This window comes from Salinivibrio sp. ML323, from assembly GCF_001995745.1.
Taxonomy (GTDB): Bacteria; Pseudomonadota; Gammaproteobacteria; order Enterobacterales; family Vibrionaceae; genus Salinivibrio; species Salinivibrio kushneri.
On sequence record NZ_MUES01000022.1, the window covers coordinates 1 to 43,968 of the forward strand.

42 protein-coding genes are annotated in these 43,968 nt (G+C 50.5%); 19 read left to right on the plus strand and 23 right to left on the minus strand.

Annotated elements, in window-relative coordinates; translation table 11 throughout:
- Positions 1–47 precede the first annotated feature (47 nt).
- Together BZG13_RS11575 and BZG13_RS11580 are read left to right on the plus strand one after the other, a co-directional pair.
- Positions 48–248: a hypothetical protein gene (locus BZG13_RS11575; RefSeq protein WP_021023438.1), complete on the plus strand. Its 201-nt coding sequence runs from the start codon at positions 48–50 to the stop codon at positions 246–248.
- Positions 249–378: 130 nt separating this feature from the next.
- On the plus strand, positions 379–1,542 hold the full coding sequence (locus BZG13_RS11580) for a DEAD/DEAH box helicase (RefSeq protein ID WP_077486767.1): 1,164 nt from the start codon (positions 379–381) through the stop codon (positions 1,540–1,542).
- A 68-nt stretch (positions 1,543–1,610) separates the two neighbouring features.
- On the opposite strand, the gene BZG13_RS11585 is transcribed toward BZG13_RS11580, so the two are convergent.
- Together BZG13_RS11585 and BZG13_RS11590 are read right to left on the minus strand one after the other, a co-directional pair.
- Positions 1,611–2,237: a DsbA family protein gene (locus tag BZG13_RS11585; protein WP_077486729.1), complete on the minus strand. Its 627-nt coding sequence runs from the start codon at positions 2,235–2,237 to the stop codon at positions 1,611–1,613.
- Entirely contained in the window at positions 2,231–3,100 is an 870-nt protein-coding gene (locus BZG13_RS11590; RefSeq protein ID WP_077486730.1) for an MBL fold metallo-hydrolase, read from the minus strand. The genes BZG13_RS11585 and BZG13_RS11590 overlap by 7 nt, the downstream gene beginning before the upstream one ends.
- 167 nt (positions 3,101–3,267) lie before the next feature.
- On the opposite strand from BZG13_RS11590, the gene BZG13_RS11595 reads away from it, so the two are divergent.
- Entirely contained in the window at positions 3,268–4,170 is a 903-nt protein-coding gene (locus BZG13_RS11595) for a LysR family transcriptional regulator (RefSeq protein WP_077486731.1), read from the plus strand.
- Positions 4,171–4,225: 55 nt separating this feature from the next.
- Here BZG13_RS11595 and BZG13_RS11600 read toward each other — a convergent pair whose 3' ends face one another.
- A complete protein-coding gene (locus BZG13_RS11600) occupies positions 4,226–4,705 on the minus strand; it encodes a YaiI/YqxD family protein (protein ID WP_077486732.1) in 480 nt (159 codons plus the stop codon).
- Between the two features lie 112 nt (positions 4,706–4,817).
- The gene (locus BZG13_RS11605; RefSeq protein ID WP_077486733.1) at positions 4,818–5,504 is read right to left on the minus strand and encodes a type 1 glutamine amidotransferase domain-containing protein; all 687 of its coding nucleotides are present in this window, start codon (positions 5,502–5,504) and stop codon (positions 4,818–4,820) included.
- Between the two features lie 257 nt (positions 5,505–5,761).
- Between BZG13_RS11605 and BZG13_RS11610 the strand changes: the two genes are divergently transcribed.
- The 6 genes from BZG13_RS11610 to BZG13_RS11635 all read left to right on the plus strand — a co-directional run bounded on the left by BZG13_RS11610 (position 5,762) and on the right by BZG13_RS11635 (position 12,843).
- On the plus strand, positions 5,762–6,304 hold the full coding sequence (locus BZG13_RS11610; RefSeq protein ID WP_077486734.1) for a copper resistance protein NlpE: 543 nt from the start codon (positions 5,762–5,764) through the stop codon (positions 6,302–6,304).
- A gap of 447 nt (positions 6,305–6,751) precedes the next feature.
- Positions 6,752–7,939: an ectoine hydrolase DoeA gene (doeA, locus tag BZG13_RS11615; RefSeq protein WP_077486735.1), complete on the plus strand. Its 1,188-nt coding sequence runs from the start codon at positions 6,752–6,754 to the stop codon at positions 7,937–7,939.
- 156 nt (positions 7,940–8,095) lie between these two features.
- The gene (gene doeB / locus BZG13_RS11620) at positions 8,096–9,091 is read left to right on the plus strand and encodes a N(2)-acetyl-L-2,4-diaminobutanoate deacetylase DoeB (protein ID WP_077486736.1); all 996 of its coding nucleotides are present in this window, start codon (positions 8,096–8,098) and stop codon (positions 9,089–9,091) included.
- 10 nt (positions 9,092–9,101) lie between these two features.
- On the plus strand, positions 9,102–9,590 hold the full coding sequence (locus tag BZG13_RS11625; protein WP_069363120.1) for an Lrp/AsnC family transcriptional regulator: 489 nt from the start codon (positions 9,102–9,104) through the stop codon (positions 9,588–9,590).
- Positions 9,591–9,847: 257 nt separating this feature from the next.
- Complete coding sequence (locus BZG13_RS11630; RefSeq protein WP_077486737.1) at positions 9,848–11,407, plus strand: NAD-dependent succinate-semialdehyde dehydrogenase; 1,560 nt, start codon at positions 9,848–9,850, stop codon at positions 11,405–11,407.
- A 32-nt stretch (positions 11,408–11,439) separates the two neighbouring features.
- The gene (locus tag BZG13_RS11635) at positions 11,440–12,843 is read left to right on the plus strand and encodes an aspartate aminotransferase family protein (RefSeq protein WP_077486738.1); all 1,404 of its coding nucleotides are present in this window, start codon (positions 11,440–11,442) and stop codon (positions 12,841–12,843) included.
- A 77-nt stretch (positions 12,844–12,920) separates the two neighbouring features.
- Here the strand turns inward: BZG13_RS11635 and BZG13_RS11640 are convergent, their stop codons facing one another.
- From BZG13_RS11640 to BZG13_RS11650, 3 genes are all read right to left on the minus strand, one after another.
- Positions 12,921–14,465, minus strand: a complete 1,545-nt coding sequence (locus BZG13_RS11640; protein WP_077486739.1) for a BCCT family transporter — start codon at positions 14,463–14,465, stop codon at positions 12,921–12,923.
- A gap of 184 nt (positions 14,466–14,649) precedes the next feature.
- The gene (locus BZG13_RS11645) at positions 14,650–15,081 is read right to left on the minus strand and encodes a hypothetical protein (protein ID WP_077486740.1); all 432 of its coding nucleotides are present in this window, start codon (positions 15,079–15,081) and stop codon (positions 14,650–14,652) included.
- A gap of 160 nt (positions 15,082–15,241) precedes the next feature.
- Positions 15,242–15,541 (minus strand): DUF6916 family protein, encoded by a 300-nt coding sequence (locus tag BZG13_RS11650; protein ID WP_077486741.1) that lies wholly within the window; start codon positions 15,539–15,541, stop codon positions 15,242–15,244.
- Between the two features lie 944 nt (positions 15,542–16,485).
- On the opposite strand from BZG13_RS11650, the gene BZG13_RS11655 reads away from it, so the two are divergent.
- The 3 genes from BZG13_RS11655 (at position 16,486) to BZG13_RS11665 (ending at position 19,551) form a co-directional block, all read left to right on the plus strand.
- Positions 16,486–17,091 (plus strand): TetR/AcrR family transcriptional regulator, encoded by a 606-nt coding sequence (locus BZG13_RS11655; protein ID WP_077486742.1) that lies wholly within the window; start codon positions 16,486–16,488, stop codon positions 17,089–17,091.
- A gap of 203 nt (positions 17,092–17,294) precedes the next feature.
- Positions 17,295–18,452, plus strand: a complete 1,158-nt coding sequence (locus BZG13_RS11660; protein WP_077486743.1) for an iron-containing alcohol dehydrogenase — start codon at positions 17,295–17,297, stop codon at positions 18,450–18,452.
- Positions 18,453–18,528: 76 nt separating this feature from the next.
- Positions 18,529–19,551: an NADP-dependent oxidoreductase gene (locus BZG13_RS11665; protein ID WP_077486744.1), complete on the plus strand. Its 1,023-nt coding sequence runs from the start codon at positions 18,529–18,531 to the stop codon at positions 19,549–19,551.
- Positions 19,552–19,639: 88 nt separating this feature from the next.
- Here BZG13_RS11665 and BZG13_RS11670 read toward each other — a convergent pair whose 3' ends face one another.
- A complete protein-coding gene (locus BZG13_RS11670; protein ID WP_077486745.1) occupies positions 19,640–20,575 on the minus strand; it encodes an aminoimidazole riboside kinase in 936 nt (311 codons plus the stop codon).
- A 27-nt stretch (positions 20,576–20,602) separates the two neighbouring features.
- Positions 20,603–22,036: a sucrose-specific PTS transporter subunit IIBC gene (locus tag BZG13_RS11675; RefSeq protein WP_077486746.1), complete on the minus strand. Its 1,434-nt coding sequence runs from the start codon at positions 22,034–22,036 to the stop codon at positions 20,603–20,605.
- Between the two features lie 282 nt (positions 22,037–22,318).
- On the opposite strand from BZG13_RS11675, the gene BZG13_RS11680 reads away from it, so the two are divergent.
- The 3 genes from BZG13_RS11680 (at position 22,319) to BZG13_RS11690 (ending at position 26,030) form a co-directional block, all read left to right on the plus strand.
- Positions 22,319–23,311, plus strand: coding sequence for a LacI family DNA-binding transcriptional regulator (locus BZG13_RS11680; protein WP_077486747.1), 993 nt, complete (start codon positions 22,319–22,321; stop codon positions 23,309–23,311).
- Positions 23,312–23,412: 101 nt separating this feature from the next.
- Entirely contained in the window at positions 23,413–25,110 is a 1,698-nt protein-coding gene (locus BZG13_RS11685; RefSeq protein ID WP_077486748.1) for a glycoside hydrolase family 32 protein, read from the plus strand.
- A 224-nt stretch (positions 25,111–25,334) separates the two neighbouring features.
- Complete coding sequence (locus BZG13_RS11690) at positions 25,335–26,030, plus strand: VC0807 family protein (protein ID WP_077486749.1); 696 nt, start codon at positions 25,335–25,337, stop codon at positions 26,028–26,030.
- Between the two features lie 64 nt (positions 26,031–26,094).
- Here the strand turns inward: BZG13_RS11690 and BZG13_RS11695 are convergent, their stop codons facing one another.
- From BZG13_RS11695 to BZG13_RS11730, 8 genes are all read right to left on the minus strand, one after another.
- Positions 26,095–26,310: a TIGR02450 family Trp-rich protein gene (locus BZG13_RS11695; protein WP_077486750.1), complete on the minus strand. Its 216-nt coding sequence runs from the start codon at positions 26,308–26,310 to the stop codon at positions 26,095–26,097.
- Positions 26,311–26,415: 105 nt separating this feature from the next.
- A complete protein-coding gene (gene rcsF / locus BZG13_RS11700) occupies positions 26,416–26,784 on the minus strand; it encodes an Rcs stress response system protein RcsF (protein ID WP_158074895.1) in 369 nt (122 codons plus the stop codon).
- A 302-nt stretch (positions 26,785–27,086) separates the two neighbouring features.
- Positions 27,087–28,292 carry a DUF533 domain-containing protein gene (locus BZG13_RS11705; RefSeq protein ID WP_077486752.1) on the minus strand — a complete coding sequence of 402 codons (1,206 nt, stop codon included), beginning with the start codon at positions 28,290–28,292 and terminating at the stop codon, positions 27,087–27,089.
- Positions 28,293–28,475: 183 nt separating this feature from the next.
- Positions 28,476–29,027 (minus strand): YfbU family protein, encoded by a 552-nt coding sequence (locus BZG13_RS11710; RefSeq protein ID WP_077486753.1) that lies wholly within the window; start codon positions 29,025–29,027, stop codon positions 28,476–28,478.
- 11 nt (positions 29,028–29,038) lie between these two features.
- Positions 29,039–29,599 carry a hypothetical protein gene (locus BZG13_RS11715; RefSeq protein WP_077486754.1) on the minus strand — a complete coding sequence of 187 codons (561 nt, stop codon included), beginning with the start codon at positions 29,597–29,599 and terminating at the stop codon, positions 29,039–29,041.
- Between the two features lie 30 nt (positions 29,600–29,629).
- Positions 29,630–30,487, minus strand: coding sequence for a hypothetical protein (locus tag BZG13_RS11720; RefSeq protein ID WP_077486755.1), 858 nt, complete (start codon positions 30,485–30,487; stop codon positions 29,630–29,632).
- A gap of 401 nt (positions 30,488–30,888) precedes the next feature.
- On the minus strand, positions 30,889–31,725 hold the full coding sequence (fghA, locus tag BZG13_RS11725) for an S-formylglutathione hydrolase (RefSeq protein ID WP_077486756.1): 837 nt from the start codon (positions 31,723–31,725) through the stop codon (positions 30,889–30,891).
- Between the two features lie 38 nt (positions 31,726–31,763).
- The gene (locus BZG13_RS11730; protein ID WP_077486757.1) at positions 31,764–32,912 is read right to left on the minus strand and encodes an S-(hydroxymethyl)glutathione dehydrogenase/class III alcohol dehydrogenase; all 1,149 of its coding nucleotides are present in this window, start codon (positions 32,910–32,912) and stop codon (positions 31,764–31,766) included.
- A 142-nt stretch (positions 32,913–33,054) separates the two neighbouring features.
- On the opposite strand from BZG13_RS11730, the gene BZG13_RS11735 reads away from it, so the two are divergent.
- Entirely contained in the window at positions 33,055–33,951 is an 897-nt protein-coding gene (locus BZG13_RS11735) for a LysR family transcriptional regulator (protein ID WP_077486758.1), read from the plus strand.
- A gap of 81 nt (positions 33,952–34,032) precedes the next feature.
- Here the strand turns inward: BZG13_RS11735 and BZG13_RS11740 are convergent, their stop codons facing one another.
- The 4 genes from BZG13_RS11740 to BZG13_RS11755 form a co-directional block, all read right to left on the minus strand.
- Complete coding sequence (locus tag BZG13_RS11740) at positions 34,033–35,637, minus strand: methyl-accepting chemotaxis protein (protein ID WP_077486759.1); 1,605 nt, start codon at positions 35,635–35,637, stop codon at positions 34,033–34,035.
- A 257-nt stretch (positions 35,638–35,894) separates the two neighbouring features.
- The gene (locus tag BZG13_RS11745) at positions 35,895–36,932 is read right to left on the minus strand and encodes a DUF2955 domain-containing protein (RefSeq protein WP_069362292.1); all 1,038 of its coding nucleotides are present in this window, start codon (positions 36,930–36,932) and stop codon (positions 35,895–35,897) included.
- Between the two features lie 13 nt (positions 36,933–36,945).
- On the minus strand, positions 36,946–38,004 hold the full coding sequence (locus tag BZG13_RS11750; RefSeq protein ID WP_077486760.1) for an HlyD family secretion protein: 1,059 nt from the start codon (positions 38,002–38,004) through the stop codon (positions 36,946–36,948).
- Positions 38,005–38,029: 25 nt separating this feature from the next.
- Positions 38,030–38,503 (minus strand): MarR family winged helix-turn-helix transcriptional regulator, encoded by a 474-nt coding sequence (locus BZG13_RS11755; RefSeq protein ID WP_077486761.1) that lies wholly within the window; start codon positions 38,501–38,503, stop codon positions 38,030–38,032.
- A 203-nt stretch (positions 38,504–38,706) separates the two neighbouring features.
- Between BZG13_RS11755 and BZG13_RS11760 the strand changes: the two genes are divergently transcribed.
- The gene (locus BZG13_RS11760) at positions 38,707–39,996 is read left to right on the plus strand and encodes an alpha/beta fold hydrolase (RefSeq protein ID WP_077486762.1); all 1,290 of its coding nucleotides are present in this window, start codon (positions 38,707–38,709) and stop codon (positions 39,994–39,996) included.
- Positions 39,997–40,413: 417 nt separating this feature from the next.
- Positions 40,414–41,808: a H(+)/Cl(-) exchange transporter ClcA gene (gene clcA, locus BZG13_RS11765; RefSeq protein ID WP_077486763.1), complete on the plus strand. Its 1,395-nt coding sequence runs from the start codon at positions 40,414–40,416 to the stop codon at positions 41,806–41,808.
- On the opposite strand, the gene BZG13_RS11770 is transcribed toward clcA, so the two are convergent.
- Entirely contained in the window at positions 41,802–42,488 is a 687-nt protein-coding gene (locus BZG13_RS11770; RefSeq protein WP_131825401.1) for a substrate-binding periplasmic protein, read from the minus strand. The genes clcA and BZG13_RS11770 overlap by 7 nt on opposite strands.
- A gap of 97 nt (positions 42,489–42,585) precedes the next feature.
- Positions 42,586–43,110, minus strand: coding sequence for a TetR/AcrR family transcriptional regulator (locus BZG13_RS11775; RefSeq protein ID WP_077486765.1), 525 nt, complete (start codon positions 43,108–43,110; stop codon positions 42,586–42,588).
- A 102-nt stretch (positions 43,111–43,212) separates the two neighbouring features.
- On the opposite strand from BZG13_RS11775, the gene BZG13_RS11780 reads away from it, so the two are divergent.
- Entirely contained in the window at positions 43,213–43,734 is a 522-nt protein-coding gene (locus tag BZG13_RS11780) for an HPP family protein (protein WP_077486766.1), read from the plus strand.
- Positions 43,735–43,968 lie beyond the last annotated feature (234 nt).

Below are 43,968 nucleotides of genomic sequence, written 5' to 3' on the forward strand. Positions count from 1 at the left end.
CTTTGTACATACTGATATGTAATTTAGTTACACATAAGGAGCGTGTTATGTTATCAGCCATTAAGGAACTGTTTACCCCTCACAAAGACTATGCAGGTCGACACATTGATGCTGTTATCGACCGGTTAGCGGCGCAAACAGGGACAGAAGCCCATGCTTGGTCTTATCTCCGAGAGCAAGCTGTGTATGAGAATACATTAAACGGCATGCGTATTTACCCGCATGAGCTGAGAAAGTACGCGGCCTAGAACAGATTGCACTCAGGACAACAGCAGATTTTACGTCGTGTGGATGTGGGGTTCGTGCTAGACTCCACGCCATTCAGTGTCTCCACCCTTTTTATGGGTGGGCGCGCGTTCATTGTTTGTTGAGTTTGCCATGCCATTTAAAAAACTGGGGTTAAGCGCCCCGCTTTGCCAAGCCATTGCCCAACGCGGCTATACCATCCCCACGCCAATTCAAGCCAAAGCCATTCCGATCATCCAACAAGGCCATGATCTGATTGCCGCTGCGCAAACAGGTACCGGGAAAACCTCAAGTTTTATCTGGCCCATTATCGATAAGTTGTGTGCCGGTGAAGCGGGACGCAAAAAGCGCGCTCGCGCATTGGTGATTGCTCCAACAAGAGAGTTGGCCTTGCAAGTCGCCGAAAGCGCCCGCCAAGATACGCAGTTTACCGCACTTAAAACCTTAGCGATGGTTGGCGGCATGGACGAGCAGGCACAAAAGCAAGCCTTGATCGAGGGCGTCGACATTTTGGTCGCCACGCCAGGGCGCCTACGCGATTTACTCAGCCAACGAGCCGTCTATCTAGATGAAGTAGAAGTGCTGGTGCTGGATGAAGCCGATCGCATGCTCGATATGGGCTTTATTGATGCAATTCAAAACATTCTCGACCGCTTACCGGCAAGCACGCAATGCCTGCTGTTTTCTGCCACCTTGTCTAATAAAGTGCGCGATCTAGCCAAAGCGACCATTGGCGATGAAGGCAAAGAAATCAGCATTGCCGCACGAGATGCCTCGAAAGACAACATTACTCAGTGGTGTATTCCAGTCGATAAAGATAAAAAATCCGCACTGCTTAGCCATTTGATTAAAGAAAATGGCTGGACGCAGGCATTAATTTTTATCGAAACCAAACACGGCGCTGCCAAACTCGCCACCCAGTTAGAAAAACGGGGCATTGCCGCTGAAGCGTTTCACAGTGGACGCAGCCAAGCCGTGCGGACCCAATTGCTGGAAGACTTTAAAAACGGTGACATCCAATTTTTAATTGCAACCGGTGTTGCCGCACGCGGCATTGATATTGAGTCGCTCGAGCGCGTAGTCAATTACGATCTACCCTTCCCAGCCGACGAGTACGTACACCGGATTGGCCGTACTGGCCGTGCCAGTGCTCAAGGCGAAGCGATTTCTTTGGTATCAAAAGACAACACCAAAAATTTGCGTATGATTGAAGCACGTCTCGGGCACCCACTTGAACGTCGCATCATCGAAGGCTTTGAGCCCAAAAAGCCGGTGCCGCTAACTGCGCCCAAGTGACGAATGCGTAGACAATGATTGCAACAAAATAAAAACGGCGAGCCTGGTGCTCGCCGTTTTTGTTTGCTTTATGCCTGAGTCAGTGTTTGCCACAGCGCCTGCCATGCGTCTGGGCGGCGATAGTATTGGCTCACTGTGATGGCTTGCCATTGACCGTTTTGCTCCACCAGCATGGATGGAAAACCGCGTAAGCCATGCGCTGCCATCAATTGACGGGTTTGATTCACCGCAGGCATCACGTCATTTTCGGCGCGATTCATCGCCTGTTGCCAAGCCTCTGCCGCTATCCCCATCTCACTGGCAAGCTCTGCGAGCGTGTCAGCGTCATAGACGGAGCGACCTTGCTGATAATGGCCACGCTGGATGCGTTTCAGCATCTCTGCACCCTGACCATCAAGCTGCTGGGCAGCGAGGATGGCTTGCGCGGTAATAAAGGAGTCCAAAATTACCGGCTGGTCGCTTGCCACACGGTCAAGATAGGCTTGACCAAATGTCTGTCCGGTTTGATCGGCAATGGTTTGATCTGCCTTCAAAATGTGTTGACGAAAGCTGTCTTCAATCGGCGCACGCTCACGCATACCACCTGGATGARGCTGCAAGTTAATCTCAGGGTTGTTACTCAGGCTTTCTATCAAGGTGGCGGCGCCGAAGCACCAGCCACACATTGGGTCAAAAACATAGTGGACGTTTACCATTCCATCTCTCCCATGTGCACTTTCGCACCAATTTCCAAAGCCATCGGCAAACCCGCTTTCGGATATTTCGCTTGCATGGTTTTAATCAGCTCAGCACTGTCTTTGCTGTTGGCTTTCGCCTCGGCAAAGTCTTGGAAATACTGCTGGGCAAAGGTAATGGTGTCAGCGTTTAGTGCCGTGCCTGCTTTCATATGGCCTGGGATCACCACTTCAGGTTTCAGTGCTGCCATTTCTTCTAGTTGTGCGGCCCAACCTTCACGTGCGTGATCAGATTGTGCGTCTGCCATCCAAAGGTGAACATTGCCATACACAGCGACGTTACCCAGGATCGCCTTGTTGGCTGGGATCCAAAGATACGGACGGTGCGCCAACTCGCCTTTCGCGCCGCGAATTTCAATTTTACGGCCATCCAGTGTCAGTGATGAACGGGTATAAGCAGCTGGCACCACAGGGTTTTGCGGGGCATTGTCACCCATTTTGGGGGCCCAAAATGCCATTTTTCCATCCAGTTTTTCTGCAATCGTGGCGCGCACTGCCGGTGTGGTRATCACTTTTGCGTCAGGAAACATGTCGTGCAGCACTTCCGCACCAAAGTAGTAATCTGGGTCAGCTTGGCTAATAAAGATAGTGGTCAGCTCTTTCCCAGAGTCCAACACTTTAGCGGCAATACGTAGCGCGTCTGCTTTAGTAAAGCCCGTATCAACCACCATGGCTTCGGTTTCGCCATACACCAAGGTTGAGTTTACGTGGAAGCTGTTACCATCTGCGTTATACACGTCTAGGTTCAAGGGTTCAGCATTATTAGCTGCCATTGCGCTACCGGTCAGTAATAAAGAGGCAGCTAGGGTTTTTATCAATTTCATCGTCGTGCTCCATTGTTTGCATTCATTGTTGAGATGCTGCGCAGTTTACGGGCTCGACTTGTTCAGATATATAGCTAATAATTTACATCATTATTTCACAATTCGAGCATGTAAACGGGTCGTATCGTGTTATGAACGGCTAGCTCTTAAGCAAAGATGAGATTGACATGGACACACTGACTGCCGCCCGCGTATTGATTGATGTAGCCCTTACGCAAAGTTTCACCGCCACTGCCGATCGGCTCGAGATGTCGCGCCCGATGGTGACTCGCCATGTCGAAGCGCTGGAAGACTGGTTAGGCGTGCGTTTATTGCAGCGCACCACGCGCAAAGTATCGTTAACCTCCGCTGGCGAGCAAAGCCTGCCACAACTGGAACAATGGGTTGAGCAAGCCAATGCTTTGACACAGCAATGGCAGCAAGAGGCGGGCTTAACTGGCAAAGTGCGGGTGGCGACTAGTATGTCGTTTGGTTTTGCGCAATTAATCCCCGCGGTAAAGCCCTTTATGGCCGCTCATCCCGGCGTCGATGTGGATATTGAGGTGCAGGATAAAGCGGTCGATTTAATTGCGGAACGGATTGATATTGCCATCCGCATTGCGTCCAACCCGGATCCCTCCCTAATTGGTCGCCCGATCGCCGCGTGTGATTCCGTCTTGGTGGCGGCACCGGATTATTTAGCCGCCCATACACCAATCCGCTCACCAGACGATCTCACCGCGCATAGCTGTCTCAGTTACAAACAATTTGATCGGCCAATTTGGCATTTAGACAAAGGTGAGGAACACGCCGCAGTTGAGGTGCAAGGTAAGCTGTCTGCCAACGAGGCGACAACCTTACTCAGTGCCGCCATTCAGGGAATGGGCGTGAGCATGCAGCCGGTATATCTGGCTCATAGTGCCATTGCGCGAGGTCAGCTGGAAGTCGTGCTCCCCGATTGGCAACCCAAGGCAATGGATATCTACGCCTTGTATCCGTCACGTCGCAACCAGCCACCGGCGGTGCGTGCGCTGCTGGATGCGCTGATTGCCCACTTCGCCAATAGCGAGTGGGCACCGGTTGCTATTTAGCCAGCAGAAAAGTTAAGTGAGAAAAGCTATTTAGTAAGAGAAAAAGCGCGCCGGCTTAATCAGACGATTTTGCTCGCGCAGCATGATAACGCTGGGCTTTAACCAGCCATTTATCAAGCTGATTGGCAAAGGCTTGTTTTTGCTGCGGACCAAGCGGAGCAGGCCCACCTGTGTGCACACCGCTACTGCGCATGGTTTCCATAAAATCACGGATATTAAGCCGGGCGCGGATGTTTTCTTTGGTCAGCAATTCGCCGCGGGTGTTAATCACTGTCACGCCCTTTTCAATCACTTCATCCGCCAACGGAATGTCTTGGGTGATCACCAAATCGCCCGCCTCTGCCTCGGCAACAATTTGGTTGTCCGCCACATCAAAGCCCTTTTCTACCTGACGTGCGCTAGCATAAGGCGACGGCGGTAAACGAATAAACTGGTTGGCAATAAAGGTGGCTTGAATCTGTGTTCGGTGCGCCGCGCGCACAATCATCTCGCGCATCGCGACCGGACAAGCGTCCGCATCTACCCATATTTGCATGCTGGCTCTCTTAGCTTTTGCGTCAATGCCTGCATTAAACCGCATCATCTTTATAAAAGCCAAAAAAAAGCGCCGACAATTCGGCGCTTTCATCAGGAAAGTATGAGATGACTTACTTTAACAACGCCAATACCGCATTGACGCACGCTTCAGACGATACTGGGTTTTGCCCAGTGACTAGGTTGCCATCGGTGACCACAAATGAGGTAAAATCATCCGCTTTTTCGTACATACCACCGTTTTCTTTGAGCATATCCTCAACCAAGAACGGCACTACCTCAGTCAAACCAACGGCGGCTTCTTCACCATTGGTAAAGCCAGTGACACGTTTACCTTGCACCAGTGGCTCGTCGCGATCTGAACGCGTATGGCGGAACACGGCAGGGCCGTGGCATACCGCACCAACGGGTTTCCCCTGATAGTAGAAGGTCTCAATCAACTGACGTGACGTCGGGTCTTCCGCTAAGTCCCACAATGGACCGTGCCCACCAGGATAGAAAATCGCGTCGTACTCATACGCATTTACATCGCTTAGTTTGACGGTGTTATTAATCATATCTTGCAGCTCAGCGTCGCCATCAAAGCGGCGAGTCGATTCGGATTGCGCATCCTCCGCCTCGCTGTTTGGGTCAATCGGCGCCGCACCGCCGTTCGGGCTGGCAACAACGACTGTTGCTCCAGCATCTTTAAACGCGTAATAAGGGGTGGTGAACTCTTCAAGCCAAAAGCCTGTCTTGTGTCCCGTATCGCCCATGGCATCGTGAGATGTCAGCACCATCAAAATTTTGTGTTGTTGCATCATCGCTCCTTCTTGTCACGCGTTTGGGTAGTATTTGCTTGGTTTTCATTGAGTAGACTAACAAGACATGAGTGTTAACGTAAAAGGTGGTCGCTTAGATCACTCTCATCAGTTGACGGTTTTTTACGTTTATTGTCTAACGCTGACCTAATGTTAGCGCAATAATGACACCCAAGCGCAGCAAACGCCTATCATGAAGCCATTCATCGCTGGCAATCCAGCAACGTTTTAGCTTGAACACATTAAATGAGGTCCACATGAAAAAAACCTATTTACTTGCACCACTGGCACTGGTTTTCGCACTTGTCGGCTGTGAACAGCAAACCAACGAACCAAAAGAGGCGCAGTCGCAAATCGAATCTAGCCTGGACGACGCCCAAAATGCAGTGAAAGAAGGCACAGAGCAAGCGATGGATAGTGCAGAAAACGCCATCGATAGTGCAGAAGATACCGTTTCTGAAATGGTTGATCACCACAACGCTAAAACCTCACTAGACTGGAACGGTACTTACCAAGGTGTAGTGCCCTGCGCCGACTGTGAAGGTATTGATACCACACTCACACTGAACCCAGACAACACGTATTCACTCACCAAAACTTACTTGGGCAAAGAGGGAGAAGCCCTTAAAGAATCGGGCACCTTTAAGTGGGATGAAACAGGCAGTGTCGTGATCCTTGAAGGCCTGACTGACAGCCCTAACCACTTCTTTGTGGCGGAAAACCAGGTAATCATGCAAGACATGAATGGCGAAACCATCGAAGGCGACCTTGCTGAGATGTATCACCTGAAAAAGCAGTAATCTACCACCGCCATATTACGTGATAAGGGCCTAGCGCTGGCACAACCAACCAGCACTAGGCTCTTTTCTTATATTTTCTATCCCCTTCCCACGCTTTCGCGCTTCACGCCAACACTTGCCTGTCTGCACAAATTGGCAGTTTAGTGACAAATTTGTTGCTAATAAAACTTGACGGGTTTTCACTCTATGGTTTAACTCTTAAATAGAGGCGAAACAAAATCTTATCCAGTGAGCAGGCCGAACGGGCTCACTGAGCAACAGCCGCACCAGACAGTAGAGTCGCCTGGATAAGACCGCGCACCACTCGCGCTTCCTCCGTTTGTTCGATAAGAAGACCGAAAAACGGCACCTTTCTGTACCGGTAATCATACTTGATCCAAGTTTGATTACCGGTCAGTAGTACGTTTATCAGCGCCACAGTCGTGGTATTGAACAGGAGTCACGCGTATGAGCGACGTTGTATTGAAGTTCTCTCACGAAGAATACAGCGCCCGTTTAGCCAAGGTTCGCTATGCCATGGAAGAACAAGAAATCGACACCTTGTTGGTGCACGACCCCTCCAACATGGCGTGGCTTACCGGTTACGATGGCTGGTCTTTCTATGTACCTCAGTGCGTAGTGATTGGCGCAACGGGTGACCCTTTGTGGTTCGGTCGTATCCAAGACGCCAACGGTGCGCTGCGTACTGTCTACATGAGCGCTGAGTGCATCACCTACTATCCTGACCATTATGTGATGAATCCACCGCTACACCCCATGGAGTACCTTTGCAATTACGTCCTGGCAGAACGTTATTGGGATCGTGGCCGCATCGGCGTTGAGAAAGACAACTACTATTTCAGTGCCACCGCCTTTGAGTCGCTCAAAGAAAATCTACCGATGGCAACGCTGGTCGATACGACTGGGCTGGTTAACTGGTGTCGCGCGGTCAAATCCGATCAAGAGCTCACGTACATGCATACGGCCGCCCGCATCGTGGAGAACATGCACCGCGTCGCCTTTGAGATGATCGAGCCCGGCTTGCCCAAGCACCTACTGGTGGCCGAAATCAATAAACACGCGGTGGTCGGCCACGATGGTCACTTTGGGGATTATGCCGCGATCGTGCCGATGTTACCCTCGGGCGGTGATGCGGCAGCGCCTCACTTAACGTGGGATGATCGTCCGTTTAAACGGGGAGAAGGGACCTTTTTCGAAATCGCCGGGGTGCATCGCCGCTATCACTGCCCACTCTCTCGCACTATCTTCTTAGGAGAGCCGGGCTATGAATTCTTGCGTGCTGATGAGGCTTTACAGGCCGGTCTCGAAGCAGGTCTCGCGGTCGCCAAGCCTGGCAACACATGCGGAGACATTGCCAACGCCCTCAACGATGCCTTGTTACGCTATGGGTTTGATCGAGAAGGCGCGCGCTGTGGCTATCCGATAGGATTAAGCTATCCACCCGATTGGGGCGAGCGCACCATGAGCTTGCGCCCAAGCGATCAGACGATGCTGCGTGAGGGAATGACCTTTCACTTTATGCCAGGGTTGTGGATGAAAGACTGGGGTATCGAAACCACAGAAAGCATTGTGATCACCCGCGATGGTGCGCAAACTTTGTGCGATCTTCCGCGCCAATTGTTTGTCAAACATTAGCTTGGTACAACGAGTCAGAAACGAGGTACCCTACTTGTGCCCTTTTCTGTTCAGCCTCGTTACTTTTTTAGCTACACTCATAAGGTGATGATTTAAAGATTAAACTTTACCCGTTTCCGCCGGATTGAGCGTCACAACAGATCACAAGGAGAGGTTATGGAACCCACCGCAATTGAAACCACCGTCGATTTTCATGCCGATGGTGTACAGCATGGCTTTCTTAAACTGCCTCATTCACACGACCAATCCGCTTGGGGCTGTGTCACCATTCCGATCACTGTGATTAAAAACGGCGAGGGAAAAACGGCTCTACTCACAGGCGGCAACCATGGGGATGAATACGAGGGCATTACTGCATTACTCAATACCTGCCACCAACTGATGCCCAGTGATATCAAAGGCCGAGTGATTATATTGCCGATGATGAACGCGCCCGCAGTAACCGCAGGCACGCGTACCTCGCCTTGGGATCAAGGCAACATGAACCGCGCTTTTCCTGGTTCACCAACCGGCAGTGTTACCGAACAAATTGCCGATTACTTCACCCGATATTTGATCCCGCAGTGCGATACGGCTTTAGACATTCACTCAGGCGGTAAAACCTTAGATCTCATTCCCTATGCGGCTTCACACCGCTTGGAGAACCTTCAACAATCCGACGCCTGTGCCGAAGGGGCTCGCCTGTTTGGTGCCCCCTATCAAGTACAAACCACTGAAATGGATGCCACCAGCATGTACGACACGGCGGTAGAGCAACAAGGGAAAGTATTTGTCACCACCGAACTGGGTGGCGGTGGCACCAGCACCCCTGAATCGATCGCGATTACCCAGCGCGGTATTCACAACTTTTTAGTGTTTTCGGGCATTCTACAAGACGATTATCGCCACCCCTCGGTCGCGCCCGTCAAACTCGAGCTACCCGATAAACAATGCTATATACAAAGTGAACACGCGGGTATTATTGAGTTCTGTGTGCACTTGGGCGAGACCATCAAAAAAGGCGATTTGATTGGTAAAGTGCATAACATCGAGCGTACTGGCACCGAGCCCGTTCCCTACTATGCCGAACGCGACGGTATTTTACTGGCCAAACGTCACTTGGGACGGATTTCCATCGGCGATACCTTTGCGGTGATTGCCGAGCCTGTTTAACGGAGGGGCCATGAAGCTGGATAAATTCGATATCAAAATCTTGCAGATCCTGCAGCAAGATGGCCGCATCACCAAATCTAACCTCGCACAGGCGATCAACCTGTCTGTGAGCCCTTGTTGGGAGCGGGTAAAACGGCTCGAGCAAGCGGGGATCATCGAGGGCTATGGCGCGCGTATCAACCCGGATGCGGTGGTGAAGTTAAATACCGTGTTAGTCGAAATCACTCTCGGCCAGCACGATGTCGACAGCTTTCAACGCTTTGAGCGCGCCATGCAAGCCTGCGACGATGTCAAAGAATGTTGGGCGACAGGCGGTGGGATAGACTATATCGTTCGCCTTGGTGTCACTGATATCGACTATTATCAGCGCCTTATCGACAGCTGGCTAACTGACGACCTTGGCATCAAACAGTACTACACCTACATCGTCACCAAGCAAGTGAAGCGCCCCTCTCTCACCTTACCGCTTGAAACGCCAGACATTGCTGCTAATGGTTAAACCAGACTTATCCTTGCTTGCGCATGCTCAATGACGCTCGCGCATGCGTTGTCAACCTCTGAGCAATACCTGTCACATTATCACGGCAAATGCCCGTTTCTCTTGTGAACAGAAAATTTTCTCCTGCTATTGCGCGGTTTCAGAAAAAATTTCGTTAATCCCGCACCTGAACAAAAAACCTCTTTTTCGTGCATTGCATACAGTAACAGTAGGCAAACGCTGATAGGCAGCGTGGCGATTTTCAATCAGGAGGGAGTATGACCGTATTCCAATCACGCGATCTTCACTACTCGGGAAGCGCAGCCAATGCATTGCGTCATGATGTCGCCGGCAAAGCCAGTTCCGACGTGCTTGCCTACCTGGACGATCAGCGTCTTTTTCGCCAGCTCGCCTATTGCAATGGTAAATGGGTGAATGGTGACTCTGATACGCCGGTGCTCAACCCCGCGACGGGCGAAGTGCTTGGTTACACCGCATCACTCAACGCCACGCAAATCAATCAAACCATTGATGACGCCGAAGCCGCTTTCCATTTGTGGCGCGCTGAGTCGGCCGAAACGCGCGCCAAGCTGTTGATGAAATGGCACGACCTCATCATGGAAAACCAACACGATCTCGCGCATCTGATGGTGCTCGAGCAAGGCAAAACACTGCGCGACGCCGAGGGTGAAGTCGAGTATGGCGCGTCGTTTATTCACTGGTTTGCCGATGAAGCCAAACGCGTGTATGGCGACACCATGCCTAGCCACATTCCCAATGCGCACCTAGCGACATTACGTGAACCTATTGGCGTGGCCGCCTTGATCACCCCATGGAATTTCCCTAATGCGATGATCACCCGTAAAGCGGCAGCGGCTCTCGCGATTGGCTGTAGTGTGATCGTCAAACCCGCAGAAGAGACACCTTTCTCAGCCCTCGCCCTAGCCGAATTGGCGGAACGTGCTGGGATCCCTGCCGGTGTATTTAACGTGGTGATGGGCGACGCCCCCATGGTCTCCACCCAGCTTTGTCAAAGTGACAACGTTAAAGCGCTAAGCTTTACCGGCTCAACACGTGTCGGTCGGTTATTGCTCGAGCAAAGTGCGCAAACCGTGAAAAAGTGTGCCATGGAGCTTGGCGGCAATGCGCCCTTCATTGTGCTGCCTGATATGGATATTCAACAAGCGGCGCGCGCGGCCATCGATGCCAAGTTCCAAACATCGGGGCAAGATTGCTTGGCCGCCAACAAAATTTTGGTGCCACGCGACAAACATCAAGCCTTTGTCGATGCCTTCGCCGCGTTGATGGATGAACTTGAAGTGGGCAATGGTTTGCTGCCCAGTACTGATATTGGCCCTCTCATTTCCGCACGGGCAGTGGACAAAGCGCAAGCAATCGTCGATGACGCCATTGCCAAAGGGGCGACCGTGATGGGCGGAAAGCTCAACCCCAACCTCGGTGAAAACTTCTTTGCGCCTACGCTTATCACCAAAGTGACGCCGGATATGTTGGTGTACCAAGAAGAAAATTTTTGCCCGGTAGCGGGCGTGATTGCCTACGACAATCTGGATGAGGCCATTGCGATGGGCAACGATACCGAGTATGGGCTCTCAGCATATGTCTACGGCAATGATATTCGTGATATTTGGCGCTGTCTGCGCGGCCTTGAAGTCGGCATGGTCAGTGTCAACTCAGTGAAAATGACCGGCCACCCGATTCCCTTTGGTGGCGTCAAACAGTCGGGCTTAGGCCGTGAAGGAAGCCGCTATGGCATCGACGAATTTAGTGAAATCAAATACTACTGTTTAGGTGGCTTGCCCACGGTGAGCGGCAGCTAATTCAGGTTTGCTGACGGATAAGGAGACTGATCATGCGTCCAGAAACAAAAGCCTTGTTAGAAAAAGACAGAAACACCGTATTCCACGCCTCAACGCACTTAAAGCAGTATGCGCATGGCGAGATGCCAGGGCGAGTGATTGAGACAGGGAAAGGCATTCGCATTACCGATTCAGAGGGCATTGAGCTGATTGACGGCTTCGCCGGGCTCTACTGCGTCAATATCGGCTATGGCCGCGAAGAAATGGCCGATGCCATCTACGATCAAGCGAAAAAGCTCGCGTATTACCACACCTATGTGGGCCACACCAACGAAGCGCTGGTGACGCTGTCGGAGCGCCTGATCAACATGGCCCCCGGCATGAGCAAAGTCTATTACGGCATGTCAGGCAGTGATGCCAATGAGTCACAGCTCAAGATTGTTTGGTACTACAACAATGCGCGTGGCAAACCTGAGAAGAAGAAAATCATCTCACGAGATCGGGGTTATCACGGCTCCAGCGTGGCATCCGGGTCACTCACGGGATTACCACTGTTCCATGCGCATTTTGATCTGCCCATTGAGCGCATCAAACACACCATGGCTCCCTACTATTATCGTCGTGAAGACACCGGGATGACCGAGCCTGAATTCGCACAACATTGTGCCGATGAACTGGAGAAAATGATCCTTGCTGAAGGCCCGGATACCGTCGCGGCGATGATTGCCGAACCGGTACTCGGCACGGGTGGCATCGTACCGCCCCCCGAGGGCTACTGGGCGGCGATTCGCAAAGTGCTGGATAAATACGATGTTCTGCTGATCGCCGATGAAGTGGTGTGTGGCTTTGGTCGTATCGGGAGTGACTTTGGCTCGATTTACTACGATATGAAGCCTGATCTGATTACCGTTGCCAAAGGGTTAACCTCTGCCTATCAACCGCTCTCCGGGGTGATGATCGGTCACCGAGTGTGGGATGTTTTGGAAGATGGTACCGATGCGTGGGGGGCGATTGGCCATGGTTACACCTACTCTGGCCACCCACTGGGCGCAGCAGCCGCACTATGTAACCTCGATATCATCGAGCGCGAGAATCTGACTCAGAACGCCGCGACCACGGGTGAATATCTGCAAATGAAAATGAAAGCCGCTTTTGCGGATCACCCATTGATTGGTGATAGCCGTGGTGTCGGTTTGCTCCATGCGCTTGAGTTTTCACCCGATCGTGCCAACCGCAGCCATTTTGACCCCAGCCTGAAAGTTGGGCCACAGGTCGCCGCCGCGTGTGTGGAGCAAGGTCTGATCGCGCGTGCCATGCCACATGGCGATATTCTTGGTTTCGCCCCACCCTTGGTAGTCACCCCTAATGAGGTGGATGAGATTGTCGCCAAAGCGCAAGTCGCTGTCGATAAGGTGATGGATAAGCTGGTCACCAGCGGACAATGGCAACCCAAATAGCGTGATGACTCCTATCCAATAAGCAAAAAAAAGCGCCGACAACGCGGCGCTTTTCTCATTAACAGGCTCAGGTCTGACTAGCTGGCAGTTGCCGGCTGTACTGCCAAGTTGGCTTCTTTTTCTTGTTGCATCCGCATCACCGCGATCGGGCCGGTAATGAAGGTAAAGGCAATCAAGAAAGACACAGGCACGGCGGTGATCACGATAAACGACTGAAGCGCATTCAAGCCACCATCGCCGGCAAGCAGAAGTACACCGGCAACCACACCCATCACAATCGCCCAGAATAGACGATGACGGCGAGTTGGCTGGTTGTCACCTGATACGGCCATCGCAATCGAGTAAGCCATCGAATCACCCGTGGTCGCCACGAAGGTGGTGGTCAGCAGCATAAAGGCTGGGATCAGAACCACGCTGTAAGGTAGCTGTGACAAGGACGCAATCAAGATCGCTGGCAAGCCCGCATCCGCCATTGGACCAGAGATGCTGCCAGGCGATTGCAACTCATAAAAGATACCCGTACCACCCAGTACTGAGAACCAGAAGTTAGTCGCAATCGGTGCACAAATAGCCACGGCGAAGATCAGCTCACGAATCGAGCGACCTTTCGAGATACGAGCAATAAAGATCGCCATCATGGGTGCAAAACCAATAAACCAACCCCAGAAGAACCAGGTCCACCATGCATTCCAGCTACCGTTATCGGTATTCAGCGCGAGGGTGTGCATGTTGTTCAGGTAGTAGCTAAAGCCTGAGCCAAACTGCTCAAAGATAAAGCCAGTTGGCCCCAGCACAATCACCACACCCAGCAATACGGCAGCGCCAATCACATTCATGCGGCTCAGCCATTGTAGGCCCTTATCCATCCCGGTAAATGCAGAGATAGAGTAAATCGCCACGACGGCAGCCAGAATCAGCATCTGCATTGGCATGGTGTTTTCGATACCGGCAAAGCTTTCTAGGCTGTAGCCAAGCTGGGTCGCCAGAAAGCCGATTGGGCCAATGGTACCGGCAGCGACCGCAATGATAGAGCAAGCATCAATCACAGAGCCTAACCAGTGATTTTCCAGCTTGTCCCCAAGTAGCGGATACAACAACGCACGAGGGCGCATGCGCACACCCGCTTGGTGGTGGGCATACATCAGCACGATGGTTGCCAAGGTGCCTAACACGGCCCAGGCTAAAAAGCCCCAGTGGAAAAAGCTTTGGCTCAGTGCGGGGGCGACGGTATCCATTACACCCGCTTCCATGTCACCTAACGCCGGCGGCGGGGTCATGAAGTGATAGATAGGTTCCGCGGCTGACCAGAATACACCACCACCCGCAAGTAGGGTGCACATGATCATCGCAACCCAACGGAAACGACTCATCGAGACAGTATCCGTGGCGCCAAGTTTTAATTTACCAAATTTACTGCCGCCAATCGCGAGCGCCAGTACAAAATTGATCACCATTAACCACTGCCACCAGTAACCAAAAAGGTTGGCAGACTCAGAAAATAGAGACTGGATAACAGAAGAGAAGTGTTTCAGGTCAAACAAGGCAAAGGCAAGGAAGACAGCAACAAAGCCGATGGTAAATACGGCAACGAGACGGTCATTATTTTGTGTAGATTTAAGCATTAGTTCGCTCACAAGGTGTGTGAGGGAGGAGACTCTATCAGTGTGGCGAATGAATGACCAGAACRAATTGTTACAGTCAAAGAAGGAAAAAACGTGACAAGTATCACCTATTCAGTCATGGCGGGGGCTGAATAGGAATATGACATTTTTGTTAAGTGGACAAAACTTACCCAACACTGTTTTGTCACGCTGGCGCTTTCGATTTCTCTGTCTTACTCGTCTTACCCGTTTCGAGCACTTTTTTATGCAACACCACGGTGGCGCGATACAATTTAGGATGAACCTGTGACTCGCCTTTTTTTGCGCGATTACACGCCGAAATCACTGCCGCGGTGATGCAAGCGGCCACTTTCATCTGACCAAGTTGATAGGCATAGTTGGCAACTTTAATCGCCATAAAAATCGATTGGTCGCTGTATTTGTAATTACGGGCGGCGAATTTCTCAAAGCGGAGAAAGTCTTTGTGATAACCCTTAAGAATGCGATTCACGTGGCGATCGTAATAATTTTTATACTTGGCGTAGCTCCCTTTAGGGTTGCTCGCCATAATGTCTCTTACCCAAACAAACGATTGCAGCTGTTCTTTTTCAAATAAGCCACTCAGCCAGGCAAACATATGACCTCCCTACTGCTAGCTTAGCGGCCTTATTCTACTCAATTTCCATGACTAATCTACGAAAAGGGAAAAGTAACTTATTGACTGGCGGTTATTTAATCAGTGTTGGTCGCTAACTACCACGAGGCCCAATGGGCAACCGCGAGCGACCACAGAACGATTAGGCTTGCGTGTTGATGTTGATGGTATAGGTGGCATCGCCCGCGGGAAGCATATGTAGGATTTGCTCGCCAAGCGCTGGATGGGTAAGCAGGTAATTGCCTTGCGGAAAGCGGGTGTCTTCCGGCCCTTTCAATACCAGGCTGAAGTTTTCTACCGCCTGCCCGCCCGCCTCATCACCGTGGCCAGGATGAGTGTCGACACGCGCCAGCGTCATTGCATATTCCGTATCCGTTCCATCAATGAGCGTGATCGTTTCATTAATCAATTCATTGACATGCTGGAAAGATAGTACATTCATCGTCCCTCCCGCGCCCCTGTTTGGGTCAATGCGCTTGTGAAAGCTTTACTGATAAGATTAGATGAAAAATTCGACAATGCACAATAGCTTAGTGATTTTTTCAATCGCTTAGAACGACAAAAGGCAACCCGATGGTTGCCTGACTCACGCTTGATTATGCTGACCCAGCCGTTTTAACTTGGCGGGTCTTATTGGACTTCGTTTTGTAGTAATACCACAAACGTCTGCTTTTATTGTTCATCGAACACCTCTCTACCAGATTAATGAACGATATTAATGCCAAGCGCCGAATGCGGCGCTACGTCACAGTCTTATATTATTTCGAATCGGAAAGCAAATTCGATCACCGTCAGGCAGCGAATTGGCAAGTTCTTGATTCAAAAAGACAATGCACGAGCCGTTAAGCACATAACAGGGAGCGTGGATACACCGTCAGCCACAGGGCGAGAAAACACTCGGCTTAGGGTATTACGTGCATATGCAATGCGTCAGGCGCTAGGCCCAAAAAAGAGAAAGCCGCTCTGCTGAGCGGCTTCGAGATGCATTCCTTGTTGGTTGTTGGTCAATGAAACGCTTTTTACGTTGCCCCGTGTGCTCACTACGTTGAGCGTCCTTACCGCATGGTCTTGTGTTAATGGCCTGGCTGGCGGCTAACAAGGTGTCGTCATGGGCGCCTGACATTAACGGGGTCTTAACTCATTAAGGCGCGTCACTGCGCGCTAATCATCTACCAAATTGTGTGTCAGCTCGGCTTACTCTTTCAGTAAAGCACACGGTTGCCACTGTGCCACTGCGTGCCGTTCAAATTGTGAACAACGTAATAAATCTGACATCAACTGGGATTGCGCACAGCATACCGGCCCAATTTATGCCAGCGAACCGCGCCAAAATAAAAATTTCCCGCACCACTAGACGACCGGTCTAATTTTAATTATGCTGCCCACATGAAATCGAGCAGCACCCAAGAAAACAGCAGCCACAATGCGACCCACCAACATTTGTTGGAAACGGGCGTGAGCGTGATGGCGCAATTTGGCTTTAGTGGCGTCGGCCTTAGTGCAATACTAAAACAAGCTGGCGTGCCCAAGGGTTCCTTCTACCATTATTTCGCGTCGAAAGAGCAATTCGGCCAAGCAGTGTTGGATCACTATTTTGCTTGCTACATTGCCGATGTGAATCGCCTGCTGACCGATAAGGCAGTCTCTCCCATTGTGCGGGTCCACAACTACTTTAGCCGTTGGCAAGCGCAATACTGTAGCTTAGATCCGGTGCAAACTTGCTTAGTAGTAAAGCTGAGTGCAGAAGTGGCTGATTTATCCGAGCCAATGCGGCTGGCACTGCGCGATGGCACCGACCAATTAATTGGCCGTTTGGCTGATACCCTGGCACAAGCGCGTGATGTCTTTGACGATAAAACCGCACTGACCACCGCTACGACCTTGTATCAGTTGTGGCTGGGTGCCAGCTTACTAACCAAGCTGCATCGTAACGACAGTCATCTCGCGCAAGCGATGACTATCACCGAAGAAAAGCTCGGGCTGATCGATTAACGGCGCTTTGCTGTATCAAGCATCGCTTCAACAACAAGTTAATACCCGATGCGTGGCACTCGCGACGGCACTCGTTGTTAGCGTACAGCCACCATCTACTAAAAACCCGCTTTGGCGGGTTTTTAACCGGCACTCACTAGACGACCGGTCTAATTTAAATAAACGCTTGATACCATCAAGCACAATAAAAGGAAGGATGAGCAATGAACAACTTTGAGTTCTACAATCCCACACGTATCGTTTTTGGCGAAGGTAAGATTGCCGAGCTGGATCGGCTCATCCCGGCCGATGCAAAAGTGTTGATTCTTTTCGGCGGCCAAAGTGCACGTAAAACCGGCACCTTGGATGAAGTCGAACAAGCGCTAGGGCAACGTCAATTTGGCCTATTTGGTGGCATTGAACCCAACCCGCGCTATGAGACCTTGATGAAGGCGGTCGAGAAAGTCGGCGCTGAAGATTATGACTACCTCCTCGCCGTGGGCGGTGGCTCAGTGATTGATGGCACCAAATTCGTGGCCGCGGCGGCGAAATATGACGGCGACGCATGGGACATTCTCACCAGCATGGGTGGCAAAGTAGAAGCAGCGCTGCCATTTGGCGCCGTGCTCACCTTGCCTGCTACCGGCTCTGAGATGAACAAAGGCTCGGTGGTGACCCGTGAATCGATGCAAGCGAAACTGCCGTTTATGAGCGAGTTGGTCTTCCCGCAGTTCTCAGTGTTGGATCCGGTGAAAACCTACACCCTACCGATTCGCCAAGTGGGTAACGGTGCGGTGGATGCGTTTGTTCACGTGGTTGAGCAATACCTCACCTATCCAGCCCATGCTCCGGTACAAGACCGCTTTGCTGAAGGCCTGCTACAAACCTTGGTTGAGTTGGGCCCACAAGCACTGGAAACACCAGAAGATTACAATGTGCGTGCGAGTCTGATGTGGACAGCCACCTTAGCGCTTAACGGCTTGATTGGCGTGGGTGTACCGCAAGACTGGTCAACTCATATGCTGGGGCACGAGCTCACAGCCCAACATGGCTTAGACCACGCACAAACCCTTGCTGTTGTGCTGCCTGCGATGCTCAATGAGAAGTTTGAGCAAAAACAGGCCAAGCTCGCACAATTTGCTGAGCGTGTTTGGCATATTGACCAAGGCAGCGACGCCGAGAAAGCCAAATTAGCGATCGAGAAAACACGCGACTTTTTCGAACGCATGAACGTAAAAACGCGCATGAGCGATTACGATCTGGATGAAACCGCGATTGAGCCCTTGATTGAAAGCCTGACTCAACACGGCATGACCCAACTCGGTGAACATGGCGATGTTACCCCGGACGTTTGCCGTCGCGTGCTTCAAGCCGCGCTGTAATCGCCGGTTTATTTCATTGCTATTTTGAGGCGCGCTGAATCAGCCGCCTCTTTTCCCAACATCAAGGGAGGAACTAATGTCAGCATTAACCAATCAACGTTTTGTTCTCGCATCGCGCCCGGTTGGCGCGCCCACTGCCGAGAACTTTCGCTTAGAAGAAGCCGCCATTCCCGCTCTGGGCAACCAAGATGTACTGATTGAAAATCATCACCTATCGATTGACCCTTACATGCGCGGCCGAATGAGTGATGCCAAATCATACGCTGAACCCGTAGCCATTGATGGCCTAATGGTCGGCGCCACCGTGGGTAAAGTGCTGGAATCTAACCACGCCGATTACCAGGCCGGCGATTGGGTACTGGCTTATAAAGGCTGGGAAACCCATTCTGTCGTCGATGGCGATACCCAGCTTAAACTTAACCCTGATCTCGCGCCGGTTTCATACGCGCTTGGGATCTTGGGGATGCCCGGCTTCACCGCCTACATGGGCTTATTAGATATCGGCCAGCCCAAAGAAGGCGATACCCTTGTCGTCGCCGCCGCTACCGGCCCCGTTGGTGCGACTGTGGCACAAATCGGTAAGCTGAAAGGCTGCCGCGTGGTGGCGATTGCCGGTGGCGAAGACAAGTGCCAATACGCTCGTGAACATCTCAGTGTTGATGCGTGTATTGACCACAAAGCCGATAACTTTGCCGAGCAGCTTGCCGACGCCTGCCCGCAAGGCATTGATGTCTACTTTGAAAACGTCGGCGGCAAGGTGTTTGATGCGGTGATGCCACTGCTTAATACAGGGGCACGTATTCCCGTGTGTGGCTTGGTGTCACAGTACAACAACACCGCCCTGCCAGAAGGCCCAGATCGCCTTTCGCAACTGATGGGCACCATCTTGGTCAAGCGCCTCACCGTAAAAGGTTTCATTATCTTTGACGACTACGCGCACCGTTATCCTGAATTCGCTCACGACATGGCCAAATGGGTCGGTGAAGGCCAAATCCATTACCGTGAACACGCGGTCGATGGCTTTGAGCAAGCGCCCCAAGCACTGATTGATGTACTTGAAGGCCGCAACTTCGGCAAGATGGTCGTCAATATTAAATAAAGCCCACACGCTTTATTTCGCAATCCCGAAAACCCTGCCTCCCCCTTAGCGATGGATAGCTAAGGGGGTTTTTCTTCTTCGCGTTCGTCTATTCTGCTTGCAACTGCAACGCCGTGGGCAAGGCGGTCATTGCGCCTTTTGCTGTGGTGGCCAGTGCGCCACAGCGGTTGCCTTGACGCACAGCTTCCGTTACCGCCTCTGGCGACTGCCAGTCGGGCAACTTGGCAAGGGCTGCCAATAAGCCGCCCATAAACGCATCACCAGCACCCGTGGTATCCACGACCTTGGCAGGTGTTGTCGCCACCTGCCAAACCGTCTGATAGAACGCGACTCGCGCGCCTTCACTGCCTTGTGTCACCACCCATAACGACACATTGGGTGCGTGCTCGGCTAACGCTGCTAACCTTGCTTTCACTGAGTGCGGATCGGTAATGAAGGGCTTAGTCAGTAAGGCAAGTTCCTCGTCAGACACTTTAACCACGTCCGCCAGCGGCAAGGCTTGCCACACGACCTCTAGCATTTGCGCCTCGCTTTGCCACAGATCCTCACGCAAATTGGGATCAAAACTGACAAAGCCACCATTATCCCGACACGCTTGCATGGCGCCGAGCGTGGCCGATCGCGAGGGTTCGTTAGCTAACGAAATGGAGCAAGCATGCAACCACTGCCCTTTTTCGAACAGTGGGAAGTCGTAAGGCTGCACAAACTGATCGGCACTGGGTTTGACCATAAAGGTGAAGCTGCGCTCGCCTTCATCGTCCAACTCGACCAACACGGTTGAGGTGCGTTGCGCTTTATCGCGATGCATAAACGCAATGTCTACGCCTTCATCGGCCAACGTGGTTTGCATAAAACGCCCCAGCGGATCGCCGCCCACTCGGCCAATAAAGCCGGTTTCACCGCCCAGTCGAGCAATCGYCACCGCAACATTGGCGGGTGCACCACCCGGACATTTTAGGTAATGGCTTTCACCATCAGGGATCAAATCCACCACCGCATCACCGGTGACCCATACCTTGTTCATCACACTTGCTCCTCGTTTCACGCTCGATTAGGTCGCTGCAGCTTGTGCATATTTTTTACGCGCACCCAGCACATAGGTCACGGAAAACGCTACAACAAAGGCAATCGCCATACCAATGATATAAGGCACCACACCGTCAGGACGGATAGAAATGATCCCTGGCAGCCCCGCGGCACCCAATGCTTGCGCTTTCACTTTAAAGAAGGTGACAAACGCGCCCGCGCAGGTTGCCCCTACCAGCGCCCCGATAAACGGATAACGATATTTTAGGTTAATACCAAACATCGCCGGTTCAGTGATGCCAAGCAGAGCCGTGACACCCGCCGGCATCGCAATCCCTTTCGCTTTCACATCCGCGGTTTTCAGCCCAAACGCCAAACAAGCAGCGCCTTGTGCCACATTCGACATCGCGGCAATTGGGAAGATAAAGGTACCGCCGGTGACCGCAATGTCTGCCAACAGTTGGGTTTCAATCGCGATAAAGCTGTGGTGCATCCCGGTGATCACAAACGGCGCATACACAAACCCGAACAACGCACCGCCAAGCATCCCAGCCGATTCATACACCCAGTTAAGACCATCGCCGAGCAAAAAGCCGAGATCACGGGTAAATGGACCCACCAGGGTAAAGGTGATCAGGCCGGTGATAAAAATGGCCAGCAACGGGGTCAGCAAGTTATCCAGCACCGAGGGAATAATACGACGTAAGCCTTGCTCGACTTGCGCCAAAATATAGGTAGCAACCAGCACAGGCAGTACTGAGCCTTGATAACCGACTTTTTCGATCTCAAAACCAAAGATTTCCCACACCGGAATATCACCAGACACCGCGGCACCGCCAAAGCCCCAGCCGTTAAGCAGATCAGGGTGCACCATTAACATCCCCAGTGCCGCGCCCAAAAAGGGGTTAGCGCCAAATTTTTTACTGGCTGAAAACGCCAGCAGTACCGGCAAGAACACAAATGGCGCATTGGCGAAGGTATTGATCATATTGGCCAAGTCGCCCATTTGTGGGTAGGCCTCAATCAAAGATTTGCCATCAATAATCAAGCCCGGCGCAGTCAGGATATTGAAAATCCCCATCAGCAAACCACCGGCGACGATGGCTGGAATAATGGGAACAAAAATATCTGACAGCCCTTTCACCGCGCGTTGTAGCCAATTTTGCTTTTCAGCGCCAGCCGCCGCCACGTCTTTCGACGACATGTCTGACTGGCCCGTTAACTTGCTGAATTCGGCATAAACATTATTGACAATGCCCGAGCCAAAAATGATCTGTAACTGACCGCTGACTTGGAATTGGCCTTTCACACCTTCAATCGATTCAATCGCGCTTAAATCCGCCAAGTTATCATCATGGAGTGCGAGTCTTAGCCGCGTGGCACAGTGTGCCGCCGCTGCGATGTTTTCTTTTCCACCCAGTTTATCGAGTAGTTGTTGTGCTACTGCTTGGTAGTTCATGGCTACTTCCCCTGCACGCTCTCACCGTCTTTGCCACCGTCACTTTTATTTTCGTGTGGCGTCACACGCTCCACATTTTCGGGAACGATCCCGAAAATGATGTGCTGAATCCTGTAAAGCATCAAGTATGAGGGCTAATCGCTGTGAGATCGATCAGTAAACCACCGCGTAACTCTCACCTTAAACGTGACTTAAATCACTAAATAAGGGGTTTTTACGGTGCTATGTTTGCAAAGGATCCGTAAATGGAACGATCATGGCACTCTCAGCAAAGGAGAACCCATGGCTAGCTTGAATGATGTCGCCCGTTTAGCGGGTGTTTCCAAATCCACTGTGTCGCGTGTAATTAACCAAGAGTATGGCGTAAAACCCGCGACGATTGAGAAGGTGAATCGCGCCATTGAGCAATGCGGCTATGTGGTCAACCAAATCGCTAAGGATTTAAAATCCAGTAAAACCAATCTCATTGGCGTGATTGTGCCGCGTGTTTCCTCACATGCGATGTCAGCCAGTGTCGATGGTCTTAGCCATGCATTTGATCTAAAAGGGAAACAAGTGCTTCTGGCCAATACTCGGCAAGATGACGCCCGTATTTGTCATTACCTTGATTTGTTCAATCAAAAACGGGTCGAAGGGATTTTGCTGTTTGCTTCTACGCTCAACCCTACCGTCGTACAAGCAATCAAACGCTCGAGTGCACCGGTGGTGGTGATTGGCCAAGACGGCTCACCCTATAACATTCCCAGCGTGATCCATGATGATTACCGGGTGGGGTTTTGTGCCGGCGAACAACTGATTAACGCCGGTTGCCGACAGGTGGGTTTTCTGGGGGTACAAGCCGAAGATATTGCCGTTGATCAGCAGCGTTATCAAGGCCTTGAGAGCGCATTGACCACATTGACCCAAACGGCTCCCTTGTTCCATTACCAAGGCCAGTTCTCAATTCAATCAGGCTATGTCGCCATGACCGCTATGCTAGCGCAATATCCTGATCTTGACGGCGTATTTTGTGCCACCGACCGTATCGCCATTGGCGCTATTCAAGCCTTACAAGCACAAGGGATTACGCCAGGGCAAGGCGTGAAATTGATTGGCGTGGGCGATGATGAGCTTGCCCAAGTGGTATCGCCAAGCTTATCCACGTTTAACTATGCCTTTGATGCAGCAGGAGAAAGTGGTGCCAAAATGCTGCTCGAGTTACTAGAAACCGGACAAAGTCATGTATCCAAATTGGTGATGGGCTTTAACTATATTAGCCGCGCCACCTGCCCTTAACATCGCGATCGTTAAGCCAATACAGAGAAATTTTACTTGCGCCAACACCGTCTTATTCGCTATTTTTGGAACGTTCCCGAAAATAAAACTGGTACGGATAGATGGAAATAACCCTAACAGGTTTGGTAGACACATGTGGTGGCACCGACAATGTACGCCGCGTATTGCGTCATCAAGAGAAGGTGATCATTGAGCTAAGCGCGCTTGAGCGTGTCAATCAAGACGCCTTACCCATCCATGCGGTTGACGTGTCGCTGCGCCAAATCACGCTTGATCAGCCAATCGATGAAGGTGTGCTCGCTGCATTGGGACGCCTTATCGACCAAAACCTGCGTGAACAAGCCGCGCCTCGCTACTCTTCAATCAGCAAGACAGACTTCCATCGTCCAACTTGGCATATCAGTCCCCCTCAAGGGCTGCTCAATGACCCCAATGGCTTTATCTACTTTCAAGGGCACTATCACCTTTTTTATCAGTGGTACCCGTTTGCCTGCGAGCACAAAGATAAATTCTGGGTGCATTTAATCAGCYCTGATGGGGTGCAATGGCATACCGCGCCGCTCGGCCTTACCCCCAGTGATTGGTATGACAGCCATGGCGTATTTTCAGGCCACGCCATGGTGATGGATGACGCCCTCTGGCTTTATTACACTGGCAACACCCGTATTGGCCCCGAGCGTTTGCGCCAAACCACCCAGTGTGTGGCACGCTCAACCGATGGTATTCACTTTGAGAAGCTCGGCCCAGTGATTGATGCCCCACCGGCTGGCATCACCGAGCATATTCGCGACCCCAAAGTCATCCATGACGGCCAATACTATCGAATGCTGCTGGGTGCGCAACGTGAAGACCAAATAGGTCGCCTGGCGCAATACTCCTCCGTCGATGGTCTTACGTGGCACTATGACGGACTAAGCGGTGATAGCTTGGGAGAGCATGGTTATATGTGGGAGTGCCCGGATTTGTTCCAATTAAGCGATCAATGGCTCTGTATTCTCTGCCCACAAGGCAGCCCATCACCGACGCCCGATCATCACGTGCCACACCACAACGGTTACGCCAAAGCCACGCTAGAAGCGGACGGCATTACGCTTGATAACTGGCAAGTGCTGGATCATGGGTTTGATTTTTACGCCCCGCAGACGGCGCAAACTCCTGACAATAAACGCATGCTCATTGCTTGGATGGGTCTCCCAGACGAAATTGAACAACCCAGTCAAAGTGCGGGCTGGTTGCATCAGTTAACCTGTCCTCGCGAGTTACACTGGGAAAATGGGCAACTTTATCAGCGCCCTGCCACCGCGCTACAAAGCTTAAGAGGCCCTCAGCAACTTTTGCTTATTAACACCGAATGCCACTCAACCACGGTGGATTTAGGCACCAAGCAGTTTGAGCTCAGTACCAGTCTACCCATTCCAAAAAGCGGACAATACACTCTGTATTTTCACAGTCGCAGTGGCATTGCTTCTCATAGGACATCGACGGAGCCGTCTGGTTGTGCCCTCACCATTGACGGCAACAATCGCACCCTAACGCTTGATAGAAGTACAAGCCTCGCCACGGAAGGAGACACGCGTCGCTGTATTCACTTGCCTGAGCAGTTGGAAAAGTTACCGCTACAAGTCCTCGCCGATACCAGCTCACTGGAGTTCTTTATCGCCGGCGGCCAATGGACGATGACCACCCGTTACTTTAGCGCTATTGATGCGACCTTTTTAGCGCTGACACGTGACCACCACGACACGCCTTTGCCAAAACAGATTGATTGGTATGCGTTGAAAAACGCCAGTGTTAGGTAAGTAGATGGGGATGTGAGAATAAAGGCAGGGCTCTCGCCAAGAAGCATTGCCCCAGTGGCCCTGAAGAGGGGGTTACCTTTAACCGCTCACTGGCATTGCTTCCTTGGGTTTCACACATAGTTACACAACGGTGCGCTTTTGCGCTTTACATCGATCGCGGGTCGATGAACACTGCTTGGCAGAGTATAATGGCAACCGATATCACCTAGAGTTAGTCACACATTATGAGCAATACCACCGCGAAAAAGCCGAGTCCCCTGTTTGAAATCCTGTTCAACGTTTTCATCCCCTCGATCATCTTGATGAAGTTGAGCGGCGATGAATACCTAGGTACAGCCACGGCACTGGTCGTCGCTTTGGCTTTTCCTCTCGCTTACGGCGGGATGGATCTAGTCCGTAACCAGAAATTCAATTTTATTGCAGCACTGGGTTTTATCAGCGTGTTACTGACCGGTGGGATTGGCCTACTCGAGCTCGATACCCGTTGGTTAGCCTTAAAAGAGGCGCTGATCCCCGGCATTATTGGCTTGGCGGTGTTAGGGTCAACCTTTACCCGCTACCCACTGATGCAGAAGTTAATACTGAATGACACCGTGCTCAACCTCTCGTTGATCAATCAGCGGTTAAAAGAGAGCGGGCAATCCGACGCCTTTGAGCGTTGTTTGATGTGGTCTAACTATCTATTCGCCAGCACCTTTGTGTTCTCATCGGCGATGAACTATTTCCTTGCCACGTGGATTGTCACCAGCCCTGCCGGCACGCCCGCGTTTAATGAAGAGTTAGGCAAGATGACGCTGTACAGCTACCCGATGATTGCTATCCCTAGCATGTTGATGATGTTCGGCATCTTTTACTACATATGGCGTCAGATACGCGCGATGACAGCGCTAGAAACAGAGCAAATCTTCCACCTGAAATAACAAACGCCACGCGCGATGTTCAGAACAGATCAAAAAAAGGGAGGATAGCCTCCTCCCTTTAATATCACTTCCACCCTTGACGCCACTTCTCGTCACTTTTGAGCTCACGCCAGTCAATCGGATATTCTTTTTTCGACAGCACTGACTCGAGCACGCACAACACCACTGTACCCTCTTCATCATACTCAACGTCGGAGACCAAAAAGTGCTTCTCGCGATTAATGGGTTTGACCGCCGTCCACTTGCTATTGTGTAACTTGGCTGGATTGATTTGGTTCACGACTGCCCCGTTAGATACTGCATCGGTTAAAAATAACGATCCCCATTACGAACGTGGTTCGGTTTGGTTCAATGGCTGGGGTTGGTGTAACTCGTTGAGAATAAACTACTCGAGACGCGCAGCTTCACCGATACAGACCCAAGACTCCCAACAGTTATTACCCCAATCTACTGACGCATCCTGAGAGCAAGTAGGGTACAATACAGCATTGGCTCCTAGCTGAACAGCCTTTATCTTCAATTGAGTCATCGCTGCTTGTTCTGAAGTATCTCCACTAAATGCTGATCCTTTGCAAGAAATACCTTTTATTTTTCCTTTAGAGACATAATTTAAAGAACCAGGGTTTTGGATGATTTCGATTTCATTCATCGCTTTTATCTGCGTCAAAGATAAATCATCAACACGCTCGACCTGACCAAATCCGGCACAGCCTGTCAAAAATAAAACCAACAATGGTAATAGAACTTTCTTCATTATTTCCCCCATTTTAACTCGTTCCCACGCTCCTGCGTGGGAATGCATATGGATTTTGAATCATGGGCACAATCCGCCACAAGATCACCGAACGGCACTTGATCTCTGTTCTAACACTCGCGGACAACGTCAATACCTTTAGCGAACAAGCCCTAGCCAGCGTAACGTTACACAGGTTATGGTGCTGTTTGTGTTTGAATGATAGCTAGATATGCATTCCCACGCGGGAGCGTGGGAACGAGAAATTTTTTTACAAGAAAATAGAAAGTCAACTGCGCGATGCTTTCTATTATTCATTACACCTACGCTAACTCGAATACTACCTCATACATTTTCTCTGAGGATTCAAATATTTCGCTTTTTCTATCAAGTGCACTTTTTGCTTCAGAAGAAACTTTTATTAGCTTGCATTTTGCAGCTACCTGTGCGGAAAAAATTATATTCCTTTGGGACTCTGTACTAATTGATTTCTTAAAATATCGAAGCTTGTTTTCACTAAAACAGCTTCTCACAAACTCTGTTAAATCTGGGTCATGTTGTAGCCACGCGGACTGCCTTAGAATTTCTTTTTCTGGTGAAACAAATCTTGACTTAAGCTTGTTCATTAAACTAGCTTCACTACCAGAAAACTCGTATACAATCACTTTATTATCCAGAGTAGAATATACATTGGACGCTCCAACTTCTGAGGCGATGCTACCTGAGACGGCTTTATGACTCACTCCCGCATTGATTTCTATGTCAGTAGAAGTGCTTTCTGAACGTTTACTATCAGAGAATATTGTAACTTTCTTTGCACCAGCATTTCTCGCTGCATTTACTAGCTCTGTATCTTGATTGGTAAGAAAGGAGTCGTCAAAGAATTCACTAATTGGAATTAGCTCTTTGAGTGGGCTTTTCATGTGGGCTGGGTGCACTACTAAAAACTCATTAGGAAGAGCTTTATCCAATAGATAACCATCAAGTTTTACACCAGGCTCTAAGTAATCTAAAGATAAGGTACTTTTCTTATTTTCATCATCTGTAAGCATAAATAGCTTTTGGTCTGGCACCCCCTGAAACATCAAGTTACATCTATACAAGAATGCTTTTTCACAGTCAGTATGCTGGTTGTCTGCACCAATAATGTCTTCAATAATCTTGATCCAACTGTCATGCGCAATATCATTAATGACTTCCCATCGACGTTGTAGCTCGTCCATATCGCACGGGGCTTCGATTTGTAGACTTCTTAGAAATTCGCAATCTTCATATTTAGAAACTTGATACTCGATATAGTCATTTATTACTTTTTCTTCTTCTTCACTAATATTACCATCAGCGTGAGCAGCAGCCGTAGCAAGCTTAACCATAAAATCTAGTTCTTGCTGCTTTTCTTTCCTTAATTGAGGTTTTTTAGGCCTCATCTCATCATTATCGTTCGTTTTTTCTTCATCGTCCATGAAATAATTATAGGCAGCGACCAAACCAGCCCCAACCCCTGCGGCTGCTATTAATGGTAATGGCATTTATAACTCCTTAATATACGCGTTAAGTATCAGCTTATTGTATGGGTAAAAATCCTGTAAAAATAGAGCTCAGTTTCATATGCTTAGCCAACAATAAATATAACGTACAGCAAAGCTGGCACATAATTTTTCAACAGTTTTAGTGGCAGGTTTGAAGTCCGACAGCAGCCACTTATTAGGTCTTTATCTATTTTCTGGATGAACTCTTTCTTTCAGGATTTCGGCAATATTTTGTGCAGAAAGAGGCTGAAAATTCAAATTTTTAAAAATCGGTTTAAACACTGAAAGCATCCGACGATATGAATCTATCGAAGGGCAATGTGAGTTAAAATCACGCCCTTTAAACTCTTCAAATCTATCTAGGTCATTTACTAAAAATGAAGCTGTACCCATATATTCGGTCTCATTATTTCCATCGAATCCGGGGAATTTAGGGTCTTTACCAAATGGAGAAGCTTCTCTTTCAACGAACTCTTTAGATTCATTAGAGAGGTTTTCATAACTTCTTTCTATCATGCTCCACATATCTAAAACATCAAGGACTTCCTTCACAACTTCGGGAGTTTCTTGTTCCTCAAAAGGTATTCCTACATATTTCCAAGGAATGCTCCAAGTGTTATTTGAGAAGATCGCGGAGCGAATAAAGTCTGGCTCTACCTCACCCTCAACACCAAGCTTGTCATATAATTCACTAAGCATTAAAAGGATTAGCTTTTCACCATCTGTAATTTTCATATTTTTACCCTTTAATTTTTAGCAACATTTTCTTTCTTTTCATCAGAAAGCTGTTTCACGAATGGCATGAAGCTATTAATTTTATAGTAAATGCTTTTTCCTGATTCTTTTTTCTCTTCAAATGACTTCGCCTCTGAAAGCGATTCGATATCAGGGTGCAACTGCTCACACAATTCCTTTGCTTTGTTTTCAAAGAAGTCAGTGAAATGAGAACTATGCTCGTTTATGAACCTTGAGTACTCTTCTACCTCTTTTGCGATTGAGCCACAGTTTACGCCCCTTAGTAGCGACTGATTACAAGATGGCCCAACCTTCGAGACAACTTTCAGTATTCTGCTAGTTTCCACATGAACGTGAGACACCTCGACAATCTTTCTTCGTTCTACTATCTCGCCTTTAACATTTTCGGCCTTTGTTGCGGCATTAGAAGCTTTACGCGCTTCAATAAAGGCCCAAACAGCAGCCGCTATAGATGCTAGCGATCCAATAACTGATATCCATGTTTGAATTGTGCTCAATTCTTGAATTCCTCTTTGGGCATAACGCTGAGCGAAGCGGCGGCTGAAAGCCATCCTCCTTACGCGTCTTGTTGGGTTTGAGACTTAAAACGGGATATCCGAGAGCTCGAGATTGAAATCAAATTCATGGTCATAGTTCCCGTCAGTTGTCTCTAGTCTGATGATGCCTCGACCACCTATATTGGTGCTGTCAGGTATTTCGTCACCGTTCCATGCCCTTGCGATGACCCTCTTCGCCTGAAGTCGAATCTGGGACCATCCACCCGCACCGAGCTTTGAAGCCGGCGGTGTAATCAAATATCGTCGTTTAAAAGGCTTTATATCGGCCTCTGAAAATGGACAGTCTTTCCCTTCTTGAGTAATACGCCAATCATTGCCAGCGTAAAGGTATGTCGCTGAAATTTCGGGAGAATACTTGTTTGTTTTATTATGGAGATCGATAGTGAAATTGATGATAGCTTCTGATAAATGCTCGGTATTGGATAGGTAGCCCGTTGGCGGTTTAACGTCGACTTGGATCTTGCTACTAGTACGTGCTTCTGATTCAGCTTTTGCCCACTCAATATTTTTTTCTAGTTCGGATTTGAGGTAAGAAATTGAATCACCGTAAACGACATGGCGACGATGCTTCAGATCAAAGGGTATATCGTCAGCATTTTTGGTCAGTAGGATGTAAATCTTATCTCTTGCATGGGCGTACCCTAATTCGTAAAAAACGTTGGGGTTCCTGTCTGATAAGTCAGCAATTACGAAATCCGCTACATCAATTTGTCTGTAGATGCGGTCCAGCATCCCTTCATTAAATAACTGCTCATCTAAGCGCTGTGCTAAGACATCACAATTTTCGGAAGCCTCTTTAATTCCAAGCTTATAGACATCTTCGAATTCACTGCTGAAGGGCATTAGTACAAAGGCAAAAGGTTTAGTTTTCTGGTGACTCAAAACATCCTCCTAGTCAAACCCAACATTGTATTCGCATGCATGCTCGATTTATCAAAACCGTTATACGCCACGTCTTATCCATAACCAAATGATACTAATGAAGTTTTTTATCTTTATCACTAAGTCCTCAGAGGTGATAGTATGCACGCCGCCTATCTCCACTCGGGCATTCACTCTACCCCCAAGCGTTAATCTGTAACCATCCATCCACTCACCACGCTACCGCCGATCAGTTATCGGCACCTAACACGCCATCTATTGGCTGATTTGCGGGTTAGTGTATCAAGCGCTGTTTTGCTTTTCGTGCGCTATTGTCTAAAGTGTTAGCCAAGCCATATTTTGTGAAATGGGTACAAAAAAAGCGGCCTGGGTGGCCGCTTGGGGTCTCGACGTGGTTTGCCCTACCGCGCAAAGCGGGTGGCGTGGAAGGCGAGGTGTTCATCAATAAAGGTACTGATGAAAAAGTAGCTGTGGTCGTAACCAGGTTGCATGCGCAAGGTAAGCGGGGAGTTGTGTTTCTCTGCCGCTTGTTTCAGGGCTTGCGGGTTAAGCTGCTCGGCCAAAAAGCCGTCGTTGTCGCCTTGGTCCACCAGCATCGGCATGGCGGTGGGGCCTTGGGCGAGTAACACGGTGGCATCGTAGGCTTGCCATGTTTGTTCGTCATCACCTAAATAGGCACTAAAGGCCTGTTTGCCCCACGGGCACTCGGTGGGATGACAAATCGGGCTGAACGCGGAAATGCTGCTGTAGCGTGAGGGGTTACGCAAACCAATCACTAACGCGCCGTGGCCGCCCATGCTGTGTCCGGCAATCGCGCGCTGGTTGTTGACCGCAAAATGCGATTCAATCAGCTCCGGTAGTTCGTTGGCAACGTAGTCGTACATCTGGTAGTGCGACTGCCATGGCGCTTGGGTGGCATTGACATAAAACCCCGCCCCTTGGCCGAGATCGTACTGATTGGCGTCGGCCACGCCCTCGCCGCGTGGGCTGGTGTCTGGCGCCACAATCGCCATGCCCAAGGTGGCGGCTTGTTTAAACGCGCCGGCCTTTTGCATAAAGTTTTCGTCAGTGCAGGTCAGGCCCGAAAGCCAATAAAGCACCGGCACAGGTTGTTCTTTCGCTTTCTCTGGCAGAAAGATCGCAAACGTCATTTTGCCGTTGATGGCGCTTGAGTCATGCTGCCAACGTTGATGCCAACCGCCTGCGACTTTGTTTTCGCTTATTTTTTCTAGTTGCATGGTTATTTTACCACCGCGTTGCCACGGCGGCCGTCCTGTTATTGGTCCATATGGATCACGCTGCGAATGCTTTTGCCTTCGTGCATCAGGTCAAAGGCACGGTTCACTTCATCAAGGCCCATGGTGTAGCTAATGAATTCTTGCAGGCCAAACTCACCATCGAGGTAACGCTCGACAATGCCGGGTAGCTCTGAGCGGCCTTTAACGCCACCAAATGCCGAGCCTTTCCAGACGCGCCCTGTCACCAGCTGGAACGGACGGGTCGAAATCTCTTGGCCCGCACCGGCAACACCAATGATCACTGACTCGCCCCAGCCTTTGTGGCAGCATTCCAGCGCTTGACGCATCACATCAACATTGCCGATACATTCAAACGAGTAATCGACGCCGCCGTCAGTCATCTCCACAATCACTTGCTGGATTGGCTGGTCATAATCTTGCGGGTTAATCACATCGGTGGCACCCAGCTGCTTGGCAAGGGTGAATTTGCTCTCATTAATATCAATGCCGATGATGCGGCTCGCGCCGGCCATACGTGCGCCGATGATGGCTGACAGGCCAATGCCACCTAAACCGAAAATCGCCACTGTGTCGCCTTTTTCTACTTTGGCGGTATTCATCACCGCGCCCATGCCGGTGGTGACACCACAGCCAAGCAAGCAAACTTCTTCCAGCGGCGCGGCTTTGCTCACTTTCGCCAATGAGATCTCGGGCAATACGGTGTATTCCGAGAAGGTCGAGCAGCCCATGTAGTGGAAAATGGTCTCGCCGTTAATCGAAAAGCGTGAGGTGCCATCTGGCATCAGGCCTTTGCCTTGGGTTTCACGCACTGCGCCACACAGGTTGGTTTTGCCAGATTGGCAGAATTTACACTCACCACATTCGGCGGTGTAAAGCGGGATCACATGGTCGCCCACTTCCACGCTGGTGACGCCCTCGCCGACCATTTCAACAATCCCGCCGCCTTCGTGGCCGAGAATCGAGGGGAAGACGCCTTCAGGATCGTCGCCCGATAAGGTGAACGCGTCGGTATGGCACACACCAGTGGCGACGATTCTGACCAACACCTCACCCGGCTTAGGCAGTTCAACGTCGACCTCTTCCATTTTCAGTGGCTGGCCTGGCCCCCAGGCAACCGCGGCTTTAGATTTGATATGTGTTTGTCCTGGCTGGATGGTTAGTGCCATTGAAGGTTCCTTTCTGTGCTTGTTAATTGCGTACCTGACTATGCTAACCAAGTTAGATTTAGTTATAATCCCGCAAATTTGAAAATTATTATTTCACTCACGTAATAATGTATATGGGTGAATAATGACAGGATAGACAGCAATGGCGCCCCATTGGGAAGGACTTAACGAATTTTTATCGGTCGCCGAGCATGGCAGCTTCACGCAAGCGGCCAATAAACTCGATACCACGGTGGTGTCAGTCAGTCGCCGGGTGGCTGCGCTCGAGGCGTATTTGGGGGTGAAGCTGTTTCATCGTACCACCCGCAAAGTGTCACTCACCGACGAAGGGGAACTTTATTATCAACGCTGCCGACCGCTGATCGCGGCGTTGGTGGATGCCGAACAAACCATTACCCAGGCTCAGTCGTTACCCGCGGGGCAGATTCGTGTCACCGCACCGGTAAACTTTGGTGAGCAATATATTGCCCCTTTACTTGCGCCATTTTTAACCGCTTACCCGCAAGTGTCGATCGATTTACACCTGACTAACCGACGCGTGGATCTAACCGATACTGGCACCGATGTGGCGATCCGCATTGGTCACTTACCCGACTCGAGCCTTAAGGCAAAACGGTTGGGATCGCGCCAATTAACCATCTGTGCCAGCCCTGGCTATTTAGCCGCTCATGGCTATCCTGATTCACCCAGTGCACTCAGTCGCCATACCTGTTTGGTGGGATCAAATGAACATTGGCATTATCAAAGCAGCGGTAAAATTCGCACACTGACCGTATCGGGAAAGTTACGCTGTAACTCTGGTGTGGCCTTACTGGATGCGGCCAAGCACGGTTTAGGATTGGCGCAACTGCCACATTATTACGTGCAATCCGCGTTGGTAAGCGGCGAGTTGGAAGAAGTATTAACCGATTATCGGGTGGACGATGAGGGCATTTGGGCGCTGTATCCAAGTGGGCGTCAATTGCAACCCAAGATAGCCGCCTGGCTGGCATATCTTGCCGAGCACTTACCCGCCCAGCAGCTACGAACCGGTGTTTAGTAACCTCTGCTTTTTTGATGATTAAGCAAAAAAATCGCCAGCACAGGGCTGGCGATTAAGGTTACTGGGGTACACGCTGAATTAGTCGCGCGCCGCCCGCAATGTGTTCTCGGTGGGTTTAATTGCCGAGATTTTGAATGCGCCGACATGGTGGTCCAAGGTGCGTGCCAAACCGGCCAAGTCTTGGCTGCTGGCTTCTAAACTATGGCTATCATCCAGCCCTGCTTGCGCCGCTTGGTTAACCGTATCCATATTGACGTTGATTTCATTGGCCACGCTCGATTGCTCTTCGGTCGCCGTTGCCACATGGGTGTTCATGTCCAAGATGGTGCTGACTTGCGTAGCAATGCTTTCCAGTGCGGTCAGTGCTTGCTCAGTAGCACGGTTGCCTTCGGTAGTCAGCGCCTTGCTGGTATCCATGGCATCAACCGCGTTTTTCGCTTCTTGCTGAAGGTGATCAATGGTTGATTGAATCTCTTCGGTCGATTGCGAGGTTTTAGTCGCCAGGCTGCGCACTTCATCAGCCACCACCGCAAAGCCACGTCCCGCTTCGCCCGCGCGTGCTGCCTCAATGGCTGCGTTCAAGGCAAGCAAGTTCGTTTGCTCGGAGATCCCGCGAATTACATCCAGAATCGACACAATGGATTGGGTGCGTTCGGCCAGCGAGGTGATCACCGTCGACATATTGTCCATCTCAGTGTCGAGCTGGTTAATCGTCGCGGTTGCTTCGCTCAAGGTTTGCTTACCGGCTTCGGTTTCGCTGTTCGCCGATGAGGCCGAGTCCGCCGCGCTAGACGCACTTTGCGAGATCTCATTAATGGTGGCGATCATTTCGTTCATTGAGGTGACCACCAGCAAGGCTTGTTCGCTTTGCGACTCGCCACGTTTTAGTGAGTGCGCCGCTTTATCACGCAGCGATTCAGCCGAACGTCCCAGCTCTTCGCCGGTTTCCACCACATTGGCGATGATTTGGTCGATTTTTTCCACAAAGGTATTAAACGCCACCGAAATCCGGGTAATTTCGTTGTTACCAGTGACAGGCAAGCGCACCGTTAAATCGCCATCGCCTTTAGAGATATCAGTCAGCGCATCCTCGAGGCCTTTTAGTGGCGCGAATAAACGGCCTAATAGCCATACCAACACCAGGGTACAACCGACAAAAATCAAGCCAATCGCGGTAAGCTGGGCAATGGCGATACCATTAGCAGCGCTGTCTACCTCAGTAATCGGGATGCCAACATCAAACGCGCCCCACAGGCGGCCATCGACATAAACCGGCATCATGATGTCGTATACCCACACCTCTTGCACATCGGCATACCAGCGAGAATGCTGCGGTTGGCCTTGGCCAGCCCCGGCGACGGTATAGTTATCGCTATACACCTTGCCAAGCTTTTGGGTGTCGCTGTGAGCGATGGCTTTGATGTTTTTATCAATCATCACCGCATAGCTGATGTCGTCTCGACCTTTAAGATCGGACACCATGTCTTGCAGATCAGCGGTAGGCGTGGAGGAGTTTTCTAAGATGTATTCCGCACGGTCGGCAAGTAGCTCAGCCTGTGCTTGCGAACGTTTAAGAATAATGTTGTCTATCTCGTCATGCGAGATAAAGGTAGTGGCCGTGATGCTTGCAATGGCGGCCACCGCAAACATGGCACAGACCACGATCAAAATGAGTTTTTTCACTACGCTGCCTTGTTAAATGATGGGGAAGGACTAAAGCCGTCACAACCGGCGCGTAATGTGCCGAAAAATTCAGTGTCGAACAGTATGAGAGACGGCTGACTTCCTCTCTGTACATAATTGTTAAACAGAATCATAGCGACAGGTCGGAGGAGAAACAAGCGATACCTCGCAAAAGTCAAATTAGGATGAGATGTTTACCGCAAAAATAATCACTATTAATTGACTAAAGCGAGGAAGGTATTCGGTCGTTCATACGCTTACGCGGCACCAAACCGGGTCGCGGAAAAGCAGTTAAGCAGCTTATGCACCATAAAACACAACATCAAGGTGAGCACAATCGCTACCAGGTTACTACTCACTCTGTATAAGGCATCATACATAAAGTCTTGGTTGGGGCTTAAGTATTGCCCGAATAAGATCCCAAGCGTAGCCATGGCACCAAACCCCACACCTGAGCCCCCGGCCTCTTTTAAGTGCGCTTTGGCAAACAGCATGGTGCCTATCCATAACAGCGGGATCACTAAAATCAGCACGTTAAACCAATCATATAAAATGACTTGGCAGCCAATGCCGTAAGCGACGCCGAGCACTGTGCCTATCGCCCGTTTTCGGGCATAGCTGAGCGAGCCATTCCAGTGCATCGGAAACAGCAACAACACAGTGGTGGCTTGCGCTGAAATCGAATCGCGCAAATCAAATAACTGAAAGATGAAAAACGAGACCGTCGCCAAGGTCGCGCCCATTAGCGCTTCGTGGCGCATCCGGTGCGATTGTTTTCCCCCTGCCGGTGCAGCTGGTGGCTGACGCGGCGTCACATCGGGAATTAACCAGGTCACTAAATACGCCACCGCGACCGATAACACATTGGCGCCCAGGTTACCAAAGATTAAGGTGTTAATGGGTAAATCGGGATAGCTGGCAAAGTGCAGCATAATGCTGAGGCTTAAAACACTGTTGGCCCCAAAGAGGAAAAAGCGCCCTTTGGACATACAGGCAAACTTATAGGTGAAGAGCAAGAACACCAGCGGTGTCATTAACCCAGGATGCGCGCCAAACAATCCCCCTAGCAGCCCGACCTCTATCCCACTGATCACCGCCGAGGCGAGCAATTGCCGTGCAGCGCGACCGTTAATCACTGGGACAAGCCCAAGCAACAACATCGGCGTGACAGTAAAAAACACTCCGAAGCTAAAACCGAAAAACTTACACACCGCAAAACCGAGCGTCGCACCTGTGGCAATGCGCGCGCACTGGCGCACATCGTTATCGCTTAAGGGGTGATGCCATAACCTCATCGTCAGCTCCCCCTTAGTAGATGTAGTGCAGCATACTCAAAAAGCCGACTTGCGCGCTGGCCAGCCACTGCGTCACCGCGCTTTCAGGCATTATCTGAACCGTGGCGCGTGCGCCTGTTGGCAAGGCGTGATCAGGCCATTCGTCGAGTTGAATGTGTAGACGCATTCGCTGTGCATCACGCACCCAGCGGTTGGAGTTTGAAGGCGACGCCAGTTGGCCATTGGCGTCGATTTGTCCGGCACTGACTCCGGCATCAACACTGCTCACGTGTCCCGCGTACAGTTTGCCCGGCTCGCTATCAAATGTGACATTCACTGCGGTACCCGTCTGTACATCGCGCACACTTTTTTCACGAAAATCGGCAATCACATCGGCGCGCTCAGACACCAAGGCCATCAGCGGTTTGCCCGCACTGGCATACGCCCCCACATCCAGCTGCAAGTTCGTCACCACCCCATCATGGCTGGCTTTAACGGTAGTGTAGGATTGATTCAATTGCGCTTTCTTTAACTTACTCAGCGCCACTTGTTCAGCGATATTGCTCGCACCATCGCCACCGCGTTGGATCTGGAGGGCACTCACACGCGCTTTCGCCGCTTCCCATTTGGCGCGAGCGGTATTAGCGGCGCTGATCGCATCATCACGCTGCTGCTGAGAGACGCCATTTTTGGCAAACAAGGCTTTTAAACGTTTGGCTTCACGCGCTTTTTGTGCCAAGACCGATGCCAACGCTGAGACATCTTGCCGCGCAGCCATTAGTGAGGCATCCAACTGGGCGTTCGTTTGTCTCGCTTGGGCCAGGGCGAGCTTGGCTTGGTCGACGGCGATACGATAAGGCGCACGCTCAATTTTAAATAGTACATCGCCTTTTTGAACGCGCTGGTTGTTTTCTACTGCCAAGGCGCTAACCGGCCCACTGACTTGCGGGGCCACTTTAGTCACGGTGCGTGTCACCATCGCATGGGGCGTTAGTGGCATCAGGTTATCTGCCGCCAAAAAGTAGCCAAAGATCAACACAAAACTGAGGGCGGCCACTTTTACCCAACGCGCAAATTTTTCATCTGGTGTCATTCGTCTTTCTTACCTCTATTACTTATTATTCTGTGCCGTGGTCATCTGCGGTGGTGGCGGTATAGTCCATCGCATTTTGATTAATAGTGACTAACACCCGCTCCAAGGCATCAAAATCTTCAGCCGCGATACCCGAGAGCAAATGCTTGCGCACCCGCAATACCCGCGCTTCGATGCGAGACATGAGTTCACTGCCACTGGCGGTGACATGCACGGTACGGGTGCGCTTATCCTCGGGCGAGCAGCGCCGTGTGATCAGCCCCTGCGCTTCCAAATGCTTCAAGGTGCGCATTAACGAACCCAGTTCAATTTCCAGCGCCAGTGCCAATTCACTTTGGCTGATGCCATCTCCCAATCGACGCAACATCCAAAGCGCACTCCAGCGCGGATAGCTCAGCCCCAGAGGTTCAAGCTCTGAATTCGCCACACGGCGCCATAATCGCGCCGTGCGCCCTAAGTGCTCAGCGATAGACATGTGTTCGGGATTGGGCGATGTCATCGAGTTTTCCTTCCATCGTGAAAATACTTAGCAGGCTAAGTAATACCAGGCTGGTACTATAAAATAGTTAGCAGGCTAAGTAAATAGAAAGGTGATGTGCATCACAAAAAAGTGACAGGCTGGCTGAGGGAAACGTGCTCGCTGCTCCCCGCCATCTCTGGTAATCTATCGTGCGTCATCTTTTTGTTTGTAAAGGAATTACCATGCACGATTTGTGGGATCGCCACCTCCGTTATCGCAGCCATCATGTTGATGTACCGCTGGATCATAGTGACATTGATAGCCCCTCAATCTCGATTTTCGCCCGCGAAGTGGTTGATACACGTAAAAATGAACAAGACTTACCCTGGCTGGTGTATTTCCAAGGTGGTCCTGGCATGGAGTCACCCCGCCCTAATGGTGCGAGCGGTTGGTTAAAACGGGCACTAGACGATTACCGCGTGTTGTTGCTCGACCAACGCGGCACGGGCTTAAGCTCGCCGGTAAATCACCAAACGCTTGCCCACCTCACAGCCGCCGAGCAAGCGGACTACCTGAGCCATTTTCGTGCCGATAGCATCGTGAAAGACGCCGAGTGTTTACGCGAGGCGTTAGGCATCAAGCAATGGGCGATCCTGGGTCAAAGCTTTGGTGGGTTTTGTGCACTTACCTATTTGTCGTACTTTCCGCAATCGCTGTCGCGCGCCTTCGTCACTGGCGGCATTCCACCGATTGAAGGACATGCCGATGCGGTATATCAAAAAACCTATCAGCGGGTGGAGGACAAAAACCAGCAGTTTTTCGCCCAATTCCCGGACGCACAAGCCCGCTGTCACGAGATTGCCCAGTATCTGCAAAACAATGCGGTGACACTGCCAAACGGTCAGCCGTTTACGGTGGAGCAGTTCCAAACCATTGGCCTAAATCTCGGTCGCGGTCATGCCGGGCTGCCGCTTTATTATTTGCTGGAACGTGCGTTTATTGAGGTGAATGGCGAGCGTGTGCTGAGCTATCCATTCCTTGATGCGATGCAGGCAGAACAAGGGTATTTAACCAATCCGTTCTACGCTATTTTGCATGAATCGATTTACTGCCAGCAGCAGGCGTCGCAGTGGTCAGCCCATCGGGTACGCGATCAGTTCCCGCAGTTCCACTACCAGCCCGACCAACCTTTCCGCTTTACCGGTGAAATGGTCTATCCATGGATGTTTGACCAACTCGCCACGCTCAAACCACTCAAAGACGCCGCCATGCTACTGGCGGGAAAAACCGATTGGCCGGCGCTTTATGATCTCGAGGCACTCAAGCACAACACGGTGCCGCTCGCCTGTGCCACCTATGTAGATGATATGTTTGTCGAGTTCGATTATTCCCGTCAAACCTTGGCGAAGATTGCTAACAGCCAAGCGTGGATGACTAACGAGTACGAGCACAATGGCATTGGCGTCGATGGCGAGCGTATTTTGGATCGCTTAATCGATATCGGCGATAACCTAGCTGCCCTTCATGGTTAATGACGTCTTACTTTAGCGATAATGACGGCCATGCCTTAACGACTCAGGCATGGCCACACCGCTGTCTACTATCCGATCAGGCCAGAGCAGAAATTTTCAGCGCAACAAACTGTGATCTAATTCAAATCAATTATTGGCGCTGATAAAGCTGATACGCTAGTTGTTAATACGGTGCACACCGGTTAAACGTATAAAAATGTTCGCTTACGACTGTCTCATTAATGTATCGCTTACTCCCGCGGGTTTTGTCTTTATCACTGGGCAATGAAGCATCTGTCAAGCGCTTGCATGTTCCGTTAATTGGCGTAGTATAAATGCGTTCTCTCAGGGAACAGGACGTTCCCAGCACGATGTTGGCGTAGGAAGTCGTGCCACCGTACATCGTCACTTTTCTTTTCACACTTTGCGTTCACACAGATGAAAATTGTAAGTAAAACAGGCAAGAAGAGAGCCATCTTTTACRAATCTAGTGTTTTCTTTGATAAATTATGGTCTCGCGATAAAACGCCCGTTTCTATCCTTTTACTCGCGGTAGTCATTGGCTTTTTAGGTGGCGTGGTGGTCACCCTTTTCGAACTCGCCATCCATTCACTGTCTCAATCCAGAACCGACTGGCTAGACAGCAATATCAGCTCGATGCTCCCTTTAGGCGTGCTCGCGTTTCTCATTAGCGCAGGACTCGCCTTGGTCGGCTATTGGCTTGTCCATCGTTTTGCCCCTGAAGCGGCAGGGTCTGGTATCCCAGAAGTTGAGGGCGCGATGGAAGGCATTCGCCCCTCACGGTGGTGGCGAGTTATCCCGGTGAAATTTTTTGGCGGTTTAGGCGCGTTGGGCTCGGGGATGATTCTCGGCCGCGAAGGCCCAAGCGTGCAAATTGGTGCCAATATTGGCCGAATGGTCACCGATACCTGCCGCATCAAAGACAGAAACAGTAATCAAACACTGCTGGCCTCCGGGGCCGCAGCGGGGCTTGCGGCCGCTTTTAACGCACCACTGGCGGCGATCATGTTTGTGGTTGAGGAAATGCGACCGCAATTTCGCTATACCTTGATTTCAATTAAAGCGGTAATTATCGCCGCAATTGTCGCGGACATTGTTTTTCGGTATATCAATGGCCAAGAGGCAGTGATCGTGCTGCCACAATATGAAACCCCACCGCTCATTTCTCTTTGGTTCTTTCTCGCCCTCGGTTGCTGCTTCGGCGTGTTTGGCGTGTTGTTTAACTTTTTGATTATTCGCTTTCAGGATTTTTTCCAGCGCTTTTATCAAAAAAGCCAAACACGGATCTGGCTAGTCGGTGCCACCTTAGGTGGCTTTTTTGGTCTGCTACTTATCTACGCCCCTGAGCTGACCCATGGCGGGATTAACTTGGTGCCGGACTTCGTCACCCTCAATTATTCAATCAGTGCCCTGCTGTTTATCTTTATGGCGCGCACATTACTGACAGTGATTTGCTTTAGCTCGGGTGCGCCTGGGGGCATTTTTGCGCCCATGCTGGCGCTAGGCACCTTGTTAGGCACTGTTTATGGGTTAGTGGTTGCCAATATGTACCCAGAAATGGGCATAGAGCCGGGGATGTTTGCCATTGCTGGCATGGGTGCCTTATTTGCGGCCACGGTGCGCGCGCCGATTACCGGTATTTTGTTGGTGATTGAAATGACCAACAACTATTATCTGATTTTGCCGTTAATCATCACCACCCTCGGTGCCACCTTGGTCGCACAGTTGCTGGGCGGACAACCAATTTATACGGAGCTATTGCGTCGTAAAGTGCGCGAGCAGAAACTTCGGATAGAAAATGCATCTCAATGAGGGATGCCGTGTTTTTCGAGTAGAGCGGTTATTTCTCCGCTCTTTTTCATTTTGCGAACACTAGCGTTCAGTGGCTCAATAAGAGCTTGATGCCGCTGATGAATCGCCAAATAGATGGGGATGGACTCGATAGGGCTATCCCCCATGCGCACATTAGTTAGTTGCTCTTTTTCAATAATGCTTGCCACGCCCACATAAGCCACCATGGCTTGTACCCGATTGCTATTGACCATATTCAACGCGGCACGCTCACTCCTCGCACCGACCATTTCCCACTGGTACTTATCCGCAATCATTTGCGCTACTTGGTCACCAATCACTCCCACTACACGTTGATAGTCTTGAGGGTTGCCAACATATGTATGGCCAAACAGGTGATAACCGACGGAAAACAGTGATTCACTCGGATAAAGCGCCTGAGGCGTGTCCTGGTAGACCAACCGCGTGCGTCCAAAATCAATATCAATGATCCCTTTAGCGAGTGCATTCTCTGCCCGTGCTAACGGCATTTCTATCCAAGCGAGTTCGATTTGTGGGTCAACCGAGTCAAAAACCCGCTCGACGATCGCTTTAGTCGCGGATGACATTGCACCCGTATGATCGCGATATGCAACAGTGAGTGTGTTTGCCAGTCCACTCAACGGCAACCAGCAAACCATTAATATCCACCATCTCGTCACAGTGCCACCTCAAATCGTTTTCGCACTCTTAGAGATTAGAAGACGGAAAAGGCGACGTCCATATGCAACACGTGACGCTGTCACGAGGCATCGGTAGCTATGCACTCGAGAGAGGCTGCAATATCTTCAGACACGACGCGCGACTGGGTAACTCACCAAATTCGGCGCGCACGATCAGCCCCTCTAATAACGTCATCACGGTGTCGACATCCTCAGACCCGACAATGCCTTCAATCATATTGCGAATTTTGCGCTTATGCGCTTTGGCAATCGCTGTAACTTGGCTGTCTGTAGTGCTCTTAAATTCTCCAATCGCATGCATAAACATACAACCTTTGAAGTCGTCTTGTTTGAACCACGCCAGATGCCAATCGAGGAGCGCCATCAATTGGGCATCTTTATCCTGATGCGCATCAATAGCCTGCTGCAGCCCTTGTTCAAATCTTGTATGGCGCGCTTGCAGCACAGCCTCAATCAAGGCCGACTTAGCGCCAAAGTGCCGGTACATTGAGGTCTTTGAGACCGCGGCTTCATCACGGATTTTGTCGACGCCCACGGCGGTGTAACCAAACTGATTAAATAACGACTCGGCCACCGCCAAGATGTGATCGCGTTTGCTCATCATGCTCTCCAAAAAAGACTTGTCATAAAGTGTACCGATCTGTACTCTTCAAAACAATGTGTACAGATCGGTACACTTTATTCGACCATTGAAGGAGCGAGTATGAAACGACTAAAAGGTGGCGGTGCGTTACCGCCTAAACCCACTTGGATTCAACTGACAAAAGGCTTACTGGGAGGATTTTTTGGCATTCTCACCTTAACAATGCTGAATCAAACCACTGGCGTGCCTTGGCTGATGGCACCATTTGGCGCAACCTGTGTGATTTTATTTGCGGCACCTCAATCACCGCTCGCGCAACCGAGAAATGTGATTGTGGGTCACTTACTGACCGCCAGTGTGGGGCTGGCCATGTTGTATGGCGTAGGAAGTGAGAGTTGGATGATCGCACTGGCAGTTGGCCTTGCGATTATGCTGATGCAAGCCTGCCGTGCCGTTCACCCACCGGCAGGGGCAAATCCACTGGTAATCATGCTAGCGGGGACTCAAGTGGTAGGCATTGATTATTTATTTACGCCCGTGCTCGCAGGCAGTGTCGCACTGGTAACCATTGCAGCAGTGATCAACAACCTCGGTGAACCACATCATTGGCCTGTGTATTGGCATGGGATCAAGCGGGGCTAAAAGAACTCGGTTCCTGAGTCGTACAAGGCTCAGGAACCACTTTTAAAAGCTCAAGAAATTGGCGCCTTTTCTATGAGTACCGTCCCCGACGCATCCGACTCATCCGTAATAAAAATACAAGTGTGATATTTATCACTCTATGAATCATTATTAACCAGACTAGTAGTGTGATATTTATCACTCTAGTTTTTTATTTCACTATTCTAAAAAAATAAAGAGTGATCTGTATCACTA

Bases quoted from the DNA above. Each gene is read 5' to 3' on its own strand.
- BZG13_RS11575 (WP_021023438.1), top strand. From the start codon at position 48: ATGTTATCAGCCATTAAGGAACTGTTTACCCCTCACAAAGACTATGCA.
- BZG13_RS11580 (WP_077486767.1), top strand. From the start codon at position 379: ATGCCATTTAAAAAACTGGGGTTAAGCGCCCCGCTTTGCCAAGCCATT.
- BZG13_RS11595 (WP_077486731.1), top strand. From the start codon at position 3,268: ATGGACACACTGACTGCCGCCCGCGTATTGATTGATGTAGCCCTTACG.
- BZG13_RS11600 (WP_077486732.1), bottom strand. From the start codon at position 4,705: ATGCAAATATGGGTAGATGCGGACGCTTGTCCGGTCGCGATGCGCGAG.
- BZG13_RS11605 (WP_077486733.1), bottom strand. From the start codon at position 5,504: ATGCAACAACACAAAATTTTGATGGTGCTGACATCTCACGATGCCATG.
- BZG13_RS11610 (WP_077486734.1), top strand. From the start codon at position 5,762: ATGAAAAAAACCTATTTACTTGCACCACTGGCACTGGTTTTCGCACTT.
- doeA (WP_077486735.1), top strand. From the start codon at position 6,752: ATGAGCGACGTTGTATTGAAGTTCTCTCACGAAGAATACAGCGCCCGT.
- doeB (WP_077486736.1), top strand. From the start codon at position 8,096: ATGGAACCCACCGCAATTGAAACCACCGTCGATTTTCATGCCGATGGT.
- BZG13_RS11625 (WP_069363120.1), top strand. From the start codon at position 9,102: ATGAAGCTGGATAAATTCGATATCAAAATCTTGCAGATCCTGCAGCAA.
- BZG13_RS11630 (WP_077486737.1), top strand. From the start codon at position 9,848: ATGACCGTATTCCAATCACGCGATCTTCACTACTCGGGAAGCGCAGCC.
- BZG13_RS11635 (WP_077486738.1), top strand. From the start codon at position 11,440: ATGCGTCCAGAAACAAAAGCCTTGTTAGAAAAAGACAGAAACACCGTA.
- BZG13_RS11640 (WP_077486739.1), bottom strand. From the start codon at position 14,465: ATGCTTAAATCTACACAAAATAATGACCGTCTCGTTGCCGTATTTACC.
- BZG13_RS11645 (WP_077486740.1), bottom strand. From the start codon at position 15,081: ATGTTTGCCTGGCTGAGTGGCTTATTTGAAAAAGAACAGCTGCAATCG.
- BZG13_RS11650 (WP_077486741.1), bottom strand. From the start codon at position 15,541: ATGAATGTACTATCTTTCCAGCATGTCAATGAATTGATTAATGAAACG.
- BZG13_RS11655 (WP_077486742.1), top strand. From the start codon at position 16,486: ATGAAATCGAGCAGCACCCAAGAAAACAGCAGCCACAATGCGACCCAC.
- BZG13_RS11660 (WP_077486743.1), top strand. From the start codon at position 17,295: ATGAACAACTTTGAGTTCTACAATCCCACACGTATCGTTTTTGGCGAA.
- BZG13_RS11665 (WP_077486744.1), top strand. From the start codon at position 18,529: ATGTCAGCATTAACCAATCAACGTTTTGTTCTCGCATCGCGCCCGGTT.
- BZG13_RS11675 (WP_077486746.1), bottom strand. From the start codon at position 22,036: ATGAACTACCAAGCAGTAGCACAACAACTACTCGATAAACTGGGTGGA.
- BZG13_RS11680 (WP_077486747.1), top strand. From the start codon at position 22,319: ATGGCTAGCTTGAATGATGTCGCCCGTTTAGCGGGTGTTTCCAAATCC.
- BZG13_RS11690 (WP_077486749.1), top strand. From the start codon at position 25,335: ATGAGCAATACCACCGCGAAAAAGCCGAGTCCCCTGTTTGAAATCCTG.
- rcsF (WP_158074895.1), bottom strand. From the start codon at position 26,784: ATGAAGAAAGTTCTATTACCATTGTTGGTTTTATTTTTGACAGGCTGT.
- BZG13_RS11705 (WP_077486752.1), bottom strand. From the start codon at position 28,292: ATGCCATTACCATTAATAGCAGCCGCAGGGGTTGGGGCTGGTTTGGTC.
- BZG13_RS11710 (WP_077486753.1), bottom strand. From the start codon at position 29,027: ATGAAAATTACAGATGGTGAAAAGCTAATCCTTTTAATGCTTAGTGAA.
- BZG13_RS11715 (WP_077486754.1), bottom strand. From the start codon at position 29,599: ATGGCTTTCAGCCGCCGCTTCGCTCAGCGTTATGCCCAAAGAGGAATT.
- fghA (WP_077486756.1), bottom strand. From the start codon at position 31,725: ATGCAACTAGAAAAAATAAGCGAAAACAAAGTCGCAGGCGGTTGGCAT.
- BZG13_RS11730 (WP_077486757.1), bottom strand. From the start codon at position 32,912: ATGGCACTAACCATCCAGCCAGGACAAACACATATCAAATCTAAAGCC.
- BZG13_RS11735 (WP_077486758.1), top strand. From the start codon at position 33,055: ATGGCGCCCCATTGGGAAGGACTTAACGAATTTTTATCGGTCGCCGAG.
- BZG13_RS11745 (WP_069362292.1), bottom strand. From the start codon at position 36,932: ATGAGGTTATGGCATCACCCCTTAAGCGATAACGATGTGCGCCAGTGC.
- BZG13_RS11750 (WP_077486760.1), bottom strand. From the start codon at position 38,004: ATGACACCAGATGAAAAATTTGCGCGTTGGGTAAAAGTGGCCGCCCTC.
- BZG13_RS11755 (WP_077486761.1), bottom strand. From the start codon at position 38,503: ATGACATCGCCCAATCCCGAACACATGTCTATCGCTGAGCACTTAGGG.
- BZG13_RS11760 (WP_077486762.1), top strand. From the start codon at position 38,707: ATGCACGATTTGTGGGATCGCCACCTCCGTTATCGCAGCCATCATGTT.
- BZG13_RS11775 (WP_077486765.1), bottom strand. From the start codon at position 43,110: ATGAGCAAACGCGATCACATCTTGGCGGTGGCCGAGTCGTTATTTAAT.
- BZG13_RS11780 (WP_077486766.1), top strand. From the start codon at position 43,213: ATGAAACGACTAAAAGGTGGCGGTGCGTTACCGCCTAAACCCACTTGG.